The organism is Rothia gullae (assembly GCF_024294905.1).
GTDB lineage: Bacteria > Actinomycetota > Actinomycetes > Actinomycetales > Micrococcaceae > Rothia.
Window position 1 is genome coordinate 167,547 of the sequence record NZ_JANCOC010000003.1, and the last position, 42,419, is coordinate 209,965.

The 42,419-nt window shown below is 60.3% G+C and carries 36 protein-coding genes, 1 tRNA gene and 1 riboswitch (1 of these 38 only partly in view); of the genes, 17 read left to right on the forward strand and 20 right to left on the reverse strand.

Features of this window, described 5'->3' with window-relative positions:
- The 3 genes from purF to NML54_RS03375 form a co-directional block, all read left to right on the forward strand.
- Nucleotides 1–502, forward strand: the 3' portion of a protein-coding gene (gene purF, locus NML54_RS03365; protein ID WP_254755908.1) for an amidophosphoribosyltransferase. Its footprint begins 1,250 nt before the window's first position; 502 of the gene's 1,752 nt are visible here — the last part of the coding sequence; its start codon lies beyond the left edge, outside the window; its stop codon occupies nucleotides 500–502.
- The gene (gene purM / locus NML54_RS03370) at nucleotides 502–1,647 is read left to right on the forward strand and encodes a phosphoribosylformylglycinamidine cyclo-ligase (protein WP_254755909.1); all 1,146 of its coding nucleotides are present in this window, start codon (nucleotides 502–504) and stop codon (nucleotides 1,645–1,647) included. Before purF ends, purM begins: the two co-directional genes overlap by 1 nt.
- A 153-nt stretch (nucleotides 1,648–1,800) precedes the next feature.
- Nucleotides 1,801–2,289, forward strand: a complete 489-nt coding sequence (locus NML54_RS03375; RefSeq protein WP_254755910.1) for a hypothetical protein — start codon at nucleotides 1,801–1,803, stop codon at nucleotides 2,287–2,289.
- A gap of 117 nt (nucleotides 2,290–2,406) precedes the next feature.
- On the opposite strand, the gene NML54_RS03380 is transcribed toward NML54_RS03375, so the two are convergent.
- Nucleotides 2,407–4,305 (reverse strand): S8 family peptidase, encoded by a 1,899-nt coding sequence (locus NML54_RS03380; RefSeq protein WP_254755911.1) that lies wholly within the window; start codon nucleotides 4,303–4,305, stop codon nucleotides 2,407–2,409.
- Nucleotides 4,306–5,008: 703 nt separating this feature from the next.
- On the opposite strand from NML54_RS03380, the gene NML54_RS03385 reads away from it, so the two are divergent.
- Both NML54_RS03385 and NML54_RS03390 read left to right on the forward strand, forming a co-directional pair.
- Nucleotides 5,009–5,755 (forward strand): S8 family serine peptidase, encoded by a 747-nt coding sequence (locus NML54_RS03385; protein ID WP_254755912.1) that lies wholly within the window; start codon nucleotides 5,009–5,011, stop codon nucleotides 5,753–5,755.
- Nucleotides 5,752–6,057, forward strand: a complete 306-nt coding sequence (locus NML54_RS03390) for a hypothetical protein (RefSeq protein WP_254755913.1) — start codon at nucleotides 5,752–5,754, stop codon at nucleotides 6,055–6,057. Before NML54_RS03385 ends, NML54_RS03390 begins: the two co-directional genes overlap by 4 nt.
- Nucleotides 6,058–6,237: 180 nt before the next feature.
- Here the strand turns inward: NML54_RS03390 and NML54_RS03395 are convergent, their stop codons facing one another.
- From NML54_RS03395 to clpB, 7 genes are all read right to left on the reverse strand, one after another.
- Nucleotides 6,238–7,497: a glycosyltransferase gene (locus NML54_RS03395; RefSeq protein ID WP_254755914.1), complete on the reverse strand. Its 1,260-nt coding sequence runs from the start codon at nucleotides 7,495–7,497 to the stop codon at nucleotides 6,238–6,240.
- Entirely contained in the window at nucleotides 7,494–8,564 is a 1,071-nt protein-coding gene (locus NML54_RS03400; RefSeq protein ID WP_254755915.1) for a phosphodiester glycosidase family protein, read from the reverse strand. Before NML54_RS03400 ends, NML54_RS03395 begins: the two co-directional genes overlap by 4 nt.
- Nucleotides 8,565–8,890: 326 nt before the next feature.
- Nucleotides 8,891–9,100 (reverse strand): DUF3073 domain-containing protein, encoded by a 210-nt coding sequence (locus NML54_RS03405; protein ID WP_005504588.1) that lies wholly within the window; start codon nucleotides 9,098–9,100, stop codon nucleotides 8,891–8,893.
- Between the two features lie 366 nt (nucleotides 9,101–9,466).
- The gene (locus tag NML54_RS03410; protein WP_254755916.1) at nucleotides 9,467–9,736 is read right to left on the reverse strand and encodes a DUF4956 domain-containing protein; all 270 of its coding nucleotides are present in this window, start codon (nucleotides 9,734–9,736) and stop codon (nucleotides 9,467–9,469) included.
- A 325-nt stretch (nucleotides 9,737–10,061) separates the two neighbouring features.
- A complete protein-coding gene (locus tag NML54_RS03415; RefSeq protein ID WP_254755917.1) occupies nucleotides 10,062–11,219 on the reverse strand; it encodes an excalibur calcium-binding domain-containing protein in 1,158 nt (385 codons plus the stop codon).
- 404 nt (nucleotides 11,220–11,623) lie between these two features.
- Complete coding sequence (locus NML54_RS03420; RefSeq protein ID WP_254755918.1) at nucleotides 11,624–12,592, reverse strand: Sir2 family NAD-dependent protein deacetylase; 969 nt, start codon at nucleotides 12,590–12,592, stop codon at nucleotides 11,624–11,626.
- Between the two features lie 162 nt (nucleotides 12,593–12,754).
- Nucleotides 12,755–15,364: an ATP-dependent chaperone ClpB gene (gene clpB / locus NML54_RS03425; protein WP_254755919.1), complete on the reverse strand. Its 2,610-nt coding sequence runs from the start codon at nucleotides 15,362–15,364 to the stop codon at nucleotides 12,755–12,757.
- Between the two features lie 253 nt (nucleotides 15,365–15,617).
- On the opposite strand from clpB, the gene NML54_RS03430 reads away from it, so the two are divergent.
- From NML54_RS03430 to NML54_RS03445, 4 genes are all read left to right on the forward strand, one after another.
- Nucleotides 15,618–16,301, forward strand: a complete 684-nt coding sequence (locus NML54_RS03430) for an NAD(P)-dependent oxidoreductase (RefSeq protein ID WP_254755920.1) — start codon at nucleotides 15,618–15,620, stop codon at nucleotides 16,299–16,301.
- A gap of 18 nt (nucleotides 16,302–16,319) precedes the next feature.
- Nucleotides 16,320–16,976 carry an HAD family hydrolase gene (locus NML54_RS03435; RefSeq protein WP_254755921.1) on the forward strand — a complete coding sequence of 219 codons (657 nt, stop codon included), beginning with the start codon at nucleotides 16,320–16,322 and terminating at the stop codon, nucleotides 16,974–16,976.
- Nucleotides 16,977–17,319: 343 nt separating this feature from the next.
- Nucleotides 17,320–17,817, forward strand: a complete 498-nt coding sequence (gene dps / locus NML54_RS03440) for a DNA starvation/stationary phase protection protein Dps (protein WP_254755922.1) — start codon at nucleotides 17,320–17,322, stop codon at nucleotides 17,815–17,817.
- A gap of 360 nt (nucleotides 17,818–18,177) precedes the next feature.
- A complete protein-coding gene (locus tag NML54_RS03445) occupies nucleotides 18,178–19,371 on the forward strand; it encodes a VIT1/CCC1 transporter family protein (RefSeq protein WP_254755923.1) in 1,194 nt (397 codons plus the stop codon).
- A 230-nt stretch (nucleotides 19,372–19,601) separates the two neighbouring features.
- Here the strand turns inward: NML54_RS03445 and sucD are convergent, their stop codons facing one another.
- From sucD to NML54_RS03460, 3 genes are all read right to left on the reverse strand, one after another.
- The gene (gene sucD / locus NML54_RS03450) at nucleotides 19,602–20,519 is read right to left on the reverse strand and encodes a succinate--CoA ligase subunit alpha (protein WP_005508195.1); all 918 of its coding nucleotides are present in this window, start codon (nucleotides 20,517–20,519) and stop codon (nucleotides 19,602–19,604) included.
- 29 nt (nucleotides 20,520–20,548) lie between these two features.
- On the reverse strand, nucleotides 20,549–21,715 hold the full coding sequence (sucC, locus tag NML54_RS03455; protein WP_005504561.1) for an ADP-forming succinate--CoA ligase subunit beta: 1,167 nt from the start codon (nucleotides 21,713–21,715) through the stop codon (nucleotides 20,549–20,551).
- Between the two features lie 460 nt (nucleotides 21,716–22,175).
- Nucleotides 22,176–25,097 (reverse strand): UvrD-helicase domain-containing protein, encoded by a 2,922-nt coding sequence (locus NML54_RS03460; RefSeq protein WP_254755924.1) that lies wholly within the window; start codon nucleotides 25,095–25,097, stop codon nucleotides 22,176–22,178.
- Nucleotides 25,098–25,241: 144 nt separating this feature from the next.
- On the opposite strand from NML54_RS03460, the gene NML54_RS03465 reads away from it, so the two are divergent.
- Nucleotides 25,242–26,102, forward strand: a complete 861-nt coding sequence (locus NML54_RS03465; RefSeq protein WP_254755925.1) for a VOC family protein — start codon at nucleotides 25,242–25,244, stop codon at nucleotides 26,100–26,102.
- A gap of 110 nt (nucleotides 26,103–26,212) precedes the next feature.
- Here NML54_RS03465 and NML54_RS03470 read toward each other — a convergent pair.
- Nucleotides 26,213–26,285: transfer RNA gene (locus NML54_RS03470), tRNA-Arg, on the reverse strand.
- Nucleotides 26,286–26,473: 188 nt separating this feature from the next.
- On the opposite strand from NML54_RS03470, the gene NML54_RS03475 reads away from it, so the two are divergent.
- Nucleotides 26,474–27,472, forward strand: a complete 999-nt coding sequence (locus tag NML54_RS03475) for a DUF4031 domain-containing protein (RefSeq protein WP_254755926.1) — start codon at nucleotides 26,474–26,476, stop codon at nucleotides 27,470–27,472.
- Nucleotides 27,473–27,651: 179 nt separating this feature from the next.
- Here the strand turns inward: NML54_RS03475 and NML54_RS03480 are convergent, their stop codons facing one another.
- From NML54_RS03480 to NML54_RS03490, 3 genes are all read right to left on the reverse strand, one after another.
- A complete protein-coding gene (locus tag NML54_RS03480) occupies nucleotides 27,652–28,308 on the reverse strand; it encodes a C40 family peptidase (RefSeq protein WP_254755927.1) in 657 nt (218 codons plus the stop codon).
- Nucleotides 28,309–28,468: riboswitch (cyclic di-AMP (ydaO/yuaA leader) on the reverse strand.
- A 703-nt stretch (nucleotides 28,469–29,171) separates the two neighbouring features.
- On the reverse strand, nucleotides 29,172–29,876 hold the full coding sequence (locus NML54_RS03485; RefSeq protein ID WP_254755928.1) for an iron-dependent transcriptional repressor DtxR: 705 nt from the start codon (nucleotides 29,874–29,876) through the stop codon (nucleotides 29,172–29,174).
- A 211-nt stretch (nucleotides 29,877–30,087) separates the two neighbouring features.
- The gene (locus NML54_RS03490; protein WP_254755929.1) at nucleotides 30,088–30,840 is read right to left on the reverse strand and encodes a DUF3027 domain-containing protein; all 753 of its coding nucleotides are present in this window, start codon (nucleotides 30,838–30,840) and stop codon (nucleotides 30,088–30,090) included.
- 141 nt (nucleotides 30,841–30,981) lie between these two features.
- On the opposite strand from NML54_RS03490, the gene NML54_RS03495 reads away from it, so the two are divergent.
- The 4 genes from NML54_RS03495 to NML54_RS03510 all read left to right on the forward strand — a co-directional run bounded on the left by NML54_RS03495 (nucleotide 30,982) and on the right by NML54_RS03510 (nucleotide 34,247).
- Nucleotides 30,982–31,254 carry a hypothetical protein gene (locus tag NML54_RS03495; protein ID WP_254755930.1) on the forward strand — a complete coding sequence of 91 codons (273 nt, stop codon included), beginning with the start codon at nucleotides 30,982–30,984 and terminating at the stop codon, nucleotides 31,252–31,254.
- A gap of 74 nt (nucleotides 31,255–31,328) precedes the next feature.
- Complete coding sequence (locus NML54_RS03500) at nucleotides 31,329–32,033, forward strand: response regulator transcription factor (RefSeq protein WP_254755931.1); 705 nt, start codon at nucleotides 31,329–31,331, stop codon at nucleotides 32,031–32,033.
- 1 nt (nucleotide 32,034) lies between these two features.
- Entirely contained in the window at nucleotides 32,035–33,534 is a 1,500-nt protein-coding gene (locus tag NML54_RS03505; protein WP_254755932.1) for a sensor histidine kinase, read from the forward strand.
- A gap of 422 nt (nucleotides 33,535–33,956) precedes the next feature.
- Nucleotides 33,957–34,247 carry a WXG100 family type VII secretion target gene (locus NML54_RS03510; RefSeq protein ID WP_254755933.1) on the forward strand — a complete coding sequence of 97 codons (291 nt, stop codon included), beginning with the start codon at nucleotides 33,957–33,959 and terminating at the stop codon, nucleotides 34,245–34,247.
- A 232-nt stretch (nucleotides 34,248–34,479) separates the two neighbouring features.
- Here the strand turns inward: NML54_RS03510 and NML54_RS03515 are convergent, their stop codons facing one another.
- Nucleotides 34,480–35,919: an RNase H family protein gene (locus tag NML54_RS03515; RefSeq protein ID WP_254755934.1), complete on the reverse strand. Its 1,440-nt coding sequence runs from the start codon at nucleotides 35,917–35,919 to the stop codon at nucleotides 34,480–34,482.
- Between the two features lie 175 nt (nucleotides 35,920–36,094).
- Here NML54_RS03515 and NML54_RS03520 point away from each other — a divergent pair, with 175 nt between their 5' ends.
- A complete protein-coding gene (locus tag NML54_RS03520; protein ID WP_254755935.1) occupies nucleotides 36,095–37,099 on the forward strand; it encodes a 4'-phosphopantetheinyl transferase family protein in 1,005 nt (334 codons plus the stop codon).
- Between the two features lie 133 nt (nucleotides 37,100–37,232).
- Here NML54_RS03520 and NML54_RS03525 read toward each other — a convergent pair whose 3' ends face one another.
- The 4 genes from NML54_RS03525 to NML54_RS03540 form a co-directional block, all read right to left on the reverse strand.
- Entirely contained in the window at nucleotides 37,233–38,339 is a 1,107-nt protein-coding gene (locus NML54_RS03525) for an isochorismate synthase (RefSeq protein ID WP_254755936.1), read from the reverse strand.
- Nucleotides 38,340–38,438: 99 nt separating this feature from the next.
- Complete coding sequence (locus tag NML54_RS03530; protein ID WP_254755937.1) at nucleotides 38,439–39,206, reverse strand: SDR family oxidoreductase; 768 nt, start codon at nucleotides 39,204–39,206, stop codon at nucleotides 38,439–38,441.
- Nucleotides 39,203–39,904 (reverse strand): isochorismatase family protein, encoded by a 702-nt coding sequence (locus NML54_RS03535; protein ID WP_254755938.1) that lies wholly within the window; start codon nucleotides 39,902–39,904, stop codon nucleotides 39,203–39,205. The genes NML54_RS03530 and NML54_RS03535 overlap by 4 nt, the downstream gene beginning before the upstream one ends.
- A 305-nt stretch (nucleotides 39,905–40,209) precedes the next feature.
- Nucleotides 40,210–41,619 carry an FAD-dependent oxidoreductase gene (locus NML54_RS03540; RefSeq protein WP_254755939.1) on the reverse strand — a complete coding sequence of 470 codons (1,410 nt, stop codon included), beginning with the start codon at nucleotides 41,617–41,619 and terminating at the stop codon, nucleotides 40,210–40,212.
- Between the two features lie 211 nt (nucleotides 41,620–41,830).
- Here NML54_RS03540 and NML54_RS03545 point away from each other — a divergent pair, with 211 nt between their 5' ends.
- A complete protein-coding gene (locus NML54_RS03545; RefSeq protein ID WP_254755940.1) occupies nucleotides 41,831–42,337 on the forward strand; it encodes a mycothiol transferase in 507 nt (168 codons plus the stop codon).
- The last annotated feature ends 82 nt before the right edge of the window (nucleotides 42,338–42,419 follow it).

Here is a 42,419-nt window from a genome sequence, read left to right on the forward strand (position 1 = left end):
CTTCGCCTCCCGCGCGGAGCTTATCGCTAACGGCCTGTCCGTGGACGAAATCGCCTCCTCCCTGGGCGCCGACTCGCTCGGCTTCATCTCGCAGGACGGCATGATGGCAGCCACCGAACAGCCCACCGAAAACATGTGTACCGCATGCTTCACTGGCGAATACCCGATTGAACTGCCTAGCGAGGAACGACGCGGCAAGTCCCTCTTTGACGCTGGAGAAAAGGGCAAGGGCGGCCCCCTCGCCGGTAAGGCGGCTGAGGTGACCGTGGAACGTCCCGTTCCCTCCAAGCCCGAGCACGCCGAGGCAATCTCCATTGAAACCCGCGAAGGCACCGAAACTCTCGAAACGAAGTTCAACCCCTCCGCAGTACAGATTGCTGCAGACGACGCCGGTATGGGCATGTGCAACCCCGGCCCCGATGCCGACCTCGAGGCCCTGCTCACCGAGCAGGACCGCACCCCCGCAAACTCCTCCGCTACCACTACCCCGAAGGAATCCTAATGAGCGAGAACACCACCACCGTAACCTACGCAAGCGCAGGTGTTGACGTAGAGGCTGGCGATCGCGCCGTTGAGCTGATGAAGGGCGCTATCAAGGCGACCCACAACTCCTCCGTCGTTGGTGGCGTGGGCGGCTTCGCGGGCCTGTACGACGTCTCCGAGCTGGTCAAGTACCGCAAGCCCTACCTTGCCACCTCCACTGACGGTGTGGGCACCAAGGTCGCTATTGCGCAGGCACTCGATATTCACGACACTATCGGTTACGACCTGGTCGGCATGGTCGTGGACGACATCGTCGTGTGCGGTGCGAAGCCGCTGTTCATGACCGACTACATTGCCACCGGCAAGGTCGTTCCCGAGCGTATCGCTGACATTGTGCGCGGTATCGCTGGCGCATGTGCGCAGGCTGGCACCGCCCTGGTTGGCGGCGAAACCGCTGAGCACCCCGGCCTGCTCGCAGAAGACGAGTACGACGTTGCAGGCGCGGCAACCGGTCTGGTTGAGGCTGACGAGCTGCTCGGCCCCGAGCGCGTACGTGAGGGCGACGTGCTGATTGCTATGGCATCCTCCGGTATTCACTCCAACGGCTACTCCCTGGTCCGCAAGGTCCTGAACGTTGCCGGCTGGGGCCTGGAGCGTCAGGTGGACGAGCTGGGCCGCACCATCGGTGAAGAGCTGCTCGAACCCACCCGCGTGTACGCTGCAGACTGCCTGGACCTGGCGGCAGCATTCCCCGTCAACGGCGAAGACGGAACCACCGGCAGCGGTGTACGCGGCTTCTCTCACGTGACTGGCGGCGGCCTGGCTGCTAACCTGGCTCGCGTTCTACCTCAGGGCCTGGAGGGTCGCGTGGACCGCTCCACCTGGCAGATTCCCGCCATCTTCTCCCTGATCGGCTCGCTGGGCAACGTGCCCTTGGCCGACCTGGAGCGCACCCTGAACCTGGGCGTGGGCATGATCGCCATCGTTGACCCCTCCGTGGCTGAGGCTGCTACCAAGCGTCTGAACAACCGCGGTATCCTCTCCTGGATTATGGGTGACGTTGTTGCCGCCGGTGAGCCCGAGGCTAACAACCCCGATTACGTGCAGGGCGCTAAGGGCGTGGACGGCGGCGCGGTTCGCCTGCTGGGCTCCTACGCTTCCTAAAGACGCTTTCTCCAGTAGGTAGCGAGCGCCAGCTTGCTGGTGCTGATGATTCTATAGACCGGGGCGGTCACCGATGCGGTGGCCGCCCCGGTCTTTTCTGTACCTGCAGGCTGTGCCATGCGCCGACAATCAGCATTGTCAGCGCTGCCAGCTATGAGTCTGCTCGCCGCCGGTGCGCTCCTCTTCGGAGGCGAGCTGCTGGCCCAGCAGCTGATCAACGGTACCACCATGACCACCGAGCAGGTGTACCAGGCGTTCACCCTCATGAGGACGAACCACATCAAATACGATAAGTACTTCTGTGGACGAGGTCTTATCAACAGCAAGCTTTCCTGCCAGCGCCCGCCGCGCAAAGTCATCGCCAAGGGTTTGAGCGCAGGCGCATCTAAGGAAAAGATAGCCGACAGTGCGGGAGATGCTGACACAGCTGAGGTAACCGCTGTAGCATCCGCACAGGCGGCTGGCACCAATGAGAAGAACCTCGCCAACGACTACAGCCGGGTTCCCGGAGCCCCCGCAAAGAAGATCCCCAAGGATGCCCAGGTCTACGACCTGAGCGGTGACGTCGAGCCCATCACCCAGAAGGAACCGCTGGTCACTAACCCGGTGCAGAAGCCCCGCGAGGCCGAAGAAAAGCGCTAACCACACATACCGGGATAAACCTTCATAGATTCACTTTGCAGGTATAGCAAAGCCCCCGATGAGAGAACTCATCGGGGGCTTTTCGTGTCTAAACCCTAACTCAGCTAGCGGAGATGACTAGCGGTGGTTACCGGTTGCGAAGCCCATGTAGCCATTGTTCGGGTAGCCGCTGTTCGGGTAGGTGTTCGCGGAAGCACCGTACCAGGAGCGGTAACGCGGAGTGTGGCGGTAACGCGGACGCGACGGATAGGAGGGGCGAGTCACCGGGCGGGACGGGCGAGTCACCGGACGGCTGGGCTTAGGAGCGGGGGTCACCTTCGGCGCGGGGGCCTGCTGACGCTTAGCGTCCTCCTCAGCCTTCTTACGTGCCGCCTCTTCAGCTGCCTTCTTGCGTGCCGCCTCAGCCGCAGCAGCGTCGGCAGCCTCACGGTCAGAGCGGACCTGTTGAACCGCGCGCGCCGCGTTCACAATGCCGGAACCGCACGCGGACTGGTCGCACTCAACACCCTGAGAGGTGGACTGCAGAGCCTTCTTCGCCTGAGCGTAAGTCAGCTTCGGGTCGACCGCTTTCATGAGCGCCACAATACCGGCAACATGCGGTGCTGCCATGGAAGTGCCCTGGTACTCGGCGTAGTCGGCCTTACCGGGAGCGGTTTTACCTGCGTTCAGGGTGGAAAGAATACCGCCACCCCAGTAGCGGCGATCGCCACCGGGTGCGCTCACGTCCACGCGGGAACCATAGTTGGAGAAGTAGGATCGCTTGCCGTTCTTATCGGTTGCACCCACGTTGATGACATCCTCACAGTTGCCGGGGCTGGACTTCGAGGCATCAAAGTTGTTGTTACCCGCTGCGACAACCACGATGGAGCCACGCTTATTCGCCTGAGCAATCGCCTGGCGGTACGGGGTGGTGCAGGTGCCCTCGCTACCGATGGACATGTTAATGACCTGGGCGGGGTTCTGGTTTGCGGGGACGCCGCGCACGCGACCACCGGCAGCCCAAATAATGCCGTCGGTGATGTCCGAGTCGAAGCCGCCGCAGGCGCCCAGAACGCGCACGGGCACAATCTTCGCCTCGGGTGCCACACCGGCAATGCCCTCGTTATTGTTCGCGATAGCGGCAATAGTGCCCGCCACATGGGTGCCGTGCCAGTCGGAGGCGGTCGCCTTCGAACCAGTGAAGCACTGGTTGTCTACGGTCCAGTTACCAGCATCGGTCGGGTCGGAGTCACGGCCATTGCCGTCATTAGAGAACGCAGACTCGGCAATGAAGTCGTAGCCGGGCAGCACGTTAGCGTCCAGATCCGGGTGGGAGGTAATGCCGGAGTCCAGCACCGCCACGGTCACGCCCTTGCCGCGGGTGGTGCCCCACGCCTCCAGCGCGGAGACGCCTTTCTCACCGGTGAGGGACCACATGCGGTTCATCTTCGGGTCGTTGATTTTGACAGTCTTCGAGGTGTTGTCCACGGTGGCGTAGCGGCGCATATCGGGCGACACGGAGGCGACCTTGGAGTTCGCGCTCAGGGCGTTCATGTACTGCTGCGCCTGCGCGGGGGTGAGCTCTGCGGAGGTGGTTACCACGCTGGCATCCAGCGCGGTGGAGCGGACATAGCTGGTCTTAATGTTCAGCAGCTCGTCAATGCTCTGCACCTCGGAGCTGATACCCGCGTAGAGTGCGTCGCTCCAAGTTGCCTGCTGGGTCCCGGCGGTTGCAGACCAGTCAATCTGGTCTGCGGTGGCATCGGTGGAGGCGGCGTTCTTCGCCTCATCGGTATAGGTGATGATGAAGCGGTTGTACGCTACGGGCGTGGACTGGGTGGTCTGCGCGGTATTGGAAATCTGGGTGGTGTTAGAAGCCTGTGCCGCCGCAGAAGTCTGGGTTGCATGAGTAGCCTGCGCGGTGGGTGCCGCCACGGCGGGGATCACGCTTGCCGAGAGCAGGCAAGTTGCGGTGACGAAGCTCAGCAGGGAACGCTGTGAGGAGCGTGCCTGCGAGGGGCGAGCAATGCGAAGCATAGACATCCTTGAGGTGAGTGGTACCGGGTGCGCACGATGCGGCGTAGCGTTGCCGGCTCGCGTTGAGGGCGTGCGCTCGGTACGAGTGAATACGGAGGAGTGAGGTGTTAGCGCTGTGCGGTGTTTTCGTCGCACGTATCTGCTGGGTAGATGTCGTTGTGCGGGGTAGTTAATGCATGGCGCTGTGGTGCATGGTGTCTGCGCTGTGGCCTGTGGGGCTATTGAGGGTAGCCCACATTGTGCATGCACGGGTACGCACCGTGAGATACTCTAGCACCCTTTTTGGGTTACTTTATGATAAAAATAACCTTTGTGATGCAAGTCATTTTATGTATAGGTGAGTAAAATTTAAATCTTTACTTTAAATCCACGAGAATAGTTCAGCTAGGCATTTCTTTATCTGCATTTATATGAAAGAAAAATCTCATTATTTACACCACACTGTCGAGGTTTTAACCGCTTCACGCCCAGGAAAAGGTACTAGGATAGCGATATCTCACCACATAAACCACTTCCAAAGAACTCCCGCACGGGGTTTTAGAGAAAAATACACATCAATGCAGTGATGTGTATTTTCTTTTTCTATTCGCTCCTCACAAGTAAATACGAAAAAGAATGCAGATATTTTCTCGAAGGTGCATTTATGTGAGTGGATGACCAACCCACTTACCGCTTCCGGCACTCACATACGCAAAGGACCCCGATGTCTTTTACCACTCACCCCTCACCGCGCCGCATCGCTCGCGCCGCGCTGAGCCTGGGCACCGCCGCAGCACTCGTCGCAACCCTGGGCGCCCCCGCATCCTTCGCGGCACCCACCAAGGCTAACGACGCCGAGCGTGCCAAGGCACACACCACCATCTCCTCCCTCAGCTCCGCACAGCAGAAGGCAGGATTCAACCGCTTCGTCATCACCTACACCGACAGCGCACTGAACGCCGGCGGTATCAACTGGGCAAGCCCCGCAGGCACCCAAGTCGCCACCTGGAGCGACGCCCTCTACTCCGGCATCAGCTCCGATGTGAAGAGCATCGACAATCTGCTGAAGGTCAAGACCAGCTATGTACGCACCACCGCCCAGAAGGCGACCGTGGTAACTCTCTCCTCCAAGCTCAGCGCAGAGCAGGCAGAGAAGTACATGGCAGCGCTGAGCTCTAACCCCTCCGTCGCGTCGGTTGAGCCCGACCTACTGCGCCGCTCCAACGCACGTGCTCGCGGTGCTGCTAACTCCAAGGTCGCTCCGGCTAACTGCGGCGGTTCGATCGTGGTGGGCGCTACCGACCAGGAGGGTAAGCGCAGCGACTTCTCCAACTACGGCAAGATTGTCGATGTGAGCGCCCCCGGCAGCAGCATCATGTCCACCGTGGACCTGGGTACCACCGTGTCCACCGGCGCAGGCTACACCGAGTACGACGGCACCTCCATGGCGGCCCCCAGGTTGCTGGCGTGATTGCTCTGATGAAGTCCGTGGATCCGTCGCTGAACGCTGAGCGTGCAAAGCATATCCTGAAGCAGAGCTCCAAGCCGCTCGCCTGCGATGTGAACGCATGTGGTTCCGGCATTGTGAATGCGGCGAGCGCACTGGCTATGCTGCAGGGCGAGAAGGACCCGAACCCGACTGTGAAGCCCTGGCCGAAGCGTGCGCCCAAGTACCCGACTCGTGCGGCACGTGTTGGTTACGTGACTAACCCGGCTGTTAACCACAACCCGCCGTTCCTGATTACTCCCCGCGGCCTGATTCCCGACCGCTAATCGGCGCGTTGTCCTTTGGAAGCCGGTGAGCCAATAGGCTTCCGCAGGATGATGTCAACTGAATGGCGCCGCCACTGTATAGCGCATACAAAAAGCCCCCGTTGAGTTTTCTCAGCGGGGGCTTTTCGTGAACAGAACGCTGCCGCTTTTGGTGCTGCAGCTTGCTTCTCCCACCCACCCTCACGACTGACAGGTGAGAGAAATCTTAGGACACTCCCCAGCATGCGGGACGCTACGGTAGGCGAGCTGGGGGCGTGCCTGGGAGACGCACACCCCGGTACGGATACCGGCAGCCTCCATGCGAGCGGATTCGTAGCTGACCGCACGCAGACCCGAGGGTGCATTGGTTGCCGCCACCTTCTCTCGCGGCTTTTCCTGACCCTGGGTGGGCAGGAAGACCCAGCGGCGCTGAACCGCGAAGCTGACCGGAATAAGGATCAGTTCGGTCAGGATTTTGGCAACCAGCAGGGACGCGCCCATGCCAGTCAAAGCTTCCATCAGAGCCGCGTTGGCTGCGAGGATACCCACCGCCAGCATGGTGTACCGTACCAGCGAGGAGGATGCCGAGGGGCGTGAACCTCCGTCGTGCATGAGCATTCGGTTGACGGTGAAGTTCGTCAGCGCCGAGATGATGCGGGCACCGACCACGGCTGCCAGCAGCGGAGCACCCATGCTCACCAGGACGAAGAGGGCGATAGCATCCACGAGGAAGCCGGTCAGGAAAGACGAAGCCAGGAAGGCAAGCAGCGGTGCGTAAATGAGCGCTGAGTCCTGCAGGGGCCTAAAGTGGCTGGTCGGGTTGCCGGGCTCGTAGACCTTCACGATGGGTACCTGCACCAGGTCCACGTCTGCACGGGTTGCGCGTAGCAGCTTGGAGAACTCGTACTCGTACTTACCGCCGGGGATCTGTAGCAGCCAGTCCAGGATCTGCGGGGTGAAGCCTCGCAGACCGGTCTGGGTGTCTGCCACGCGAGCACCGGTCGCCAGGGCAAAGAAGCCTACGGTTGCGCTATTGCCAATTTTGGAGCGCAGCGGCACCCTGGTGCCTTTTTCACCGGCGTTCGGGTCGGGCTTGGTACGCACACCGAGGATGATGCTCCGCTGCCCTGCGACCGCGGCGGTTTCGGTGCGCATACCCACTCGGAAGATGTCCTGGGGGAGGTGCTGGCCGTCCGCGTCGGCGGTGACGATGACCTCGCCGGGGCGGTTTGCTTTCACCCAGGCGATGCCGGTGCATAGTGCCGAGCCTTTGCCTTTGTTGGAGGGGTGGGTCTGCACGGTCACGCCGTCGATGCGCAGTTCGGTAAAGATGGGTGCGTAGGCGCTGCCGGATCCGTCGTCAATCACGAGGATTTCGGCGGCAGGTTCCTGTTCGCGCAGGGTCCGGGCAAGGCGGACCAGTGATTGGTCCGGCTTATAGGCGGGTATCAGGATAATCACGATGCGCTCCCTGCAATGTAGAGGATGTCGCTGGTGCCACGTTCCTTGGTGCCACCCTGCGGGCGGTTAACCAGCTCGTTATTGAAGACCATGGCGGAGGAGCCACCACCGTCCAGGTTGTAGGCGCTCACGCAGCCGAGGTCCTTGAACATTTGGGCGAGCTCGGGCACGGTCACGCCACGCGAATAGTTAGTGGAGCGGCCGTCGACCACGATGAAGACCAGGTGGTTGGTGCCGAGCACGCCCACACCGGTTCGCGGCTGGTTGCCCTGGATGGAGTGGTTACCGAAGTTGGTGTCCACTTCGACGCTGTCGATGCCGTCGACGATTGCGGACTCCTTGACCAGTGCGGGGCCGAAGGAGAGGGTGTTCCACACGCCCTCGTTGACGAGGGTCTGGGCGTTGGTTGCGGTTTCGTCGTAGAGTTTGACGGTGCCGTCGCGGTAGAAGGCCAAACCCTCGCGAGCACCGGCGTCACGGTAGACGACACCGTTTCGGATTACGATGCCGGTGGTACGGAAGCCGTAGTAGTCGCCGTTGATCGCCCAGATGCCGTTATGTTCGGAGGCAATGTTCGAGGGGGTATCGATGATGTTCTGGCCAAACTTGTTGTTGGCGAAGGCACTTCGTAGCAGGGTTGCGTTGTCGAGTTTGATGTCTGCTACGAAGGAGACGACCGCATCCGCGCCGCTGCCTGTGGTGTTGGAGGTGATGGTGATCGAGCCTTCGTTAGCGGTGAGGCTCTGGCCGTTGACCTTCACGCCGGTCAGTTCGGTGGGGTCTGCGGTGGCTGAGCCGGAGGCATTTGCATTTGCCTGGGCTGCTGCTGCCTCGTAGGCGGTGGTGTCTTCAATTTCGGTGTGCTCTGCCAGGTAGCGGTTGTAGGCCCAGCCTGCGCCGCTGCCGACTACTGCGAGTGCGCCGAGGCCGCCGCCGATAAAAATTCGACGGGTGAGCTTCTTCTTGGCTAGATTCTGCTCTGCAGCGGTTTGCGCTGCATTAGCTTGTTCTGCTGCGGGCAGGGTGGCCTGGTCAATATTCTGAGTCATGTTCTGTTCGTTGTTCATGTCTCTAGAATGCCGGTCTATTCTCTGCGCCAGGCATGGCTAAGCTGTGCAGAAGCTATGTATGCTTATTCATTTCAAACTTTTTTTATTACTGTCTATGCTTTATTAGCAAATGATGCTATGCATATTCATGTATAAACATGTGCATTAGCTTTGCGTTCCACATGGTTACCCCCCGAACAACCTGTCCTCGCGCACACCCAACTGCATCCGCAAAAACTGGGGGCACGAAAAAACCGGCTGAGCACCCCGTGCGGGGCCTCAAGCCGGTTCCTCATCTATGAAATACGCTCGGTCGATATGCACCGAATCATTCCGCGTATTCTTTATGCCTCATCCTCGTAGGACGCGTACTTTTCTGCGTATGCCGAGTAGTCGTCTTCGTCGTCATAGCGACGGCGGGACGAATCGGAGGACTTCGTTTTCTTCGCACTGCTGAGCTCGCGCTCGAGTGCGCTGTAGTCGGTCTCGGGGCTGAAGTACTTCATCTCCCGAGCCTGCCTTGTTGCTTTAGCCTTCTGACGGCCGCGCCCCATGGCGTGACCCCCTCTTTCATCCTGTCCGAGGCGAACAGCGCACACGGCGCATCGCTCTCGGATCGTTCAACAGTCTTTACTACACTATACAGTACCCTGTTTCAGCTCTGAATGTCTCGCTCAGCGGCACCTATTTTTCGTATCAGAGCACTTCTTCGCACCGGAACAACCGTTTTATTTTGCACCCGCTGCTTTTTACCCCCGACGCCACATTCCCTGCATAACACGTAGTCCCGCACCGGATATATCACTACATCCGATACGGGGCGAGTGTCTCTGCCTCTGGCTCACTCACAAGACCGGATTCAGAGAGGGTACCGTGCAGGTCATGACATCCCGCACGGGGTCTAGGGAGGGCACCCCCGCTTAGCTTGCGGTAAAGGAGCCCAGCGAGGTGGCGTTAGAAGCCAGGGCGGTGGAACGCAATCGGATAATCGACAGGACACCGAAGAGGCCCATGCCCATGGCGGATGCGTTCGATCCGGCAGATACCAGCGCCACCGAGACGGTGAAGATGCCGGCGTTGATGACTGCGTAGGAAATCATCAGTTCGCGGTTGCGGTGCCGCACCATGTAGAGGGTGCAGAGCGAGGCGATGGCTATGGCATCGGCAATCGCCATGGTCAGAATGTTCATCAGGGTTCTCCAGCTTCGTGTCGTGATATCCGCTTAGCTCTAGCTGTCTGTCCATCAGCTTTGGGCTGTGGCGTTGTTGCCCTGTCTGCTTGGTATCTAGAATCTCGTGCGATACTGTGTTTACCCTGTACTGCCCTTACCTTAGAGATAAGTGTTAGAAGTCTCTAGTAAATCTGCTGGTCAAATGCACTAGAGGCTATTATCTTTTCCTCTCTCCACTATATTTTCTGTATCTTCTGCGGTATCAAAAGGCACAAAAAATGGGCTCCCTCCGATATGGAGGGAGCCCATAAAAGTAGCTAAAAAATTTAGCGACTAGGCGTTATTATGCCTTCTTGCGCATACGGGTTGCCACGATGGTCGCACTACCAGCGCTCAGAGCAATCAGACCCAGACCAGCAGCGGTCATCGCATCGGATGCACCGGTCTTAGCCAGGGAAGAAGAGCTCTTGGAAGATGCGTTAGTAGCATTCTCGTAGTCAACCGGCCATTCGCAACCGATGCCGTCGTGGTCAGCATCGAACTTCTCGCGGAAGTCCGGGTGGTCCTTGCTAATCGGTGCCAGGCCTGCCGCCTCAACGTCGGCGCAGTTCTGGAAACGGTGGCTCTCGGTAGCATTACCAGAGGAGTTCTGGCCAGCGGAGAGGTTGTTACTAGAGGTCTGACCGCCAGAGTTCTGACCACCGTTGTTCTGGTTATCTGCAGAGTTAGAGTTCTCGTAGTCAGCGGGTTGCTCGCAGCCGACGCCGTCGCTGTCAGCATCAAACTTCTCGCGGAAGTCCGGGTGACCCTTGCGGATCGGTGCTTCACCTGCAGCCTCAACGTCGGCGCAGTTCTGGAAGCGGAAGTTCTCTGCGGGCTGGGGAGCCGCGTTCTCGTCAGCAGGCTTGGAGGATTCCTCAGCGGGTGCGGAGGTCTCTTCAGCAGGCTTGGGAGCCTCGGTGGTCGGCTCAGCGGTTGCTTCCTTGGAGGGCTCGGGGGTGGGATCCTGGGTGGGTGCCGGGGTCGGATCCTCCGAAGGAGCCGGAGCGGGCTGCTCTGCGACCTTAATGGTCACGGTAGCTGCCTTACCGCCGCGGGGAACGTCGCCGTCCTTCAGGGAGCCGGACAGCAGGTAAATGTCGACAGAAACGCTGCCGTGCAGCTCTGCCTGCCAGGGGATGGTAACGGAGAAGTTACCGTTGCTATCAGCGTGGATTTCCAGGTAGTCCTGGCCATTAATCTTAACAGCGCCCTTGTTTAGCTTCAGTGCCAGAACAGAACCGGAGGTACCGTCAGCGGTCTTGAAGCCTTCGCCACCAATGTTTAGATCCTGACCCTCAACCCATACGTTGGGGGAGATGAAGCGTGCAGAGTCTGCGTAGGAGTGGACAATCTGAGGCGCACCTTCCACAGCGAAGGTTGCGGGGCCGGAAGTTGCCACGAGGCCACAGCCGATGAGTGCGGTGGCGCCGATGCGTGCGATGTTGTTTCGAATTTTCATACCCCCATTCTAACGAGCAAAGCTTGAGATACCGGCTCCCAATACGTCAATTTGCCATGACCTGACTCATAAATAGGGGTTTTCTTGAAGGGTTCTTGAAGGCATGGTTGAACTATATGAGCCTTTTACACCGCTGTGCATCCCAGAAGCCTCAACCCCACGTTGAAGAAACTAACAGGTACATGCCCCACCCCGTTAAACGCTAAAATCACCTCCGCCCGAACACTCAAAAGCATTCAGAGGAGGGGACCCTCACACGCCACCACACGGGGTAGCGACAACAGTTTTTAGGAGTTCTTCCCGTTGCGCATTGGGTCAGTGCACACGCGGCAAAATTCGCTAGAGAAACAGCATTTACAGGGGGAAACAGCACCGCCTAGACCCCGGCAACACCCCCGGCAACCTTAAACGTCAACGGCATCGAGCATGAGTTCCAGTGCCTCACCCACGCCGCTGCGCCACAGGTAGGTTGCTTTCACATCCGCACGACCCGGACCGCCATTGATGATGGCGACCGGCTTGCCGGTGCGCAGAGCCTCCAGCACAATCTTGTAGCTGCTCATAACCGCCACCGAGGAGCCCACCACCAGCAGCGCCGAACATTCAGTGAGCATGGCGTCCTTACGTGCCTTACGTTCGGCGGGCACGGATTCGCCAAAGTACACGACATCCGGCTTGAGGCGAGTCGAACCGCAGGCGATGCAGGGCACCATCTGAAAATCACGAATATAGCACTCGTCCAGCTCCACGTCACCGTCAGGGTTCACGCGCAGCTCTTCGTCTTCTAGGCGCGCCAGGTAGCCGGGGTTCGCCGCGTCCAGGCGCGTGTCCAGGCTTTCGCGGCTCTCGTCCTGCCCGCAGTCTAGGCACACAATACGGGAGAGGTCGCCGTGCAGTGCGAGCAGGCTGGAGCTCCCAGCGCGGGCGTGCAGCCCATCCACGTTCTGCGTAATCACGCCACTCACGGCACCCAGCTGCTCCAGCTCGGCGAGCGCATAGTGGGCGCGGTTCGGTTTGGCGCGGCGCATGCGGCGCCAACCCACGTAGGAGCGCGCCCAGTAACGTTGGCGGGCGGCGTCATCGTAGCGGAATTCCTGGTAGGTCATTGGGCGGTGGTCGTGTAGGGAGCCGCCGGGTCCACGGTAGTCGGGGATGCCGGATTCGGTGCTCACGCCCGCGCCGGTGAGCACGAGAACCTTACCCGCCTTGAGTAGCTCGGCAATACCCGCGGAGGCGTATTCTTCGTCGTGCGGGGCGGCATTCTCAGAGACAACACGCTGAATCGAGCGAATCGCGGCACGGTGCACGGAGGCGATTTCTTCGCGCTGCTCACCGGCGGCGGCGAAGTTCTGGTGGTCAGTCCAGCGGTCCATTCTTCTCCTCAATGCTCTGTGTACTAGTGCGGTCAGCACGGTTCTAACGCGTTAAACGGCTGTGGGGCACCCCCTTTTGAGGGTACCCCACAGCCTATTTCTTATGGTTTCGAACGTGCAAACTCAGCCACAGGCTAAGTCCGCCCAGCCAACCGGTTGAGCTTAGTTCTCAGCCTTCTGCTCACGCTCGGAGGTCACCGACAGGCCGTCGCTGGCAACATCCGGGTTCACATCCACGGTCACGGTGTCACCGTCGTGAATAGCGCCGGAGAGGATGCCGCGAGCCAGGCGGTCGCCAATCTCACGCTGAACCAGGCGGCGCAGTGGGCGGGCACCGAATGCCGGGTCGTAGCCGGTCTTACCCAGCCACTCCAGAGCGGCAGGAGTGACGTTCAGGGTCAGGCGGCGGTCCTCCAGACGCTTAGCCATACTCTTGACCTGCAGACCCACAATCTGACCCAGGTTCTCAGCCGACAGCGGCTGGAACATGATGATGTCGTCCAGTCGGTTGAGGAACTCGGGGCGGAATGCCTGGTGAACAACCTCCAAGGCCTTCTCGGAGCGCTCCTCGAAGGGCATGTCCTGGTTGACCAGGTACTGCGAACCGAGGTTCGAGGTCAGGATCAGGATGACGTTGCGGAAGTCCACGGTGCGGCCCTGGCCGTCGGTCAGGCGGCCGTCATCGAGTACCTGCAGCAGGATGTCGAAGACCTCGGGGTGCGCCTTCTCAACCTCGTCGAGCAGCACCACCGAGTAGGGACGACGGCGTACAGCCTCGGTCAGCTGACCGCCCTCTTCGTGGCCGACGTATCCGGGAGGGGCACCGACCAGGCGAGAAACGGTGTGCTTCTCGGAGTATTCACTCATGTCGATGCGTACCAGGGCACGCTCGTCATCGAACTGGAACTCAGCCAGTGCCTTAGCCAGCTCGGTTTTACCGACACCGGTCGGGCCAAGGAACAGGAAGGAACCAATCGGGCGGTCCGGGTCGGAAATGCCAGCGCGGGCGCGCCGGACAGCGTCAGAGACGGCAACCACTGCGTCTTCCTGGCCGATGAGGCGGGCACCGATGCGCTTCTCCATTTCGAGCAGCTTCTCAGATTCGCCCTGCATCATGCGACCTGCGGGAATGCCGGTCCAGGAGGAAATCACCTCGGCAATATCGTCCGCGGTGACCTCTTCGGAGACCATGGATTCGTTCTTGGCGTTGTCCTCGGCGCGCTGTGCTTCTTCCAGTTCTGCCTGCTTTGCGGGAATTTCGCCGTAGAGCAGGCGGGATGCCTCAGCGAGTTTGCCTTCACGCTGTGCTACCTCAGCGCGGGAGCGTAGCTCATCAATCTCAGTCTTGAGGTCACCCACGCGGTTCAGGTTCGCCTTCTCGGCTTCCCAACGGGCGTTGAGGGAGTCAAGCTGTTCCTTCTTGTCAGCCATGTCCTTGCGCAGCGCTTCCAGACGCTCAACCGATGCGGGATCGGTTTCGCCGGCAAGTGCCAGTTCCTCCATGGTGAGACGGTCCACGGCACGGCGCAGCTGGTCGATTTCCTCCGGTGCGGAGTCAATTTCCATGCGCAGGCGGGATGCTGCCTCATCAATCAGATCAATTGCCTTGTCCGGCAGCTGACGGGAGGGAATGTAACGGTTGGACAGGGTTGCTGCGGCAACCAGCGCGGAGTCAGCAATCTGCACCTTGTGGTGTGCCTCGTAGCGTTCCTTCAGGCCGCGCAGAATACCGATGGTGTCATCTACGCTGGGCTCGCCCACGTACACCTGCTGGAAGCGGCGCTCAAGTGCGGGGTCCTTCTCGATGTTCTCGCGGTACTCGTCGAGGGTGGTGGCACCAATCAGGCGCAACTCGCCTCGGGCAAGCATGGGCTTGAGCATGTTGCCTGCGTCCATGGAGCCTTCGGATGCGCCAGCACCGACGACGGTGTGAATCTCGTCGATGAAGGTCACAATCTGACCCTCGGACTTCTTGATTTCTTCGAGGACTGCCTTCAGGCGCTCCTCGAATTCGCCGCGGTACTTTGCGCCTGCGACCATGGAGCCCAGGTCCAGGCTGATGAGGGTCTTGCCGCGCAGGGATTCGGGCACATCGCCGGAAACCATGCGCTGTGCCAGCCCTTCCACGACGGCGGTCTTACCGACGCCGGGCTCACCAATCAGCACGGGGTTGTTCTTGGTGCGGCGGGAGAGCACCTGCACGACGCGGCGAATCTCAGAGTCACGGCCGATGACCGGGTCGAGCTTGCCCGCACGGGCAATGGCGGTCAGATCGGTGCCGTACTTTTCGAGCGCCTGGAAGGTGCCCTCGGGGTCAGGGGTGTCCACGGTGCGGTCTCCTCGAACATTGGGGATGGTCTGCGCGATGAGCTCTGCGGTAGCGCCGAGCTTGTGCATTGCGGTTGCGGTGCTATCGGTTCCGCTGGCGATGCCGAGCAGAATCATTTCGGTAGAAACGTAGGTGTCACCGAAGCCCTGGGCGCGGGTCTGTGCCACCTGCAGAGCGGAGAGTGCGGCACGGCTGAGGGAAGCGTTCTGCACGGAGGCACCGGATGCCTTCGGCAACTTCTTGATTTCAGCAGATGCCACCTCGGAGATAGCGTCCACATCCAGGCCTGCAGCCTTGAGGACTGCTACGGCGACACCTTCGCGCTGGTCCATGAGGGCCTTGAGAATGTGCGCAGTTTCAATAGTGGGGTTGCCGGCGGTTTGAGCGTTAGTATTTGCCGCCGAGATGACTTCTTGACTCTTGGTGGTGAACTTGTTGTCCATGATGTTCCTTTCGTATTTCGAAGGGCTTATCCTATGCGCCCCTGCATTACATAACTTGAGTCTACTACACTCAACTATTCTGCACAAGGGGTTAACCAAGGTTTTGAGATTAAAATTTCGGCAACAACTAAGGGCTCTTCGCACGAATAAAGCGGCGAAAACGCAAACTCCACCCAAAAGCCCTATTGTTATAGTGAACACACTGGGCACTTGCGAGTTCCCGCAACAATCACAGTCACGAATGGGGACCCACATGAAAATACTGGTTCTAGGCGCAACCGGCCGCACCGGCTATCTCTTTACACGCAAAGCCCTGGAGGACGGGCACACCGTCACCACCTACGTACGCAACCCCAACAAGGCCCTAGCGCTTTTGGGGACGCACCAAAATCTCACTATCGTTCCGGGAGCCCTGAACGATGCCGAACAGCTCGCCGCAGCATCCTCCGGGCAGGACGTGATGGTCAGCATCTTGGGCCAGAAAGCCACGGTACGAGAATTTCTCTCCTCCACATTCATGCAGGAGCGTCTGCCTCTCATCATGGAGGTGGTCACGGGCGCAGGTGTAAAGCACTGCCTTCTGATGAGTGCCTACGGTGTGGGCGATACGGTACGGACCGCGTCCCTACCCATGCGCCTGGTGTGCAAGGTCATCATGCGCGGCATTTTTACCGACAAGGTTAAGGCGGACGCCCTGGTCGCCGAATATCAGCCGTATATTTCGCGTGCCCATCCGGGTAGACTGACCGACAAGCCCGGTAAGGGCGAGGTGAAGGTATTTGACATGGCGAGTGTCGAGCGAGCTCCGGGTATCCCGACGATTTCCCGTGAGGACGTTGCCGATGCGCTGCTCACTATCGCCAAGAATCCCCAGAACGCGGGCACAGATTTTTTGGTAACGATTGAGGATGCTACTCTACGCTCACCCCAGAAATAAACCGGTAGGCTTAATGGCATGACGACTACGAACACCTTCCCCGCCGCCATTCTCTTCGACCACGACGGAACTCTCGTCGATACCGAACCCGTATGGGCTGCCGCAAAGGTTGCTCTCACCGCAGAATTTGGCGGCACCTGGACCGAACAGGATACCCTCGACTGCCTGGGCCTATCCATGCAGTTCACCCTGGATCGCCTGCGCGAACGCGGAGTAAACCTGCCGGACCAGGAGATTAACGATCGACTGGTGGCGAAGGTGCGCGAGACCCTGGCACATCAGCCGGTCGAATTCCTGCCCGGCATTGAGCGCTTCCTCTCGGAGGTTCACGATGCGCAGATTCCGGCCGCCATCGTCACGAACGCGACCACCTCCGTGGCTCGCCGCACCGCGAATGCGGCGCCCAAGGGCACATTCTCGGTGATTATTGGCAACGATGAGACCACCCACCCCAAGCCGGACCCGCAGCCCTATCTTTTGGCGGCAGAGCGTCTGGGTGTTGATCCGACCCAGTGCGTAGCTCTCGAGGATTCCCCTTCGGGCGTGCGCAGTGCGACCGCGGCGGGTATGCGTGTCATTGTTGTGCCGGGCGAGCTGGAGGTTCCGGCGGAGCTGGGCACCGTGCGCCTCAAGCATGAGGAGCTGACCCTGCAGGCGGTTCGCGCGCTGGCGTAGCCGCCTGGTTCGCGCACTTGCGCAACCGTTCGATTTATACGCGGGAAGCCCTGCAGAAAGGCTAGAAGCCTTGCAGAAAACTGAATACGCTTCACCATAAAGGGTGGGATGCGCAATATAGGATGCCGCGCGTCCCACCCTTTGTGCGCGCCTGGGCGGTGAGCGGGGGCTTTTGGGTGGGGGCTTTTAAAAGCGGCACGACACGCAGATGACAATTTATTACGAATTGCTCAAAATAATCTTGACAACGGTTCCTTAAAATGATTTACTCATAATAACGATTCGGCGGGGCCACAACCCCCCACCGAATCACAAGCATCACAGCATTATGAAGGAGACCATCATGGCATTCGCAAACTACACCGCACCCGGCCTGACCCTCGAAGAAGGCAAGGGCATTTCCGAGGTTCTCCAGGCACGTCTGCACGACCTGAACGACCTGCACCTGCTGCTGAAGCACGCTCACTGGAACGTGACCGGCCCCGGCTTCATCGCCGTTCACGAGATGATTGACCCCCAGGTCGATACCGTCCGCGAGTTCGTCGACGGCATCGCAGAGCGCATGGCAACCCTGGGCGCAACCCCCAACGGCCTGGCTGGCGCACTGGTCGCACAGCGCACCGTCGAGGACTACCCTGTCGGCCGCGCACGCGTTGCTGACCACCTGCACGCTCTGAACGACGTGTACACCCGTGTGATCAAGGATCACCGCAAGGCTATTGCGTTCGCTGGCGAGTCCGACCCCGTCACCGAGGACCTGCTGATCGGTCAGACCGCTGAGCTGGAGAAGTTCCAGTGGTTCATCCGCGCGTTCCTGGAAAACGGCGAAGGCAACATCTAAACCGCAACCATCTATGTTGTAGCCTCTAAACTGCAACCTACTCATGGCGGCACGTCATATAGGAATTAGCTTTTAGAGTCACGAACCGGGCGGGTGCCTCTCCTTATGGAGGGTGCACCCGCCCGGTTTCTATACTGTTTCGGTGCTTTCTCCCGACGTTTCGCCTCCCCCGCGGGGTACCCTAGAGTACTACCCTAGAGTACGTTGTGGCGAACATATTTATCGGGTTAGACCGTCCTAGATTTTCTGTTCAGAGTGCTCTAGAGTGGTTCACTGTTCATGACAGAGCAGACAGACATGAACGCATCATCAGGTGCAGGGAACCCGCCCTGCACACACGGCACCCGTGGAAAGAGAACTATGAGCACGTACGCGACGCACGAGCACGGCGAAGACACGTACGGCGAGCAGACCGAGAAGCTTCAGCCGGAAAACGCCGCCACCGAAGCTTCGCAGGCCACCCGCCACAGCGCCGTCATCTCCCCCTCCCGCGCGCAGATTAAGCGTTGGCGCCGCTACCTGGCTGATGAAGAGTCGGAGGCGCGCATCTACCGCTACCTGGCTCTCCGCGCCGAGGGCACCGACCGCGAAATCTTGCTGCAGGTTGCTGAGGCGGAGAAGCGTCACCAACAGCATTGGCGTGACATGCTCGGCGAACACGCGAATGTTCACGTGCGCCCGTCCAGGCAGTCCCTAATCCTGCAATTCTTGGCGAAGAACTTCGGTTCGGTGTTCATCCTGGCGATGGCGCAGCGCGCGGAGTCCCGCTCCCCTTACGCTGAGGATCCGGACGCCACCGAGGAAATGGCGGCTGACGAGGCAATTCACGAGGAAATTATCCGTGCCCTGGCGACCAGTGGCAGGGAGAAGCTTTCGGGTAATTTCCGTGCGGCGGTCTTTGGCGCTAACGACGGTTTGGTGTCAAACCTGGCATTGACTATGGGTATTACCGCCTCGGGCGCATCCAGCTCGATGGTCCTGCTCTCGGGTATTGCGGGTCTGCTGGCGGGTGCGCTGTCGATGGCGGCGGGTGAGTTTGTGTCTGTACGTTCTCAGCGTGAACTGCTGGATGCATCCCAGCCGACCCAGGTGACCCTGAGTGTTGCGCACGATTTGGATTTGGATTCGAACGAGCTGGAGCTCATTTACCGTGCGCGCGGCATGGAACCGGAGGCGGCGCATCACCGTGCGATGGAGCGTTTCGGCTACCTGGATTGCGACTGCGATCCGTCGCTATCTCACCGCGAGGAAGAGAATCGTGAGGAGAACGTTGCTTTGGGTACCGATATTGGTGCCGCCGCAGCGTCGTTCGCATTCTTCGCTTCGGGTGCGTTGGTTCCGATTCTGCCCTATATCTTTGGCTTGTCGGGCGTGTTCGCGATGGTACTGTCTCTGCTGTTTGTGGGTGCGGCGCTGGGCTTGACCGGTGGCGTGGTGGGCCTGCTTTCGGGTGCTTCCCCGCTCAAGCGGGGTATTCGCCAGATTCTAATTGGTTTCGGCGCAGCGTTCGTGACCTACCTGCTGGGTCTGGCGTTCGGCACGACGGTCGGCTAATTCTAATTCCTGAATACTCTTTAGACAAGCCTATATAGCCATTACAGAATGATCTTCACTCTCCCGTGAGTGCTGTATCCTGGGCACAGAAACCCCCGGCGGGTGAATCATCCGCCGGGGGTTTTCTATATGCTCTGACATTACATGAGGGGTGCCCTATATAAGATGGGTTTAAAGCACAGATGCCGGTAGCCTCATGGACTACCGGCTTCTGCCGCATTTTATGCTGTTTACTTCGCTGCGAAGATTTCGCGCATCAGGTTTGCAGCCTCGGAGGGGGTCTTACCGACCTTCACACCTGCTGCTTCCAGAGCTTCCTTCTTCGCCTGAGCGGTACCGGAGGAACCGGAGACAATAGCGCCTGCGTGGCCCATGGTCTTACCCTCAGGAGCAGTGAAGCCAGCAATGTAACCAACGACGGGCTTGGTCACGTTTGCCTTGATGTACTCAGCAGCACGCTCCTCAGCGTCACCACCAATCTCACCAATCATGACGATTGCTTCGGTCTCGGGGTCAGCTTCGAAAGCTTCCAGAGCGTCGATGTGGGTGGTGCCGATGATGGGGTCGCCACCAATACCGATAGCGGTGGTGAAACCAATGTCGGACAGTTCGTACATCAGCTGGTAGGTCAGGGTACCGGACTTGGAGACCAGACCAATCTTACCCTTACCGGTGATGTTCGCCGGGATAATACCGACCAGGCACTCCTCGGGGGAGATGATGCCGGGGCAGTTGGGGCCGATGATGCGGGTAATCTGCTTGCCGTTCTCGTCCACGGATGCCTTAGCAGCTGCCCAGAACTCTGCGGAGTCCTGAACCGGGACGCCCTCGGTGATAACGACGACGAGGCCAATCTTAGCTTCGATAGCCTCGAGAACTGCTGCCTTGGTGAAGGCCGGGGGAACGAACACGATGGAGACGTTCGCGCCAGTCTTCTCCATAGCCTCAGCTACGGAACCGTACACGTTCAGCTCGATGTCGGAGCCGTCCTTCGCCTTGTGGGTGACGGTGGTGCCAGCCTTGCGAGCGTTCACGCCGCCCACAATGTTGGTGCCTGCTGCGAGCATGCGTGCGGTGTGCTTGGTACCCTCGCCACCGGTGATGCCCTGAACGATGACCTTGGAGTCCTTGTTCACAAAGATAGACATATTACTTCCTTGAAATCCTTTGCTGGCGATTACGCCTTGTGAGCGAGCTCTGCTGCCTTGTCAGCGCCGGAGTCCATGGTCTCAGCCAGAACAACCAGCGGGTGGTTCGCCTCGGAGAGGATACGGCGACCCTCAGCAACGTTGTTGCCGTCCAGGCGCACAACCAGGGGCTTGGTTGCTGCGTCGCCCAGAATCTCGAGAGCCTTCACAATGCCGTCTGCCACTGCGTCACATGCGGTGATGCCGCCGAAGACGTTCACGAAAACGCTCTTGACCTGCTCGTCGCCCAGAATGATTTCCAGGCCGGCAGCCATAACCTCAGCGGACGCGCCGCCACCAATATCAAGGAAGTTTGCGGGCTTAACGTTGCCGTGGTTCTCACCAGCGTATGCAACAACGTCCAGGGTGGACATAACCAGACCTGCACCGTTACCAACGATGCCGACCTCGCCGTCCAGCTTCACGTAGTTCAGGTCGAACTGCTTTGCCTTAGCTTCCAGCGGGTTCTCAGCGGACTTGTCCACGAGAGCCTCGTGCTCGGGCTGACGGAATTCTGCGTTGTCGTCCAGGGAGACCTTGCCGTCCAGAGCGAGGATGGTGCCCTCGGGGGTCAGAACGAGGGGGTTAACCTCAACCAGGGTTGCGTCTTCCTTGGTGTAGACTTCGCCCAGCTTGACGAGAACGGGAACAACCTTCTCCTGCAGTTCTGCGGAGAAACCTGCTGCCTTAGCAATTTCCTCAGCCTTAGCCTGGTCCAGGCCGACCAGCGGGTCAACCTCGATCTTTGCCAGTGCCTCGGGGCGCTCAGCAGCGAGCTGCTCAATTTCCATACCGCCTTCTACCGAGCACATTGCCAGGTAGGAGCGGTTTGCACGGTCCAGCAGGAGGGAGAAGTAGTATTCTTCGGCGATGTCTGCGCCGTCAGCGACCAGCACGCGGTGAACGGTGTGGCCCTTGATGTCCATGCCGAGAATTGCCTTAGCGTGCTCGTAAGCTTCTTCGGGGGACTTTGCGAGCTTAACGCCGCCAGCCTTACCGCGGCCGCCGGTCTTAACCTGAGCCTTAATGACGGTCAGGCCGCCAATTTCCTCAGCTGCTGCCTTTGCTTCTTCAGGGGTGGTCGCAACAATGCCCTTGAGCACGGGTACACCGTGCTTTGCGAAGAGCTCGCGCGCCTGGTATTCGAAAAGGTCCACAGGTGTCCTTCTTCTTCGAAGTGGTGCCGAGTACTGATGCACTCGGCCTGGTCTCATTAGAGGAAGATCCCCCGTGTGGTCGGTACGGTGCGATAGGGGTCTCTCGCACCCGGCACACACGCATCATTGACGCGGGGAATTTCTCTCGTCTCTACTCTATCGGATTCGGCGTGAGCTCGCACTCACAGAGCCCCAAATCTGAGATTTTAGCGTCTCAGCTCACAAATATTTTGGGTACATTCCACCCAAAGGCTATACACCGGGTAACTAACCCAAACTAACGCTCCCCCGTCTGCCGCGAAATACCGGCAAAATGCGGCGTTTACCGCCGTACTCTGCAAAGCCCCGGCCACCTTCTCAGCAGGCGGACAACACGCCCGGCACAGCAAACAAAAGAAGGGCGGGCACCCTCAGGTACCCGCCCCTCCATCGGCATTGTTAGGTTCGCACGCCTGACGCGTTAGCTCACCTTCTCCAGCGGCGCGTAACGCAGCAGCAGACGCTTCTCTTCCGAACCGAAGCGAACCTTCGCCACGGTCTTATCGCCGCTACCCTCAACGGCGAGCACGCGACCCTCACCAAACTTGGTGTGGCGCACGGTATCGCCGACCGCCAGAGTCAGAATTTCCTTACTCTGGTGTACGCGGGAACGGTTCGTCACCTTTGAGGTGGCCGCCGCCAGCCCGTAGCTTGCCGAGCCGTTAATATCCGCGGTAGACGGCTCAGAGCGGCGTGCGGGGCGAGACTCGTAGGGGTCGTATGAGCCGCGCGAGCCACCGGACCTGTACCCGCCCGAGCCATAGCCGCCACCGTACGAGTTACCGTAGGAGCTGCCGCCATAGGAACCGCCGCCGCGAGCGCCATACGCGCCCATACCGGAGGCACCAAAGCCCGAGAAACCGGCGGTGCGCTTCCAGTCAATCAGCTCCTCCGGGATCTCCTCCAGGAAGGGCGAGGGCGGGTTGAACTGGCTCTTACCCCACATGGTGCGGGTTTCCGAGCGGGTCAGGTACAGGCGCTCCATGGCGCGGGTCAGACCCACGTACGCCAGGCGGCGTTCCTCGCTCATTTCCTTCTCATCGGTCAGGGCACGCTGATGCGGGAACAAGCCGTGCTCCATGCCGGTCAGGAACACCACGGGGAACTCCAGGCCCTTAGCGGTGTGCAGGGTCATGAGGGTGACCATGCCCTGCGCCTTCGCCTCGGCGGCTTCGGCGGCAATCTGTGCGGCGGAGGCGTTCTCACCCTCCGCGCTGGCGGGGCGGTTCGGGATTGAGTCGGCGTCGGCGACCAGAGCCACGTGTTCGAGGAACTGCTCCAGGTCGGCGCCGGGGTTCTCGGTCTCAAACTCGACCATAGCGTCAAGCAGCTCGGAGAGGTTTTCCACGCGCGATTCGTCCTGAATGTCCTTGGAGGCGCGCAGAGCCGCCAGGTATCCGGTCTGTTCCAGGACCGCTTCCAGGCAGGTTGCGGCGGGTTCGGTGCGGGCAATCTGCGCCAGGTCGTCCATGAGGCGCACGAACTCGGCGTACTTCTTAATCGCGGCGGCGCCCAGGCCGGGGATGTCGGCTGCCTGGCGTGCGGCGGCGTAGAAGGAGATGCGGTTCGCACTCGCGTACTCCGCCACCACGGACTCAGACTTGGCACCGATACCGCGCTTGGGTTCGTTGAGGATGCGGCGCACGTTCACGTCGTCATCGGGGTTGCTCAGGGCGCGCAGGTACGCCAGCGCGTCCTTGATTTCCTTACGCTCGTAGAAGCGGGTACCACCGACCACGCGGTAGGGCAGGCCGGCACGCATGAGCATGTCCTCGAGGGTTCGGGACTGCGCGTTGGTGCGGTAGAAGATTGCGACGTCACCGGGCTGCACGCCGTGTTCATCGGCAAGGCGGTCAATTTCGCGGGTGATGTAGCGTGCTTCGGCGTGCTCGGATTCGGCGACGTAACCGATGATCTTCGCACCCGCGCCGGAGGCGGTCCACAGCTTCTTGGGGCGACGGTCGGGGTTGCGTTCGATGACCGCGTTCGCCGCGGAGAGGATGTTCTGCGTGGAACGGTAGTTCTGTTCCAGCAGGATCGTGTGGGCGTTCGGGTAGTCCTTTTCGAAGTCCGTGATATTGCGGATATCCGCGCCGCGGAAAGCGTAGATGGACTGGTCGGAGTCACCCACCACGGTCAGCTCGGCAGGGGGTACCGCGTCCGGGTAGGGGCCGCGGTCAGCAGGTGCCTTCGTGTGGGCGCCGACCAGTTCACGCACGAGCTGGTACTGGGCGTGGTTGGTGTCCTGGTACTCGTCCACAAGGATGTGGCGGAACTTACGGCGGTAGTAGTTGGCGATTTCAGGGAACTTCTTGAGCAAGAAGACGGTGCGGCCAATCAGGTCGTCAAAGTCGAGGGAGTTGGCGGCGCGCAGACGTTGCGTGTAGACAGTGTAGATCTGCGAGATGGTCTTCTCGTACGGGTTATCGTTCGCCACGCGGGATGCGTACGCTTCGGCGCTGACCAGCTCATTCTTCAGCGCGGAGATGCGGTTACCCACGGCCTTGGCGGTGAACTTCTTGGTGTCCAGGTTGAGCTCTTTAATGATCAGGCTCAGCAGGCGCTGTGAGTCGGTCGAATCGTAGATGGTGAAGGTCGACTTCAGACCCAGGGCGGCGGCCTCACGGCGCAGCACGCGCACACAGAAGCTGTGGAAGGTCGAGATCCACATGTGCTTGGCGCGCGGGCCGACCAGCGCCTCAATACGTTCACGCATTTCGGCGGCAGCCTTGTTGGTGAAGGTGATGGCGAGAATCTGGCCGGGGGTCGCGCGGTGGGTTGCGAGCAGGTATGCGATGCGGTGGGTGAGCACGCGGGTCTTGCCGGACCCGGCGCCCGCGACGATGAGCAGGGGCGCGCCGGAGTGCAGCACGGCTTCTTCCTGGCGTTCGTTGAGCCCAGCGGTGAGGGAGGCGGGGTTCACCGCGTTGAGGCTGTGGGCGCGTTCGCTATAGGGGTCGGCGGGGTCGAAGTCCTCGCCGTAGCCGCCGACTCGGTAGGCGGGCGGCATGAAGTCGCCGAGCGGGTCTGCGGCGGTGAAGGCTGCGGGTGCGCCGGGTTCAGGAACGGGCGCGCTGGTAGCAGGGGCACCGTAGGCGGGCATGCCGGTAGGCAGGGCGGCGGGTATGTCCTGTGCGGGCGCCTCCATCGCCGGAGCATTCATCACTGCGGCGTCCATGGGAGGGGCGTAGTAGTCGTCCTCGGCAGGGGGTACGTCATAGTAGGGATCGAAGGGCGGCTCGTCATCCGCTACCGGTGCTGCGGGGGTGACGAGTTCGGCGGCGAACAGGCCGTCCTGTTCGGTGAAGGGCTGCTTCTGCTGTTCGGGCTTGTCGCTCATCATCTACCTCGCTGCCTAGAATACACGTTCGATATTCCATGCTACCGCATTTACTCCGCGGCTCCCACCCGTTCAGTCAATCAGCCTCACAACCCAAATCGGCAACGGCACCCCGGTGGCACAGAATAGTCATGCTAGGATGACCGCATGACTCAGACCTTACCTCCGGGCCTCTCAATAGCCCTATGGTGCAATGGCTCAGCCGACGAAGCCGCACAGTTCTACACCAGGGTTTTTCGCGATGCTTCCGTCATTGAACGGGTGCCCGGACTTACGACGGCTCTAAGCATCCATGGCTTCCAGCTCTCACTCATTAATGGTGATGACCGGTACGTCCCGAACCAGTACGTCAGTTGCATCCTAAACTTTGACCCGCTCCTCTTCGGTGGTGATGCGCAAGCGCGAGCATACCTCGATGAACTCTACGAAGAGCTAAGTACCGGCGGTGTGCTGATGGAACTGGGTGAGTATCCTTTCTCCCCACGCTACGCCTGGGTGCGTGATCGTTTTGGTATGACCTGGCAGCTGATGCTTACCAATCCTGCAGGGGACCCGCGCCCCTTCGTCGTGCCTTCTTTCATGTTTGGCGGCACGAATCACGGCAATGCAGCGGAAGCCACCAACGGCTGGATTTCCATATTTGATGATGCTCGCCGCGGTACCCTGTACCACTATCCGGAAGGTAGCCCCTTTGAGGCAGATGCGGTCATGTTTACCGACTTCAACCTGCACGGCACCTGGATGGCGGCTGCTGATTCCGGCACTTTCCACGATTTCACATTCACGCCCGGGGTTTCGGTAGTTCTTTCGTGCCGTACCCAGGAGGAGATTGATTACTATTGGGAGCAGCTCTCGGCTATACCTGAGGTGGAGCGTTGCGGCTGGTGTGTAGATCGCTGGGGTATTTCTTGGCAGGTTGTCCCGCACAATATTGCTGAGCTGATGGCGGATAAGGCCGCTCGCGAGAAGATCCTGCTGATGGGCAAGATTGACCTGTCTCAGCTATAACAACGTGTTTTCTTGAGTGCTCGTTACGTGCAGAAACAGAGAAACCGCCCGCGCCTGCTAATGCAAGCGACGGGCGGTTTTCTCGTACCGGCGTGGCCACCGGTTCTGTGTGCCCCCGAGACGATTCGAACGTCCGACACCTTCTTTAGGAGAGAAGTGCTCTATCCCCTGAGCTACGAGGGCGTACCTATCCAGTATAAAGCACCCCGCACCGCAAGTCCGCTTAGCCCGCCCAAGCCGCCAGCATCCACCGGTATTCGCACCGTGCCCACCCTCTGCCCCAATCCCTGCCCCAACCCGTGTTCACCGCCCTGTGTTCACCACCTGAGGACACCCGCACCCGGCAGCAGAACCGCTCCTATAATGTACGAATGAGCATCTACATTGACCCGCCCACCTGGCCCGCACGCGGCACCGTCTTCTCACACCTCATCTCCGATGCATCCTTGGCGGAACTGCACGAGTTCGCCGCGGCTGCGGGCATCAGTGAGCGTGCCTTCGACCGCGACCACTACGACGTGCCGGCGCACCTCTACGATGAGCTGGTGCGGGCGGGTGGGAAGGAACTCAGTGGCGCACAGCTGACTCGCACGCTTATTGCCAGCGGTCTACGGATTCCCCTGAAGGAACGCCCCGAGAAGATTCGCCCGCGTCTGCTTCGCGCCTGGGAGGCGACGTTTACTCCCCGTCTCAAGCGTGTGGAGGCTCCTACCGAGCTACGGGCTCAACTCACGGCGCAGGTGGCGGAGCTGGGTGAGAGCCTGTTGCAAGCGTGGGAGCAGCCGCACCGCGCCTACCACCACAGCGGGCACCTTTTGCAGATGCTCACCGATCTGAACCGCCTCTACGCACACCGCACGCAGGGTTCTACTCCCCTGGCGTTGGTTCTGGCGGCGTGGTTCCACGACGCGGTCTATGAGGGCGCGCCGGGTGAGGATGAGCGCCGTAGCGAGCAGCTGGCGAGCGCCTCCCTGGAGCCGCTGGTTACCGCGGGTCTGCTCACCGGGCACGAGCTACAGATGGTGGGCTTTCTGGTGCGTGCCACGGCAACCCACGAGCTACCCGAGTCTACCGATCTTCCAGCGGGCTATGAACCGGCGGATATTCAGTTTTTCCTCGATGCCGATATGGCTATCCTGGCGGCTGATTCGGCACGCTATCGCCGCTACCTGCGCGGGGTGCGTAGCGAGTACTCCCATTTTGACGATGAGGCGTTCCGTACCGGTCGTACGACCTTCCTGCGTTCGATTCTGGGTCGCGAGCGCATCTTCCTCTCCGAACAGGCTCTGCAGCTCTGGGAGGAGCCCGCGCGGGCTAATCTGCGTGCTGAGCTCAACGGATGGGCGCAGGACCCGCAGGGGCTTCTATAGGCTCTCGCGTCCTAGCCGCATACGCTTAAACACATACCGCCGAGAATGCACCCATACTAAGGTGCATTCTCGGCGGTATTTTCATGGAATCTTTCGGGTACACAGAAGGCGCCCACCCCGTGCTGGGCAGGCGCCTTTTGAAGTATGTTGGGCTAGACCCGACTCTTATGCGCTAAGGCTTAGAGAGCGGTGTAGTAGCCGTCAATGGACATCCAGGAGGTGGGGTGCACCAGGGTACCGTTGGTGGGGTTCAGAGCGGAAATCATCTTGCCGTTGCCCAGGTAGATACCAACGTGGCTGTAGCCGTTCTGGAAGACGATGTCGCCGGGCTGGGGGTTAGCGGTCGGACGCAGCTCGTTCTTCATTGCGTAGGTGAAAGCAGTCAGCTTGATGCCGTGCTGCGCGAAAACCCAAGAGGTGAAGCCGGAGCAGTCCCATGCACCAAAGGTCTTGCCGCCCCAAACGTATGAGCCACCCAGGCCGCTCATTGCGGTTGCAACGATTGCGTCGCGGGATGCGTTACCGGTGTAAGCGGAGGAAGCAGCGGGTGCCGGAGCTGCAACGGGTGCCGGAGCTGCAACGGGTGCCGGAGCTACAACGGGTGCCGGAGCTACAACGGGTGCAACGTAAGCCTGCTGTGCCTCAGCCTGGGGTGCAACGTAGGTGGTTGCGGGGGTGTTATAGCTGGTGTAGTCGAACTCGTAGTTGGTGTAGTCGTAGGACAGATCAGCAGCAGCGGGAATCTGTGCAAATGCGTTCGCGGGAACGGTCGAGCCGAGCAACAGTGCGCCTGCTGCGAGGGTTGCGCCTGCGTTACGTACGATTTTTTTATCCATTGGTAATTCCTCCATTGCCTGACGAGGTAAGCTGTCGGACTCGAGCATGGATTCGCTCGGCCACCGAAGTGACTTAGCCCCGAGGCCTCTCGATTGAGAAACCGTATCCCAGCTTGGGGATTGGGTCCCCCGCTTCTGCCATATTGGGTAGACGTTCATCTAAGCGTTGGCAGAACTCAGCGGAACCGCTTCGACGGTGCCCTCTTACGATTAGGATTTAGGCACAAATCGAGAATACACAGAAAACTCCCAGTTGTCACCTCATTCAGACTTAAATTTTGAGCTTTCACCCCCCGGAGGAACGGAGTGAGTTTGAATGACCAGAACCCCGTTTATTTGCGGAAGCTTAAGTAGATTAAGGCGTTTGACTAGGCATTTTATAAAGATGCACATTCGCTTTTAATGCACTACCACCCCTTAAGGGCATGGTTCAAAACTCTTAAAAATGAACCTCGTCTCTTAAGGTTTTGCTCCCATTACTCACTGAGAAACCGGCGTGTCTCTCAGCTTCAACCTCAGATTTAAGCGAAAAACACGAAAAATGCACTCAAACGCAGTTGCCAAAAAGTTAAGAGAGGAGTATATGCTCGCTCACGTGAGGGCATCCTGAGCCACTGATCTACGCCGCTTAGTCCACCTTTTGCAGCCCGAATACGCCTCGTTCCTCCGCGTTTCCCGATTCTTCCTTTATATACGTATATACGGCGTTTCACTCCGATTATTGAGCTAAATCGTCCGCTATCTAAGACAAAGCCGGTTCTCAGGGAGTCAACCGCACAAAAACGGTGGTATCGCCTCCTCAAGTGAGGAGGCGATACCACCGTTTAGTGTGAACTGGGTTAGCGGACTCTCAGAATTAGAGCTTAGAGGTTGCCACCGCGCTTGACCACAATTGCGTTTGCCACGTCCATATCCAGGGAGAGGGTGTCCTCTTCACCGTCGGCGTGAACAATCACGTCATCGTTCTGACCGGCGACCACGGACACCGAAGCGCCGTAGACAATACCTACGTCAGCCAGCAACTTCAGCAGCTCAACGTCAGTCTGAATGGACTCGGGGAAACGAGAGATAGTGAAACGGTCCTCCGGACCGGAGTCCCGTGCCGCCAGAGACATGGGCACGGTACGCTCGTCGTTCTTCTCGCTAGTGTGGCCCAGGTCCTCCAGACCGGGGATAGCGTTACCGTACGGGGAAAACTTGGGGTCCTTAAGCATCTCCAGGATGCGCTTCTCCACCTTATCACTCATGACGTGTTCCCAGCGGCATGCCTCTTCGTGCACGTACTCAAGTTCCAGACCAATAATGTCGGAGAGCAGGCGCTCAGCCAGGCGGTGCTTACGCATCACCTCGACCGCCTTGCGGCGACCCTCCTCGGTCAGTTCGAGGTGGCGGTCCGGCTCAACGGTGAGCAGGCCGTGCTTCTCCATGCGTGCCACAGTCTGAGAAACGGTCGGGCCGGAGTGCTCGAGTCGTTCAGCGATGCGCGCACGCATGGGGACAATGCCCTCTTCCTCCAGTTCGAGGATGGTGCGCAAATACATCTCTGTGGTATCGATGAGGTCTGTCATATATCTCTCCCAGCTATCACTCCAACAGTGCTTAGATAGCATTGCCTAAGTCATTACTTATTCAATAATCTATTATGTACTTTTTCAGCGGCTTTTGCCACGGCTTAAGTCATTGAGTCGTCCAACAATAACCGTTGGACGACTCAATACAACACCTTATATATACATTTTGTTAGCCCACCCGTTATTAAAGAGGAGTGGATAGTAGGCTCTACTCTGCGGACTCAGCCTCGGCAGTTTCCTCTGCAGCAGAAGCGTTCTGCGCGGTTTCATTCTCCACCGAGTTGTTCTCTACGGGCTCACCGGACTCAGCAGATTCCTCAGTAGCTACATCAGACTCTACATTCTCCTGCTCGGCGTTCTCCTCCAGGTCTTCCGGGCGAACGCGGTCAGCCCACGGCACCCAATCCGGCGCGATGAGCGCATCATCACCGGGTAGCAGACCAACCTCGCAAATCGTTGCCACGCGGGAGCGAGGCGCACGCGAGAGGGTCGCGAACCAGAACCAGCCGCGGTAACCGGGCAGGCTACACTCAAACAGGTGAGTGCTCAGGCGCTCTTCCTCGGCGCGCACATGGTGAACCAGACCGATAGCGTGTGCCGGGGTGATCTCTCGCACACCCTGCAACGCTACGTCCTTAGCGGCGGCAAGAATCTCATCCACCTTGGAGGTGCGGCGCAGCTTGTGCGGAACGCCCAGGGAGGTGGCACCTACCTCTTCATCCAGCGGAGTGAAGGGGTCGGGGGTGGAGTCTTCGTTCTGTGCGGTTTCTCCAGCGGCAGATTCCTCAGCGGGTGTATCAGCCGCCTCAGTCTCCTCAGCGTTCACGGAGGGCTGAGTCTCAGCAGGTACAGCGCTACCCTCGTCAGCGCTCTCAGGCGCGGCAGAAGGCACAACGGACTCTGCGGGCGCGTCAGTAGCGGGCGTAGTTTCGGGTAGCAGTTCAATAACCTGTTCAGACATACCCCTATTAAAGCATCTCGCGTGCGCAAACATTGCGGCGCCCGCCCCAAGCTCCACATACGCTGTGAATTTGGGTCTCAAACCGCTAAATCTGGGGCTTCGCCCACGAACAGCTGTGTGTGAGCTGATACCGTTAAATCCATGAGTAATGAACCCGCACAGGATAAGCACAATACTGCAGAGCAGATCCCTACACCCCTGCCCTACGCCGGAGCCATCCGCTGGCTCGGGGCTGGCGGCGCGATTCTCGCCCTGCTCTGTCTGCTCACCGGAGTTGCCATGCTCGTGATGAAGTGGGTTGGGGCAACGCCGCCCGCCCTCATGAGCCAGATTCCGCTGGTCCTCCTACCCGTCGCCTTTATTGCGCTCATGGCCGCACTCATCCTGTCGGTCATGCGCCGCAACAAGGCATAAAGATTTGAGCCGCAAGCTCACACACATCATTCACTTATCAAGTACAGCCTGCCATTCAGAGAGAAAGATAGAGTATGTCTGCTGAAGCAAAACTCCTAGTCGTCGATGACGAGTTCAACATTCTTGAATTGCTCGCCACCTCCCTGCGTTTCGCCGGTTTTGAAGTAGTTACCGCCGGCAACGGCCGCGAAGCCCTCGAAAAGGCACATGCTGAAAACCCCGACCTCATTGTCCTGGACGTCATGATGCCCGGTATGGACGGCTTCGAGGTGACCCGCCGCCTGCGCGAAAACGGCACCACCACCCCCGTGCTCTTCCTGACCGCAAAGGACGCCACCGAGGACAAGGTGACCGGTCTGGGTGCCGGCGGCGACGACTACGTTACCAAGCCCTTCTCACTCGACGAGGTAATCGCCCGTATCCGCGCCATTCTGCGCCGTAGCCGCAGCCTCCAGGAAGAGGACGACGCCGTACTGCGCGTTGACGCCCTCACCCTGAACGTGGACACCCACGAAGTGTTCCTCGGTGACGAAGAGATTGACCTCTCCCCCACCGAGTTCAACCTGCTACACTACCTGATGCTCAACGCTAACCGTGTGCTGTCCAAGGCGCAGATTCTTGACCACGTGTGGGAGTACGACTTCAACGGCGACTCCTCTATCGTTGAGTCCTACATTTCGTACCTGCGCCGCAAGATTGACAATAACCGTGAAAACCACGAGCCGCTCATCCACACCAAGCGCGGTGTGGGCTACATGATTCGCGGTTCTCGAGGCTAACGTGGCGCTCAAACCCCTCGACCGGATTCCCCAGTCTCTTTCCCTTCGCACCCAGCTGGTGCTCATCACCTCCATGCTCATCGCCCTCTCCATTGCGGTGACGAGCCTGGTGGCGATTTCCGCTCTACGCGCCCAGATGGTGCACCAGCTGGACGAAGAGATGAAGAACAGCGCCCCCTCACTCGTGCAGCTGGCGACCGTGCGCCCCTCCGGCAATCAGGAACAATCCCTGAGCACCTACCGCCTGTACCTGCTCGATAAGGACGGCAACGTACTGTACTCGCTCGAATCCGAAGACAGCGGTCGGTTCAGCGAGCCGGCGCTGCAGGGCTGGACCGAAGAGAAGGTTCGCAAGCAAAACGAGGAGGCGGTCACCGTCAACTCGGTGGGCAGCTCCTCCGATTGGCGCGTGCTCGCCGTGCCCATTCAAACCAACGACTCTTCAGGTTTGCCGGAGGCGGCCTCCCTCATCATTGCCATGCCGCTGAAACAAACGAACCAGGTGGTCGCCCTCGTGGGTGTACTGACCTTCGCGTTTGGTTTGGCGACTCTCGCCTCCGCGATTGCGATGACCTGGGTGATTGTGACCCGCACCTTCGAGCCGCTGGCTCGCGTGGAGCAGACCGCTGCCAAGATCGCTGCCGGTGACCTCTCTCAGCGTATTGAGGACTACAATCCCAGCAACGAGATCGGTAACCTCGCGGTTTCGCTGAACACGATGCTCACCCAGATTGAAATGCTCTTCAAAGCCCGTGAGAAGAGCGAGGCGAAAATGCGCCGCTTCGTGGGTGACGCTTCGCATGAGCTGCGCACTCCGCTGGTCAGTATCCGAGGCTACTCGGAGCTGTACCGTCAGGGCGCGCTACCCACCGATGAGGCTGTCACTACCGCGATGAGCCGCATCGAATCGGAGTCCAAGCGTATGGGTCAGCTCGTGGAAGACCTGCTGACCCTCGCGCGTATTGATGAGCGCCGCGAATCCAAGCTGGCGCCCTTCGACCTGTTCAACCTGGCAGTGGACGCTAGTAACGACGCCCACGCTACGGCACCCGACCGTGTAGTGTCCCTGGTGGGCCTGAACGAAGAAGTGGCACCGACCTCCGCAACCGTGCTCGGCGACGAATCACGCCTGCGTCAGGTTGTGGCGAACCTGCTAACCAACGCCATGCGCTACACCCCCGACGGCTCTCCCCTGGAGATCGCGGTGGGCGTGCGCGAAGAGGTTCCCGGCTTCCCGCTGTCCGTGCTGGAGGTGCGCGACCACGGCCCCGGTATTCACGGCGAGGACCGCGAGCGAGTCTTCGAGCGTTTCTACCGCACCGACGCCTCGCGTTCGCGTGAGACCGGTGGTACGGGTCTGGGTCTGTCCATTGTGGCTGCGATTATCGAGCAGCATGAGGGCAGGATTCACATTAAAGAGACCGATGGTGGCGGCGCTACTTTCGTGATTTCTTTGCCGTTCTATCCGCCGCCCGTCTCGGATGATCAGCTAATGAAGTAGCACTGATGCATACCCCCCCCCCCGGATTGTGGAACTTGAGTGTTCTACGGTTCGGGGGTTTTGCTGGTTCAGGGGTTTTGCTGTGCCCCGGAAGCGGGATGATAACTCGCGGCGGCGCGAGTAAAGAGAACGCGAGTGAGAAGAAGCTTCGCGGCTAAAGAACAGCGGGAGCATCCTAGCGCGCGTCATGGCGACGTCATTTTCGGGAGGGTTTTCGATTTTTTCGAGATGCTGGAGTGAATCTGGCGGGTTTATCCACAGATTTATTTAATAATCATTTTTCAGCTCATTTGATGCATTTTGAAAGATATAGTGATAACAAGCTTCCGGTCAGGAACTCACCCCTTCCAGAGATCCAAACCCCAAGCGCCATCACGGGGCAACCGCCCCACCTATCTCACATATCTCAAAGGAGAAAAACCATGGCACAGTTCAATGTCGATTCCGAAGTCATCGCAGCCAAGAGCGCACAGGCACGATCCTACGTCGCATCCATCACCGCAGACGTCAACGGCATGACCGCATCCCTACACGATTTGCAAAGCTCCTGGACTGGCTCCGCATCCGCCAACTTCCAGCACGTACTGGACCAGTGGCACGCAACCCAGCGCCAGGTCGAAGCATCCATCACCCAGATCAACGAGGCACTCACCCGCGCAGGCGTGAACTACGCAGACACCGAGCAGGCTAACGCCTCCATGTTCGTCAACTAAGGGGTCAGGGCTACAGATTCTAAGGCCCGCCCGCAGGCAGGCGGCAGACCGGGCAGCTAAAAGGTCCCGGCCGCACGGCACACCGCCTGCCAGATTCGCCAGAAGGTGGCGAACATCTATTGAGAAAACCCCGCCGCATCCTCGAAAGTGAGGATGCGGCGGGGTTTTATTGCACGGGAATCTTTGCACACAAGAGCCCATTCCTTAGGAGCAGAGCCTTAGGAGCTGAGCTTTAGGATGCGGGAGTCTCCTGGCGGAAACGCAGACGCCACAGGCCGCGCTCAGCATCGTAATGCCAAATGCTCGAACGGCTCACGCGACCACGCGCGGTCGCAACCGCCGCCATGACCAGCACGCTGGAAGAATCCAGCACCTGCACACCCTGTTTAAGCGGGGCACCCTGCTGAGTGAAGGCGCGTTCACGGTACTGCAGCACGGAGGAGCGGGTCACCGACTTGCCGGTAGCGGTCACCCACACCAGACGCTCGTGTAGCATGGACTCCAGCTGCACCACCTCCATGACGGAGCCACGGCTTTCGAGTAGCTGTTCTGCGGCGGCGGCTTCCTCAGGGTTCGGGGCAGGCGCGGGTTCAGAAGGCTGAGTATGCGCAATAGACTGGACAGGCACACCAGGTTGAGTGGGCTCTACGGTCTGTGCGGGCACCGCGGCAGGCTCTAGGGCGGGCTCTACCGCCTGCTCTTCTGCATGTTCTTCCGTCTCGCCCAGCAGTTCCGCCGGGTCAACATCATTCGGGTCCATACCCGCAAACTCTTCCAGACCGGTCAGGTCATCCTCTTCTTCCGTCTGCGCGGCACTCGATGCCTGCTGAGCGGTCGCCTCCTGCTGGCGCGCCAGCACCTTTGCATCACGCTCAGCGGCACGCTCTGCCGCGAGCGCCAGCTGTTCCTTGCGGGTGCGGACCGCCTCCGGGTCGGGGGCGTCCACCGCGGAGGCGGGGCGCAGCAGACCGGACAGGCGCAGGCTCTCCACGCCGCGCTGGGCGTTCTCAATCTCAGCTGCAGTAAATTCCTGTACGGGCAGGTGGGCGTCCGCGGAAGACTCGGAAGGCTCCGGCTCAGAGAGGGCAATGCCGGAGAGTGTAACGTCAGAGAGCGCAGGTTCTGCGGACGGAGCGTTCACAATCGGCGCTTCAACAGCCACAGGCTCCACAGCCGCAGTAGCGGGTTCAGCAGACGAGCCGAAGCCGGGGCCATGCGCAGGTTCGCGGCCCTCCTGATAGGCGCGCGCAGCACCATTCGCCAGGGAATCTGCCTTCTCGTTGAGCTCGTGACCCGCGTGACCCTTCACCCAAATAAACTCGTAATCGCGGCCGGTCAGCGCCTGATCCAGCGCCTCCAGCAGGTCGCGGTTAAGCACGGGCTTGCCGTCGGATTTCTTCCAGCCCTTCTTCTTCCAGCCGGGCATCCACTTGGTCAGCGAGTTAATGACGTACTGGCTATCGCAGTACACGCGCAGCTTCGCCTCCGGGCAGGATGCGGTCGCCTCGAACAGGTCCAGAACAGCTTTGAGCTCACCCATATTGTTGGTGCCGTGCGCCCAGCCGCCGCTCGCCCAGTGGTCGTCGTCGATATACCATGCCCAGCCTGCCGGTCCGGGGTTGCCCAGCGCCGAGCCGTCTGCGGCGGCAATGATCTCTTGCGTGCTGTTCACGGTACCTTCTTTCTGTGCCGCCGCTCTATTGTGCGGGCGGCTGTCCGTAATGATGTCTGTGATGACTTTACCGCACCGGCGGCGAGGGTGCGTAGCGCGCGGTCGCAGCTGTGGACAACCTCAAGTAGCCTCAGACGCGCTCATTGCCATAATGCCGGGCGGGTACACTAAACCTATGAGCTATTCTGCCCCCGAAACACCCAGCGCACAGCGCCCGGAGCGCCCTACCACTCGCCCGAGCGAGCGCGTGCAGATTTTCGCTCTTCCCACCCGCACGATGTACGGTTCCCTGCGTTTTAGCTGGTTGAGCTACCTGGGGCTTGCTGAGCAGCAACATGCGGCGCAGTTGCCGACCTCCACGGCGGCGGTCAGCTACCTGAGCACTCAGGCGCTCATGCGCGCCATGGCGGCAGCTCGTCTGGATGTGCCTTCCAGTGCCGCTTCTGAGATTGAGGTGGATCGTTCCTGTACCCTGTGCACCAGCGGTAAGAAGCACGGCAAGCCGCGTATTGCGGGCGTGAATTTCAATATGTCGCAGGTGAATCCGCTGGTGGTGGGTGCGTTTAGCCGTAATTCTTCGGCGGTGCTCGGCGTGGATGTTGAGACCCTGGATGCGCGTCTGTTCTCCGGTTTTGCGCGTCTGGCTCTCTCCAATGAAGAACGTGCGTTCTATGAGCGAGTGGCGCAGGAACGCCCCGCACCCGTACTGCACCTGCTCTCTGTGGCGCTGTGGACCGCTAAGGAGGCGGTGCTCAAGGCCACCGGCCACGGCCTGAGCGTGGTGCCGTCCCTGGTTCGGGTGCAGCTCACCGAGGCGCTGCTGGATGCGCTCGAACTTGCCATGAACGAGGAGGCCTCGGGGGACTTTCTAGACAGCGACACTCCCGAGCCGACCGCCCTGCGTTTACTGACTCAGGACAGCTTGACCACCGAAGCGACCTTTAGCGCGCCCCATGTCGGTAGTCAGGGCGGCGGTCAGGGCGACGAGGCTATCGAGCGGAGCTTTAGCCTGCAGTGGGTACCCGTAGCGCTCCCCGACGCGGAGAACCCCGAGCACGCGCAGAAGATGCTCATCGCCTTGGCTGTGGAGAACCCTACCGAGGGTGAGCCCGCGCAGGTTGAGGCTCAGCTTCTGCCGGTGGCTACTCCCCTGGAACTCAAGCGCCTGCTCACTGATTAGCCGCGCTCAATCCCCTACCAACTCATACAACGACGGAACGCGCCCGCCATGCCAGCGAGCGCGTTCCGCTGTTTTATTCAGTCATCGTATTCCGTCGTTGTATTCTGCCTCGTCAAGGCGTTCGTGACAGAACCTAAGGGGTATCTTCGCCCAGAGTCTCCACACCCAGGGCGCGGCCAAAGCTGCCAAGCTTCGTACCGGTCTCGGTGTGTTCCAGCTCCGGATCGGACTCAGCCACAATACCCGCACCCGCGTACAGCACCGCCTCCTCCGGGCTGACCTGGGCGCAACGCAGCACCAGCGCCCACTCGCCGTTACCCTCGGCGTCCATGTAGCCGACCAGGCCGCCAAAGTAGCGGCGCTCGAAAGACTCCAGCTGGCGAATCAGATCGAGTGCTTTCTCGGTGGGGGCACCGCAAATCGCGGGGGTCGGGTGGATCGCGCGGGCACCGTCCAGGCAGGTCAGCCCCTCCTTCAGCACGCCGTCGATGGGGGTCGCCAGGTGCCAAAGCTGCGGGGTCTGCAGCAGCGAGGGCACCTGCGGCACGTTCAGCTCCTCGGCGATGGGTGTCAGGCGCTCGGCAATATCGTTGATGACGTAGGCGTGCTCGCCGCGGTCCTTCGGCGAGGCGAGCAGGCGGTCGCGAATCGCCTCGTCCTCGGCGCTACCGGGCTCGGCAATGCGCGGGGCGCTACCGGCAAGCGGGTGGGTCTTGAAGGCGCGGCCCTCGGTGCGGAACACCAGCTCCGGGGAGGCACCCATCAGGTAACTTCCGCTCATGCCGCGCTCACCCTCGGGCAGGCGCACCGCAAAGTTGAATGCGGAACGTTGCTGGGCGCGCAGGTTGTTGTACAGCACTTCCAGGTTGAGAGCGCCGGGTGCGTAGCGGGCGGTGAGCACACGCGAAAGCACGATCTTGCTCAGCTCACCCGCCTTCATGCGCTCCACGGCGGTCGCAACGGCGGTACGGAACCGGTCGTTCTGCCGGCCGGTGACCGATACCGGCTCGGCAAGCGCCACGGTCTGCTCGGGGATCGGCACCTGCTGCTCCTCCAGGCGTTCGGGCACGAAGAGGTAGGCGGGCATATCAGGGTCAAAAGGAATCAGACCCACGACAGCGCTACCGGCACGTTTCGCCTCGTCCAGGGCATTATCGAAGGTGACAGGGGACATCGCACCGGATGCGCGCAGAACGCGGGTGCCGGTGGCAAAGATAAAATCGGGAAGGTTCATCATCATACTTCTATCAGTGGTGTGTGGGTTCGCGCCGGAAGTACATAGGATACAGTGCAGGCGCGGGTATATTGCGGGCGCAGATACAGTGAGGCGCGGGGGCCGTTAGAGGGTCGCACCGCCGTCGGCGACAATCTCCTGCATGGTGATATGGCGTGCCGCCTCAGAAATGAGGAAAGCGTTGACCGCCGCAATATCTGCCGGGTCGGCAATACGGCGCAGCGGAATGCCCAGGCGGAACGCTTCCGGGTTACCGGCAACCGGCAGGGCGGAGCGATCCTCACCTTCCCAGGCGTCAGTCACCATGGGGGTTCGGGTGGTGCCGGGGCAGACCGAGTTCACGCGAATACCGTGCGCGGCAAGCTGCAGACCAAAACTGGAACTCACGCGCGCCGCCGACGCCTTAGATGCACCGTAGGCGCCAAACTCCGCGCGGGGCACACGGGCCGCGTTGGAGGCGACCGTCACCAGGGAGCGGCTGTTCGTCGGGTCGCTCTCCTGCTGGTCAATCATGATGCGCGCGAATTCGCGCAGGCACAGGAACACGCCGTCGGAGTTGACCGCGTGCAGGCGCTTCCAGGTGTCGAAGCTGGTTTCCAGCAGCGGCTGGCTGTGGGCGATGCCCGCGGCGAGCACCGCACCGGTGATGGGTTCGTCGAGTGCCGCTACAGCGTTGGCGAGGGCGATGACGGACTCTTCACTTGTAACGTCTACGGCGTGGTAGCGGAAGATTGCGTCTCCGTAGGTACCGAAGGAGGCAATGGGCTGCTCCGCAAGGTCAGCCGCAAACACCGAATAACCATTCTTAACGAGCTGGTGGACGGTTGCCTCACCAATACCGCCGTTCGCGCCGGTCACAATGACCCAGCTCATGCGCGCGCCTCCTCAGCAGTCTCAGCCTTCTCCGCACCTTCTGCAGCATGCAGGTCGGCGAGTACATCGGCGGTGTTCAGCACGCGGGCGCAACGACCCGAAGCGTACTCGCACGCTATGCGGTGCTCCTCCTCCGAGAAGTCGGCGAGCGCATCCGCAACCATAAACGGCTGAATGTCACGCATGAACGCCTCCAGGGCGGTGGTCAGGCAGCCAATGTGCGCGTACACGCCGCCGATAATGAGCTGGTCGCGGCCAGACTCCTTGAGCAGGTCCTCGAAGGGGCTGCGCACGAACGCGGAGTAGCGCCACTTGGTCAGCACGGTGTCGCGGTCGGTGGGTGCCAGTTCGTCAAGCACGCGGGCGGACTCGTCATTCTGCAGGCCGTCGCCCCAGAAGTCGATGAGCAGGCGGCGGTCTTCGGGGTTCTGGCGCGGCGGCTGCGCGGTGTAGTAGACCGGGATTCCGGCGGCGTGGGCGGCGTCGATGAGGCGGCGTAGGTTCCGAATGGCGATGTTAATCTGGGCGTCCGGGTTATCGTTATCCTCACCCAGGTTGGCCCCTTCGAAAGCCTGGACGAAGTGTACCTGCATATCGTGTACGAGCAGTACAGCGCGGGAGGGGTCCACAGGCCAGCTCACGCGGTTGCTGTGTTCACGGTCGACGTAGGTGTAGGGCTTAATTTTGGGCAGTGCCATGATTCTCCCGGTTCGTGCCTTTGGTTTTCGGTTGTATGCGCGGCGCAGGCGGTGCGCTGTGGTGGGTGTAGCCGCGAGTGGGTGTCTCTTCCGAGCCCTCTCGTGCTAACCACCAAATCGTGAGCTTGCGCTTATCTCATAACCATCTTAGGGCATGCTTAGGTGCAAGGTATATATGAGCCTTAACAAAAATGCTTCCCCACCCGCACCCCCGTTGACAGCACAACGGGCGGAACGGGCAGGGAAGCACTCAGACAAGCAGAAACGCTATACGAACCGCGAATCCAGACGCGATTCTAGTTCAACTAATTTACGGGCGCCGCGACGGCAAGAACCTCATTCAGACCCTCAGTGATTGAGGGGTGAGTGTAAATCTCATCGCGCAGCTGCGAAGCAGTAATGCCGTGGCGCATCGCCAGAGCCACCAGGTTAATAACCTCCATGGACTCGATTACCAGCAGCTGGGCACCCAGAATCTGGTCGGTCTGCGCGTCAATCACGAACTTCATGATGCCGCGCGGGTTCTCCTGGGTCTTCGCGCGCGGCATCGCGGCAACCGCGGCAACCGGCTTCGAAGCGACCTTCACCTTGTGGCCAGCTTCGATTGCCTCACGCTCGGTCAGGCCCACGGAAGACAGCGGCGGGTTCATGTAAATGGTCGCAGCCACTGCCTTGCGATCCTTGGTGGAGCGGGAACCGTCACCGACCAGCTGGGAGAGCACCACGCGGTAGTCATCCATGGAGATGTAGGTGAACTGCGGGCCGCCGTTCACGTCACCGAGCGCGAAAATGTTCGGCACGGTGCTGCGCAGGTGCTCATCCACGACAATTGCGCCGCGGTCGTTGATTTCGATGCTGGTGTTCTCCAGACCCAGGCCCTCGGTGGCGGGCTTGCGGCCGGTCGCAACCATCACGTAGTCCACTTCCAGCTCCCGGGTAGCGCCCTCGGAGTCGAGGTAGGTCACGGTCACCGAGTCAGCGCCGTCCTTGAAGGACTGCACGCGCACGCCGGTATGAGCGGCAATATCCTGGTCTGCGATAATCTCGCGGGCAACCTGGGCAACATCCTCGTCGTAGCGGCCGAAGAGGGCGGGTACGCCATCCAGAATGGTCACCTCGGTACCGTAGGAGGAGAAAATACCGGCAAACTCAATACCGATGGGGCCGCCACCGATAATGCCCAAGCGCTTGGGGCGCGGGGTGAGCTTCTGTAGCTCCGTGGAGGTGAGCACACGCTCAGATTCGCGGATACCCTCAATCGGCGGGATAGCCGACACGGCACCGGTGTTGATGATGAAGTAGTCGGCGGTAACACGCAGGGTATCCTCGCCCGCGGTGACCTCAACCTCGGTGTCGGAGATGAAACGTGCGTGACCGTCAATGAGCTTAGCGGTCTCGTTGGACAGCAGGATCTCGCGGTTCTTGGCGCGCATCATGCCGGTCAGCTTGTCCCGGAAGACCACGGAGGATTCGTAAGCGGCGTCTGCTTCTTCAAGGGTGTGCTCACCGCTGGCGCGGAACTCGTCGGCGCGGTGTACGAGCGCCTTGGTGGGTACGCAACCGATGTTGATGCAGGTGCCGCCGTACATGCCGGTGGACTGTTCGATGAGGGCAACGTTCTTGCCGGTCTTGGCGTATGCGCCGGCGAGGGTCTTGCCGCCCTTGCCGAAGCCGATGACGACCATATCAAAGTGCAGCTGAGCGGGGGTGGTCATAATATTCTCCTGTGAAATTTAGATGATGATGTCTTCGCAGAGTTCAACGGAAAGAAATAAGTATTATTCCCGCGCGCCACATTTTTTCTTTCAAGACGGCTCTTTCAGAACGACGAACGCGCGGGCGTAGACTAAAACTACCCGGCTCCCTACAAGAAACCGCCCTAAAGGAAGCCAGCCTACGAGAAGCCAGCACAATCAGGAGGATTCCATGAACACCCACGATATTCTGCGTGACGCCGCCAGCCGCCCCGGTATCGAAGCCGCCGTAGCCGTCAAGGAGCTATCCCCCGAGGCGCTCAACGCCCACCCGGGCGGGCACCCGAACTCTATCGCCTGGCTGCTCTGGCACGCCGGACGACAAATGGACATGCAGCTTTCTACCCTGAATGGTCAGCCGCAGGTCTGGGAGGCTCAGGGCTTCAGGGAACGTTTCAACCTGGGCGAGCTGGGCGACACCATGGGTTACGGCCACACCGCCGAGCAAGCACGCTCCATCGTGGTGGAGGATTCTGCGCTGCTGGTGGAGTACCTTGTGGCGACCGGCAAGGCGCTCGCGGCCTATGCGCAGACGCTGAGCGAGGCTGATTTGAGCGAGATTATTGACCGTTCGTGGACTCCGCCGGTGACTCGCGGTGTGCGTCTGGTCAGCCTGATTGACGACGCAGCGCAGCACGTGGGTCAGGCGGCGTACGTGGCGGGTATTCTCGCCGCATAGGACTAACGGCAGAACACGGCGGCCGCCCGGGGGGGGGGGGGGGGGGGGGGGGGGGGGGGGGGGGGGGGGGGGGGGGGGGGGG

Coding starts and splice junctions, on each gene's coding strand:
- purM (WP_254755909.1), top strand. CDS start 502: ATGAGCGAGAACACCACCACCGTAACCTACGCAAGCGCAGGTGTTGAC.
- NML54_RS03375 (WP_254755910.1), top strand. CDS start 1,801: ATGAGTCTGCTCGCCGCCGGTGCGCTCCTCTTCGGAGGCGAGCTGCTG.
- NML54_RS03380 (WP_254755911.1), bottom strand. CDS start 4,305: ATGCTTCGCATTGCTCGCCCCTCGCAGGCACGCTCCTCACAGCGTTCC.
- NML54_RS03385 (WP_254755912.1), top strand. CDS start 5,009: ATGTCTTTTACCACTCACCCCTCACCGCGCCGCATCGCTCGCGCCGCG.
- NML54_RS03400 (WP_254755915.1), bottom strand. CDS start 8,564: ATGAACAACGAACAGAACATGACTCAGAATATTGACCAGGCCACCCTG.
- NML54_RS03405 (WP_005504588.1), bottom strand. CDS start 9,100: ATGGGGCGCGGCCGTCAGAAGGCTAAAGCAACAAGGCAGGCTCGGGAG.
- NML54_RS03410 (WP_254755916.1), bottom strand. CDS start 9,736: ATGAACATTCTGACCATGGCGATTGCCGATGCCATAGCCATCGCCTCG.
- NML54_RS03415 (WP_254755917.1), bottom strand. CDS start 11,219: ATGAAAATTCGAAACAACATCGCACGCATCGGCGCCACCGCACTCATC.
- NML54_RS03420 (WP_254755918.1), bottom strand. CDS start 12,592: ATGGACCGCTGGACTGACCACCAGAACTTCGCCGCCGCCGGTGAGCAG.
- clpB (WP_254755919.1), bottom strand. CDS start 15,364: ATGGACAACAAGTTCACCACCAAGAGTCAAGAAGTCATCTCGGCGGCA.
- NML54_RS03430 (WP_254755920.1), top strand. CDS start 15,618: ATGAAAATACTGGTTCTAGGCGCAACCGGCCGCACCGGCTATCTCTTT.
- NML54_RS03435 (WP_254755921.1), top strand. CDS start 16,320: ATGACGACTACGAACACCTTCCCCGCCGCCATTCTCTTCGACCACGAC.
- dps (WP_254755922.1), top strand. CDS start 17,320: ATGGCATTCGCAAACTACACCGCACCCGGCCTGACCCTCGAAGAAGGC.
- NML54_RS03445 (WP_254755923.1), top strand. CDS start 18,178: ATGAGCACGTACGCGACGCACGAGCACGGCGAAGACACGTACGGCGAG.
- sucD (WP_005508195.1), bottom strand. CDS start 20,519: ATGTCTATCTTTGTGAACAAGGACTCCAAGGTCATCGTTCAGGGCATC.
- NML54_RS03460 (WP_254755924.1), bottom strand. CDS start 25,097: ATGATGAGCGACAAGCCCGAACAGCAGAAGCAGCCCTTCACCGAACAG.
- NML54_RS03465 (WP_254755925.1), top strand. CDS start 25,242: ATGACTCAGACCTTACCTCCGGGCCTCTCAATAGCCCTATGGTGCAAT.
- NML54_RS03475 (WP_254755926.1), top strand. CDS start 26,474: ATGAGCATCTACATTGACCCGCCCACCTGGCCCGCACGCGGCACCGTC.
- NML54_RS03480 (WP_254755927.1), bottom strand. CDS start 28,308: ATGGATAAAAAAATCGTACGTAACGCAGGCGCAACCCTCGCAGCAGGC.
- NML54_RS03485 (WP_254755928.1), bottom strand. CDS start 29,876: ATGACAGACCTCATCGATACCACAGAGATGTATTTGCGCACCATCCTC.
- NML54_RS03490 (WP_254755929.1), bottom strand. CDS start 30,840: ATGTCTGAACAGGTTATTGAACTGCTACCCGAAACTACGCCCGCTACT.
- NML54_RS03495 (WP_254755930.1), top strand. CDS start 30,982: ATGAGTAATGAACCCGCACAGGATAAGCACAATACTGCAGAGCAGATC.
- NML54_RS03500 (WP_254755931.1), top strand. CDS start 31,329: ATGTCTGCTGAAGCAAAACTCCTAGTCGTCGATGACGAGTTCAACATT.
- NML54_RS03510 (WP_254755933.1), top strand. CDS start 33,957: ATGGCACAGTTCAATGTCGATTCCGAAGTCATCGCAGCCAAGAGCGCA.
- NML54_RS03520 (WP_254755935.1), top strand. CDS start 36,095: ATGAGCTATTCTGCCCCCGAAACACCCAGCGCACAGCGCCCGGAGCGC.
- NML54_RS03525 (WP_254755936.1), bottom strand. CDS start 38,339: ATGATGATGAACCTTCCCGATTTTATCTTTGCCACCGGCACCCGCGTT.
- NML54_RS03530 (WP_254755937.1), bottom strand. CDS start 39,206: ATGAGCTGGGTCATTGTGACCGGCGCGAACGGCGGTATTGGTGAGGCA.
- NML54_RS03535 (WP_254755938.1), bottom strand. CDS start 39,904: ATGGCACTGCCCAAAATTAAGCCCTACACCTACGTCGACCGTGAACAC.
- NML54_RS03540 (WP_254755939.1), bottom strand. CDS start 41,619: ATGACCACCCCCGCTCAGCTGCACTTTGATATGGTCGTCATCGGCTTC.
- NML54_RS03545 (WP_254755940.1), top strand. CDS start 41,831: ATGAACACCCACGATATTCTGCGTGACGCCGCCAGCCGCCCCGGTATC.